This is a genomic window from Bifidobacterium amazonense (assembly GCF_018555435.2).
Lineage (GTDB): Bacteria > Actinomycetota > Actinomycetes > Actinomycetales > Bifidobacteriaceae > Bifidobacterium > Bifidobacterium amazonense.
The window spans coordinates 1-57,671 of record NZ_JAFEJT020000014.1 but is presented as its reverse complement, the minus strand read 5'-3'; the positions used below and the strand labels follow the sequence as shown (position 1 = coordinate 57,671).

The window sequence follows — 57,671 nt, the reverse complement described above, 5'->3', positions numbered from 1 at the left end:
CTGCGATCCGCCGTCCATTCGCCGTTGAGATTGGCGAGAGATACGCGAGAGGCTGCGTTGAATCGATGACGGCAGGCTGGGGCTAGTCCCGCATCCGACAAGCAAGGAGCCATGATGCTCGCACTCGACCATGTATCGAAACGTTATGTGACCGGCGGCCTGACCCAACAGGCGCTCGACGACGTGTCGCTGGGATTCCGGAACAGCGAATTCGTCTCGATCCTCGGCCCGTCCGGTTCCGGCAAGACCACGATGCTCAACATCATCGGCGGACTCGACCGCTACGATTCAGGCGATCTGATCATCGACGGCGTGTCGACCAAACGGTATCGGGACGCCGACTGGGACGCCTACCGCAACCACACGATCGGCTTCGTGTTCCAAAGCTACAACCTGATCGGCCACCAGACGGTATTGGCGAACGTCGAACTCGCGCTGACTATCGGCGGCGTATCGCGCGGCGAACGGCGCGAGAAGGCCATGACGGCGCTCGCCAAGGTCGGGCTCGCCGGACAGGAGCACAAGAAGCCGAACCAGATGTCGGGCGGGCAGATGCAGCGCGTCGCCATCGCCCGCGCGCTGGTCAACGATCCGGCCATCCTGCTCGCGGACGAGCCGACCGGCGCGCTCGACACCGCCACCGGCATCCAGATCATGGAACTGCTGCGCGAGGTCTCCAAGGACAGGCTCGTCATCATGGTCACGCACAATCCCGAACTGGCCGAACGCTATTCGACGCGCATCGTGCGATTGGCCGACGGACATGTCGTCGACGACACGATGCCGTTCGACGCGACGGCCGTCGCAATTGCCGGCAGTACAGGAGACGCGACGGGCGTCGGCGTCCCGGGCCTTCGCAAGCCTCGCCGTGGCCTCCGCCCGGGCCGCGTGGGCATGTCATGGGCCACGTCGCTGTCGCTGAGCTTCGCCAACCTCAGCACCAAGAAGGCACGGACGGTCCTCACCTCGTTTGCCGGTTCGATCGGCATCATCGGCATCGCCTCGATCCTGGCGCTCTCCAGCGGCGTGAACACGTATATCGCCGACCTGCAACGCGACACGATGTCGTCGTATCCGATCACGATCAACAGCCAAAGCGTCGACATGACCTCGCTCATGGGTTCCATGATGGGCGGAACGACGGCCGGCGGCGCAACCGAAGCCAAGAAGGCGGATGCGGACCGTACGAAAGCCCACGTCGACTACAGCGACATCGAACAGAGCGAGGCCGCGGCCAATGCGGTCAAAACCAACGACCTGACCGAATTCAAACGCTACCTTGACGATCCCGACAGCGACATACGTCAATACCTAGGCGACAACGGCATCGTCTACTCGTATGACGTGCCGTTCTCTGTACTCGCCGACGATCCGGACGGCAACGTCATCAACACCGAAACCGACGTGGCCGAACTCACCGGCGACGATACGGGCTCCGTGGCGACCAGCGCAATGGGAGCGACCGGTGCGAACGGCATGATGTCGGGCGGCATGGGAGGCTTGGCCGGTGGCGCGGCCGGTCTCGGCTCGACCGCGGCAGGGACCGGCTCGTCCGATTCATCCGGCTCGTCGGACGCGTCATCCGAGGAATCGCAGGCATCGAACTTCTCCCAGATGACGCCCGGACCGGACGGCGAAGCGGTCAGCGACCTGACCCGCGACAGCTACGAACTGCTGTCCGGATCCTGGGTGAAACAGTCCGGCGACGTGATGCTCGTGCTCGACGAGAACAATGCGCTGCCGGCCGGGACCCTGCTGCAGCTCGGACTGATCAGCGCCGACGAGTACACGGCCGCAGCCGACGCGATCGCGGACGGCAAGGACGCGGAAACGATCGACTGGAACGTCGACGATCTCGTCGGCCGCACGTTCACCTTGGTCAGCGCCTCCGACCGATACCAAGACAACGGCGACGGCACGTTCACCTATCTGGCCGACGGCGACGACAACTGGGACGAACTACGCTCACGTGGCATCACATTGACGGTATCCGGCGTGATCCGACCCGCCGACGACGCGCAGAACGCAACCATCTCCACGGCCGTCGCATACACGTCGCAACTGACTGACCAACTCATCGTGCACGCCGACGGTAGTGCGGTCGTCACCACGCAGGAAGCGTCGCCGGACACGAACGTGCTCACCGGCACGGCGTTCGCCGACGAGATCGATGACGCCACCGACGACGATATCGAACAAGCGTACGACGACAATCTTGCCGCATTCGGCAAGGTCAGCTACGACGCGCCATCGTCGATCAGCATCTACGCCGACGGCTTCGACGACAAGGAAGCCATCGCCGACTGCATCACGGCGTACAACCAAGGCAAGGACGAGGACCGGCAGATCACCTACACCGACTACGTGGCGCTGATGACCAGCTCGGTCACCACGATCGTCAACGTGATCTCGACCGTGCTCATCGCGTTCGTCGCGGTCTCGCTCATCGTCTCGTGCATCATGATCGGCATCATCACGCGCATCTCCGTGCTCGAACGCACCAAGGAGATCGGCGTGCTGCGCGCATTGGGCGCCTCGAGGCGCAACATCTCGCAGGTGTTCAACGCCGAGACGGCCATCATCGGCCTGTGCGCGGGACTGCTGGGCGTGGGCGTCACCGCGCTGCTGACGATCCCCGCCAACGCCGTGGTCGGCCGACTGCTCGGCGCGGGATCGCTGACCGTCGCGCTGCCGGTCAGATATGCGGCCGTACTGGTGGCGATCAGCGTGATCATCACCATGCTCGGCGGTCTGCTGCCCGCCCGCAAGGCCGCCAAACAGGACCCGGTCATCGCGCTGCGGGCGGAATGAACGGAACGTGTTGACTTCGAGCGCTCGAAGTCGGTAGGACTGGAACATCATCCATCACCACGGCCGAACGCCTACTGGGTGAACGGCCGGCGCATCGCCACGTCCGAAAGCGAGACGGCGCTCGCCAAGTGGGTCGACGGACTGGACCTGTAACCGGGTGTGATCAGTCGGCTTCGGCGTGCCAGATCATTTCGACGTGGGGGATGCCGTCCTCGAGGAACTCGTCCGAAACGCGCGTGAACCCGAGCTTCTCGTAAAAGCCCTGCGCATAGGACTGCGCCTCGATGCGCACGGTATCCGCCCCGGCGCGCTCCCGGGCCACCCTCAGTCCCTCCCTGACGATGAGCGCGCCCAGTCCCTGCCCGCGCCGCAGCGTCAGCACGCGGCCGACGGCTGTCTCATTGAACGTGACGCCGGCGTCGACCACCCGGCAGTAGGCGGCGATGCCGTCTTCGTCATGTGCGAACACATGCCAGCTGTGCAGGTCGACGTCGCCGTCGATGTCCTGATACGGGCAATGCTGTTCGACCACGAACACCGCCATGCGGGCCTGATAGATCCGGTGGAGCTCGTGCACGGTCAATTCATCGAAACGTTTGATCGTCAATTCCATGCGCTCCAGTATATAGACGAGCTCGATGGCCGCCCGCCAAGACGGCATTCCTGCACGTTGGGTAGCATAGGGCACCATGAGTGAAACCGAACCTAGGGGAGGAACCATGGCGGTCACCTGGCTGCTGCTGTTCGTGACCATCTGCTGCGAGGTGGTGGCCACGCTGTCGTTGCGCGCATCCGAAGGATTCTCCAAGCCGATATGGGCGATCCCGGTGGTGATCGGCTACGTGGTGTGCTTCTACCTGCTGTCGGTGGTGCTGGAGCGAGGCATGCCGACCGCGCTCGCGTACGGCGTGTGGTCGTGCGTGGGCATCATCCTGACCGCGTTCGCCGCACGCGTGCTGTTCCACGACCCGCTGAACCTCAAGATGCTGCTGGGCATGGCCATCATGATCGTCGGCATCATCGTCATGCAGTGGGGCACGCATTCGGCCTGACATGCCGCCGGCATGTTTCCGGGCGCGTCGGCGAGTCCGGCGGAACGCACATCGGCGGGCATATGGTATGGACCATATGCCCGCCGATTCGTTTGTCGGCATGCGCGCATGCGATTTTCGGGTCAGTGGTTGGTGAGCGCCTCCTGCGTGGGCGCGTACCTCGCGCCTTCGATGTGGATCGCGTCGAGATGCCGGTCGATGTCGGACAGCTCGTCCGGCGTGAACGTCACGGCCGCGCCGCCCAGGTTCTGCCGCAGCCGGTCGATGTGCTTGGTGCCGGGGATCGGCACGATCCAGGGCTTCCGTGCGAGCAGCCAGCCGAGTGCGATCTGCGCGGGCGCCACGCCGCGGGCCTCGGCCAGCGAACGCACGTAGTCGCCCATCGCCACGTTGTGCGCCATATGTTCGGGGGAGAAGCGCGGGATTTTGCTGCGATAGTCATCGTCGGTGAAACGCGATGCGGCATCGAACCGACCTGCCAGCATGGCCTTGCCGAGCGGGCTGAACGGCACTAGGCCGATGCCCAGCTCCTCAAGCGTCGGAATCAGCTCCTCCTCGGGCTTTCTCCACCACATCGAATACTCGTTCTGCACGGCCGTCACCGGCGTGACCGCATGGGCCCGGCACACGGTGGCGGGCGCGGCCTCCGACAGGCCCCAGTGCAGGATCTTGCCTTCTGCGATCAGTTCGCCCATCACGCCGGCCACGTCCTCGATCGGCACCTTGGTGTCCACGCGATGCTGGTAGTACAGGTCGATGTGATCGGTACGCAGACGTTTCAACGATCCCTCCACGGCCTTGCGGATCGTCTCGGGGCGCGAATCGGTCTGCTGCACGCGGCCGGAAGCGTCCAGCACCGCCCTTGCGCCGGCCTGTCCGCCTAATGGGTCGCCGTGCAGGGCGAACCCGAATTTCGTGGCGATCACCACATCGTCGCGGAACGGCTCCAACGCCTCGCCCACCAGCTCCTCGTTCGTGAACGGACCATACACTTCGGCCGTATCGAAGAACCGTTCGCCCATCTCGTAGGCCGTGCGGATCACGCGGATGGACTCGTCGTGCGGCAGGAACGGCGGCCAGCTCATCGTGAATCCCATGCATCCCAAGCCGATGGCCGACACGTCCAGTTTGGCCGGACCGGTTCCCAGCGTACGTGTCGGCATCGGTTCGTCGTACGTCTGATCACTTGTCTTCATGATTCGTTCCTTTCGTTTCGTGATGTTTCCTCTCGCGTCCGTCGAAGACCACGGCCGGGACGGACGCGGACTTTCGCCGGTTTACCTGATGCGCGGCTTGAGGCCGAACAGCCGGTTCATCCAATCGGTGGCCATGGTCGTCCAGGAGGCCACGTTGGGGCTGTCTTCGGCCAGCCGGTATGAGGCGTCGTCGTAGGAGCTCAGGCTGTTGCACACCGACATGCCGTGCTCACCGTAGGCGAACAGGTGTAGTTCGACGGGTATGCGCAGCCGGAACATCGCGTCGGCGATCATCAGCGGATTGGTGACGGGCACGTACCTGTCGCCGAAGGTGTGCCAGATGAACATGGGCGGCACGTGCGGTCCGACGTAGTTGATCAGGTCGAGCTGCGGAGTGCATGACGTGGCGATGCGCGCCGCCTCCGGGTTATGGTATTCGGGGTTGTTCTGGATGGTGTTCGAGTTGTCCCAGGCGCCGTATCCGAACACGATCGCGTCCGGCCTGAGCAGTTCGGGATCGTCTTGCACGCCGAGTGCCTCGGCGATCTCCGGCGTGTTCCACTGCGTGGCGGAGAGCCCGGCGATGCACGCGCCGGCGGAGAAGCCCATCAGGGTGATCCGGCGAGGGTCGATGCCCCATTCGTCCGCGTGGCGGCGTACTTCAAGGATCGCCTTGGACACCTCGATGAGCACGTCGGGGTAGCGGCAGTCGTCGCCGACCGTGTAGTCGAACACGAAGGTGTCGTAGCCTTCCTTGAGGAAGGTGAGCGCCACCGGCTCGGCTTCGGTGTCCGACAGGAACGAGTATGCGCCGCCCGGCAGCACGATGACCGCCGAACGCGGGTGCATCTGGAAGTCGCGTTGGGATGATTCGGCGTGCAGATAGGTGGTCAGCGTGGCGTCGCGGTCGTCGAAGAGCCGCAGTGTTTCGTGGATCATGGATGGTCTTTCCTTGGTTTCCTGTGGATGCCGCATCGCCGCGATGGCCGGGGTGCCGGCGGCGGATGCGTGTGGGGGCTCCCGTTGCCGGGAGCGGTCAGACGTGGCCGATCACGCGCGCCGGATTGCCGGCGACGATCGCGCCGGCCGGCACGTCGTGCGTGACGACCGCGCCCGCGCCAACGATCGCGCCGTCGCCGACCGTCACGTTCTGCAGGATGGTCGCGCCCGCGCCGATCCATACGCGAGCGCCGATCGTGATCGGCCGACTTACGGTCACGGCGCGGCGGGTCGGATCCTTCATGTGGTTGATGGTGATGAGCTGCACGTTGGGGCCGAGGAACGAGTCGTCGCCGATGGCGATGCCGCCTCGGTCCATGAGCGTGCACCCCCAGTTGATGAACACGTTGCGGCCGAGCGTGATGTTGTGTCCGAAATCCGTGTGGAACGGCGGGTTGAGTCGGAACGACTGGTCGACGGGGTGGCCGACGATCCGCTCGAAGATCGCGTGGGTCTCCTCCGGTTCGTGGTATCCCGTGTTGAGTTCGGCGCACAGTCGTTTGGCGGTGCGGATGATCGTGCCTATCGCGGCGTCGTATCCGGGTTCATGCGGGTCGACGGGGATGCCGGATCGGTCGCTGGCGAGGATGTCGGCGGGGGAGTCCGGTACGCCGTTCGCCGTGCGGCCGTCGGTCGCGGCGTCGTCGATGGTTGCGCTGGCTGTCATGATGATCGTCCTTTCGGTATGCGTCACCATTGAACCGCCATGCCCGCGTATCGTCCAATAGCATGGACATATGCCCATCTATGCTTGAACCGTATGGATGATGGCGTTGCCTGGGTCGGTGTCCGATCGGCGGGTTGCCGGCTTCGCGATGGCGGCGAGGCCGTGAACAGGGGCGACGAAAAGACGATGGGAGGACGGAGGCGTCATGGAACTGCGTGTCTTGCGGTATTTTCTGGCAGTGGCCGAGGAGGGCAGCGTGACGGGAGGCGCCGAATTGCTGCGGATATCCCAGCCCACGATGTCGCGCCAGTTGCAACAGTTGGAGCGCGAGCTTGGCGTGAGGCTGTTCGAACGCGGCCAGCATGCCATTGCGCTCACCTCCGAAGGCGTGCTGCTGCGCGATCGCGCCCGTGCGCTCGTTGAACTCGCCGACAGGACGGTCTCCGAGGTGACGAACCACGCGGAGACGGGGCTCGACGGCGAGATCGCGGTCGGATGCGGCGAGCTGCGTGGCGTCGACTGGCTGGCCGACCGCATGGCCGCGTTCCGCGCGCTGCATCCGCGTGTAAGGTTCGCCCTGTTCTCCGCGACGGCCGACGTGACGCGGGAGCGCATGGAACTGGGGTTGAGCGACATCGCGGTGATGAGCGAGCCGATCGACGCGGAACGGTTCGATTTCCTGCGGCTGCCGCAGACGGATCGTTGGGGCGTGATGATGTGCGACGACGACGATCTGACCCGTCTCGACGTGATCACGCCCGATGATCTGGCGGGCCGTGCGCTGCTGATGCCGTATCGGCCGCAGGCGCGCGGCACGCTCGACAACTGGCTCGGTGCCGTGCGTGCCGCCGTGACGGTCGCCGGCACCTACAACCTGCCGTTGAACGCCGCGGTCGCGGTGCGACACGGGCTTGGCCCGGCTCTGTGCATCGACGTTGGCCAGATCGGCGAGGGATTGCGGTTCGTGCCATTGGAACCGCGTCTCGACGTGCCGTCCGCCGTCGCTTGGAAGCGGGGGAGGGTCCTTAATCCCGCGGCCACCGCGTTCGTGGCGTTCCTGCGGGACTGAGTGTTTTGCAGGGCTTGAAGTGACGGGTGTTTCCTCGTCCTCAGTCGGCTCCGTTGACAGCTCCCCCTTTAGAGGAGGTGGGATGGGACCTCACCACAGCACGTCGATGGGGGCGGTGACCTTGTTCTTTTCGATGATGAGGCAGATCTCGTCGGGGGACTCCTTGCAGCCGCGGCGGATCCACAGCCAGATGATCGAGGAGACGGCGGAGACGAGGATCTCCATGGCGTAGTCGGCCGGGATGCCGTTGTAGCTGGACTGCGGTTCGGCGCCGAACCGTTTGGCCTGCGTCATGATGAGCTTCTTGAGTACCTCTTTGAGCCGGTCGTACAGCTGCATGTCGTTGCCGGAGCGGGAGACCGCGTCGAAGAATGCGTAGTCGTCCTTGACGTAGCGCAGCGCCTCGGCGATGGCCCTGGTCTGGAACGCGTCGCAGATCGCCCTACCGGTACGGGTCGTGACCTGCCCGTCCGGTTCGGCGTTCTTGATGAGGATTTCGGTCAGGTCGTCGATCGTGTCGTCGATGAGCTGTCGGCGCAGATCGAACTTGTCGACGTAGTGCATGTAGAACGTGCCGCGGTTGATGCCGGCCGTGCGGGCGATGTCACTTACGGTCAGCGCGTCGAAGCCCTTGCTCTGTACGAGCGTGGTGAAGGCTGCCTTGATCTTGGCTTCGGTCTGCGTGTTGCGTTTGCCGGTCACGGATGCCATGTGCGTCCTCTTTCCTGATGATGCGTGTGATGCCTCGGCTGTCGGATCAGTCGGTGAATGCTGCCTCGATTATAACAACACGTTGTTCGTTTAGTGACTAAATCGACAGTTTCCGACGAGGTGCTCTATTTGAACAACATGTTGATAATTGTGCATTGACTGCGTGTTTTGGCCGTTCATACAATCACAGCAGTTAAATCAACATGTTGTTTATTCAAGGTGTTGTGAACGACCGCATACGCATATGACCATCTTCAGCCGGCCGAGCCGGAAGGGGACAAGGAGACGTCGACATGTCCTATATCGAAATGATCCACAGTTTCAAGCGCTACCACATGGGCGACACGACCATCGTCGCGAACAACGACGTGAGCTTCGGCATTGAAAAAGGCGAGCTCGCGATCATCCTCGGCTCGTCCGGTGCCGGCAAATCGACCGTGCTCAACATCCTCGGCGGCATGGACACCAACTCCGAAGGCCAGGTGATCATCGACGGCAAGGACATCTCGAACTACACCGCCCGTCAGCTCACCGACTACCGCCGCTACGACATCGGCTTTGTGTTCCAGTTCTACAACCTCGTCGCCAACCTCACCGCCAAGGAGAACGTCGAACTCGCCTCCGAAATCGTGCGTGACGCGCAGGACCCCGTGCAGACGCTCATCGACGTCGGGCTCAAGGACCGCGTCGACAACTTCCCCGCGCAATTGTCCGGCGGCGAACAGCAGCGCGTCGCCATCGCCCGCGCCGTCGCCAAGAACCCGAAGATCCTGCTGTGCGACGAGCCGACCGGCGCGCTCGACTACAACACCGGCAAGCAGGTCCTGCAGATCCTGCAGGACCAAAGCCGCAAGAAGGGCGCGACCGTCGTCATCGTCACCCACAACTCGGCCATCGCGCCCATCGCCGACCGCGTCATCCACATGCACGACGCACATGTCAAGTCGATCGACGTCAACGAACATCCGATGGACATCAAGGATCTGGAGTGGTAACCGTGACCGACCTCGAAGACTTCATGGAACCGGCCGAAACCGGCCGCCGAAACGACCGCGTCCACGCCGCCAAACGCAAACACCGCCGCATGACCACGCCCCGCAAACGCATGCTGTGGAAGGACATCCGCGTCACCCTCGCCAAATCCAAAGGCCGGTTCATCTCGATCGTCAGCCTCATGATGCTCGGCTCGTTCGCCCTCGTCGGCCTGTTCGTCACCGGCCCCGACATGCAGGCGACCGGCGCGACCTTCTACCGCGACAACAACCTCGCCGACGTGACCGTCATCAGCGACTACGGACTGAGCCGCGACGACGAAACGATCATCCGCTCGACCGACGGCGTACGCCAGGCCGAATTCGGCTACTTCAAAGACGTGACGATCGAGGGCAGCAACCACAGCCTGCGCATCTACTCCAGGCCCGACGCCGTCTCCGGATACCGCGTCATCGAAGGCCGTCTGCCGGACAAGACCGGCGAAATCGCGCTCGACTCGGCCGAACGCGACCGGTATGCGCTCGACAGCACCGTGAAGGTCACCGAACTGCCCGACATCGCCGGCGACACGATCCTCAACCAGACCAAGTACACTGTGGTCGGCTTCGTCGACGCCAGCGAAATCGTCTCCGACCTCAACATGGGCCAATCCACGGCCGGCACCGGCGAACTCGACGGCTACGGCGTGGTCGTGCGGGGCACGTTCGACTCGGACGTGACGATGATCGGCCGCGTGACGTTCGCCGACACGCAGCACCTCGACTATTGGACCAGCGAATACCGCGACCGCGTGCAGGCGCACAAGGACACGCTCACCAAACGTCTCGCCGGCCAGCCCAAGGCGCGCGCGGCCTCCATCCGAGCGGACCGCCGTACGCAGATCGACAAGGCGCAGGCCAAGGTCGACGATGCGAAACAACAGCTCGACGACGCCCAAACGCAGCTTACGGACGCGAAAACGCAGATCGAAACCGCCAAGGATCAGATGACCCAAGGCGAGCTCACCGCCATCGACCAAGGCTCGACCGCCGCCGCGGAACTGTCCGGCGCACTCGCGCAGATCGCATCCGCCGGCTCGCAGATCACCTCCGGGCAAACCCAGCTCGCGGCCGGCGCTCAACAGCTCACGCAAGGCCAGGCGCAGCTCGACTCGTCATGGCAGCAGCTTACGCAGGCCAAAACACAGCTCGACGCGGCCCGTACCATCCTCGAATCGGTCAAGCCGACGCTCGACAACACCGGCACGCTCCTGACCGACTGGGCGAACAGCGGACTGACCGGCAGCCTGTACGACACCGTCAAAGCCCAGTACGACAAAGCATTGAACGCCTACAACGACGCCGTCGCCCAATACAACAGCCAACTGAACGCCTACAACACCGCGCTCCAACAGTGGAACGACGGAGCCACGCAACTTGAGGAGAGCACCGAGGAATACCAGAAGAACGCGGCCGCGCTCGCCGACGCGTCCAACCAGCTCGCCGCCAAGCAGACCGAACTCGGCCAGGCCGTCTCCACCGCGCCGGCCGGCACGGGCTCATCCGGTAGCGCCGCGAACGGCGCCACGCAGCTCATCCAAGGCCAGCGCGACATCGAAAAAGCCGAGGACGAGTATGCCGAAAAACTGCAGGAGTTCAACGACGCGAAGCCCGCCGCCGAAGCGAAGATCAAGGATGCCGAACGCGAGATCGCGCTCGCCCGCGAGAAGGTCGACACGCTCGAAGTGCCCGCCTACTCGATCGACGGCCGGCGCGAAGGACTCACGTCCAACGGCTACCGCGTGTACGAGATCGTCGCGAACATCGTCGAAAAGCTCGCGCTGATCTTCCCCGTGTTCCTCTACTTCGTGGCCGCGCTCGTCACGTTCTCCACGATGGGCCGCATGGTCGACGAGGAACGCGTCAACTCCGGCACGCTCAAGGCGCTCGGCTATGGCAACGCGGACATCCTCAAGAAATTCACGGTCTACGGGTTCGCCGCGTCCACCGTCGGCACCATCCTCGGTGTCGCGGCCGGACATACGGTCATGCCGCTCATCGTCTACCACGCGTACAGCAGCGGGTTCACGATGCCGGCCATCGAACTGAAATTCCACCCCACGGTCACCGTGGCCGCGTTCCTGCTCGCGTGGGTGAGCGCCGTCGTGCCTGCCATGCTCGCCGCCGCCCGCGAGCTCAAGGACAAACCGGCCGCGCTGCTCCTGCCCAAGCCGCCGGCCAAAGGGTCGAAGATCTTCCTCGAACGGCTGACTCCCATCTGGAGCCGGCTCAGCTTCACGCGCAAGGTCACCGCGAGGAACCTGTTCCGCTACAAGACGCGCGGGTTCATGACGATCTTCGGCGTGATGGGTTCGGTGTCGATGCTCGTCGCCGGACTCGGCGTGCAGGGGTCGATCAACCAGATCAGCGAACGCCAGTTCGACGAGGTGATCCACTACGACATGATCGTCGCCGAAAAATCCGACAACAACGACGACCAGCGCGCATCGGTCGCCAAGAGCATGGGCGACAAGGCCGTGGACGAGGCGATGCCGATCCGCTACGAGGAACTCACCAAAACCGCCGGCAAGCAGGACGACAAGCAGTCGATCACGTTGCTCGTCACCGACGACACGTACAACTTCGCCGACTATGTGACCCTGCGCTCGCGCGTGAATCATACACCGCAGATCCTCACCGACCGCGGCGCGGTCATCTCCGAACGCATGGCCTCGATGCTCGGCGCGAAGGACGGCGACACGATCCGCGTCACCGGCGAGGACGGCGTCGAACGCTCCGTGCGCGTCGACGGCGTGAACGAAATGTACATCGGCCATCTCATGGTCATGTCGTCGGGCGGATACGAGCACGTGTTCGGCGAGGACTACCAGCCGAACGCCTATCTCGTGCGGCTCAAGGACAATTCGATCGAGAACGCCGAGAAGCAGGGCGCGCGGTTCATGACCGACGACGGCGTGCGCGGCGTCGTGCAGAACACCACGATGAAGAACCAGGTCGCCACGATCGTCGACTCCCTGAACCAGATCATGGAGGTGCTGGTGCTCGTCTCCGGACTGCTCGCCGTGGTGATCCTGTACAACCTGACGAACCTCAACGTGTCCGAACGCATCCGCGAGCTGTCCACCATCAAGGTGCTCGGCTTCCATAGCGACGAGACGACCATGTACATCTACCGCGAAACCATCGTGCTGTCGGCGTTGGGCATTCTCGCCGGTTATGGATTCGGCGCGGGACTGCACCGGTACATCATCGCCGAGGTGCCGCCCGACGAGGTCATGTTCGACCCGGCGCTCGGCTGGCCGGCGTTCGTGGTGCCGTTCGCGCTCGTCGCCGTGGTGCTCGCAGCGCTCGGCTGGGTCGTCTACCGGCAGCTCAAGACGGTCGACATGCTCGCCGCGCTCAAGTCGGTCGAGTGAGCGGCGACACGGCGGACGCGCCGATGACGGGCCGCGTCGGTGGTATTCCGCCGGCGCGGCCGCGTTCGAATCGACAGTTTCGAAGAATCTGTTCGTTGCGGCGAACCGTGAGGGGCGGCATAATATGAACCGCCTTAAATCGACAACGTGATGATTGAATTTGATGATCGGTGGTCCGGCACCAGCCTGCGTTGCGGGCGGATTGCGGACGATAAGCAAGCGACATTGGAAAGAGACCTGACCCATGCATAACATCATTCGCGTTTTCATCCGTGACGTGAAGCGCATCTGCGCGGTGCCCGCCGCGGTGATCATCGTGTTCGCGTCCTGCTTCGTGCCGGGATTGTACTCATGGTTCAACGTTGCGGCGAACCTCGACCCGTACGCCAATACCGGCAACGTGCCGATCGCGGTGGCTAACAACGACAAGGGGGCCTCGGTGAACGGCACCGAGCTCAACGTGGGCGACCAGGCCATCGACGCGCTTGAAGACAACCACGATCTGGGCTGGCGGTTCGTGAGCGAGACGCAAGCCAGGAACGGCGTGGAATCCGGCGAATACTATGCCGCCATCGTGATCCCGGAAGACTTCAGCTCGGATCTGACCAGCGTGCTGCACGGCACCTTCACGCGGCCCGAACTGTCCTTCTACGTCAACGAAAAGGTCAACACGCTATCGCCGCGAGTGACGCAATCCGGCGCCAACGCGCTCGAACAGCAGATCAACGAATCATTCGTCTCCACCGTCAGCTCCACCGTCACCACGACCCTTGCCGAAGAAGCCGGCAAGATGAACGACTCCCTCGACGGGACGGCAAACCAGCTCGACGAGAAGCTCGGCGAAGTCCAGTCCAGCATCACGTCGGCGCAACGCAAAGTCGCCGACTCGCAATCCGCCATCTCGGACTCGCGTTCCGCCATCACCCAGGCACGACAACGCATCGCAAGCATCGCGAACCGCGCGAACACGCTGTCCGCAAGCATCGGCGACACGGCAACGTCCGTCGACGCGGCACGCAAGAACCTGTCGGCGTTCCAACAGGCCGCGAACACGGCAGCCAGTCAGGGACAGGCGGGATTCGGCGCCATCTCGGGGCGCATCGAAGGCATGACGGATACCGTCAACGGCAATACGGAGACGATCTCCGGCCGCGTCGAATCCTCGCTGTCCACACTCGAAACGGCGAACGACGCCCTGGAGGACGCCATCGACGCGATGGCATCCGACTCGCAGCTCGCCGGTTCGGACGCCCTTGCCCAAGCCAGACAACAGCAGCGCGATCTCGCCAAGCACATCGATGCGGTGAAACAGCTGAACGACGGCATCCCCTCCGCAATGGCCATGACGAACCAGCGACTGTCCGATTCACTGAACACGCTGAACAAAACGACGAGCAACCTGTCATCAATGTCCTCGGACGCCTCGGAGACCATCGACGGCAGCCTCAACGGAATCTCCACCCAACTCGTCGGCCTGTCGGGAACGGTGGGCGGCGCATCCGAATCCCTCGAACAGCTCGACGCCAATCTCGCCCAATTCGACAACACCCTGAAAACGGCCTCCGACGTGATGAGACAAACCGGCACGGCCCTCGGCCGGGTGAGCGAATCGGTGCAGAGCACCCAGGCCGACTTCGCCGTGCTGCGCGCAAGCGACGCATGGGCCGGCGTCAACGATCTCGCACACGCGGACGCCGACCAGATCTCCTCATTCCTCGCATCCCCGGTCGGACTGGACAGCCGCGAATACTATCCGATGAAGAACTACGGCACCGCCATCGCCCCGTTCTTCACGAACCTGGCCTGCTGGGCCGGCGCATTCGTGGCACTCACCCTGCTGCGCAACGACGCCGACTCGGACGGCATCGAGGGCCTCACGCCGAAACAGGCGTTCCTCGGACGCTGGCTGCTGCTCATGGCCGTCGCGATCCTGCAAAGCATCGTGATCGCATCCGGCAACCTCATCATCGGCATCCAATGCAACGTGCCATGGGCGTACTACCTCGGCACCATGATCTGCTCGATGACCTACATCTCCATCGCCTACAGCCTGGTCATGATGTTCCGACACATCGGCATGGCGCTCAGCGTGATATTCCTGATACTGCAGGTACCGGGCGCAGGCGGCATGTACCCGATCGAAATGATGCCGTCCTTCTACCAGAGACTGTACCCCCTCCTGCCGTTCACCTACGGAGTCGAGGCGCTGCGCGAGGCGATCGGCGGCTTCTACGGCGCGGACTTCTGGATACGGCTCGGGCAGACCTCGACGTTCGCCGTGGCGTTCCTGCTGATGGCGCTGCTGTGCCGCCCGGCGCTCGCCAATCTCAACGACCTGTTCAACCGCGAACTGGCCGATACCGATCTGATCAACACGAAGCGGCTGGAGATAGTCGGCGCCGAGCGCAACGTCATGATCACCGTGCGCAAGATGCTCGCCGATCCGACCTGGGGTGCGGGCGTGCGACGTCGGGCCGAGAAGTTCGAACGGCTGTACCCGCATCTGATCCGTTTCGGATTCCACCTCATCTGGCTGGTGCCGGTCGCGTTCTTCGCGATCATGACGATCGTCGGACCGGGCATAGGCTTCCTCGCCGCATGGCTGGCGCTGATCGTGATCGTGGACATCGCGCTCATCGTCATCGAATACATCCACCACAACCTGCCGCAGCAGGCACGGGACACCGCCATGGGCGCCGAAGGTCTGCTGCATTCGGCCGTGACCGCCGTCACCGAGGCCATCAACGGCGGCGCCAACGCAAAGGAGATCCACTGATGCGAAACGTATGGACCATCTTCCGCGGCGACATCAGGCGCATCCGCGGCAGCGTGATAGCGCTCATCATCGCCATCGGGCTGATTCTTATGCCATCGTTCTACGCATGGTTCAACATCTATGCCAACTGGGACCCCTACAGCAACACCGGCGGCATGAAAGTGGCGGTCGCCAATGCGGATAAGGGATACCAAGGCGACATGCTGCCGGCGCAGGTCAACGTGGGCGATCAGGTGGCCAACGCGCTGCGCGCGAACGACAGTCTCGACTGGACGTTCGTAAGCGAAACAAAGGCCAAGGACGGCGTGAAGTCCGGCGAATACTATGCCGCCATCGTGATCCCGGAGCATTTCAGCACGGACCTGTTCTCGATGCTGGATGCCGGCGACTCCGACGCCGACGGCGCCGCGAAGCCGTCGAGACAGGCGAAACTCGTCTATTACGCCAATCCGAAGAAGAACCCGATCGGATCCACCGTCACCAACCAGGGCGCATCCACCGTACGCCAGCAGGTCAGCGATACGCTCACCTCGGCGGTGGCGAAGGCTTCGGTAGGCGTGATCGACACCGTGACGTCCTATCTTGACACGGACCGCAGCGCGCAGACCATCAGCGCGTTGAGCACCCGGCTCAGGCAGCAGTCAGACGATCTGGCGGACGCCGCCGAACTGGCGTCCAATTATGCCGGTCTCGTCGATTCAGCCGTCTCCCTGCTCGACGCGTCCTCCGCGTCGATGACGCAGGCCAAGGATTCGCTGGGATCCCGTTCAACCGATGCCGGCAGCATCTCCGACAAGCTCTCCAGCGCCTCCAACGCGGCCGATGCGGCCGGCGCAAGCATGGACAACGGGCTCGATGCGGCGGCGGACGCCTTCGACGCCGTCGGGACCAACGCGCAGAGCGCGCTGAGCAAGCCGGCCGGCGGAGCCGCCGATACCGCGGACGCGCTGCGCGCGATCTCCAAGAACCGCATCCAGCCGATGATCGCAAGCCTGACCACATACCGCGGCACATTGGCGTCCATCCGGGACGCGGCGCACACGAGCGCGGCCAAAGACGCGATGACCCGTGCCATCGCGGACGTCGACCGCACGCTTGACCGGCTGAACGCCACCGACGCCAAAGTCAACGCCGCCGCCGACAAGGCGTCCGGCAAAAGCCAGTCGATCACCGCCGCCGGCCAGGACATCGCCGCACAGGCACAGTCCGGCGCGCAATCGATCCGCGATCTGAAACAGTCGTACCACGACAACGTGGCCACCTCGATCACCGGCGTGACCGACTCCGCCAAACAGGCCGGCGCGGATGCCGCGGCGCTGCTCGACGAAGCCACATCCGCACTATCGACGGTGACGCAGAACGCCAACGACCCGTCAGGAGCGCAGACCGACATCCATGAACTGACCGACAACCTCACCGCGGCACACGACACGCTGCTCGAACAGTCGAAGAAGCTCGACGAAACCGCCGACAGCATCGACAAGGCCCTTGCCTCCGGCGGGGTGAGCGCCGTACGCGAACTGTTCTCGCAGCCCACGGACACCATCGCCCTGGCCATGTCCACACCCGTGTCGATGAAACGCATCGCCGTATACCCCGTGTCGAACAACGGCTCGGCGATGACCCCGTTCTACACGCTGCTGGCCATCTGGGTGGGAGCCATGTTCCTGGGCCTCATTCTCAAAACGGATGTTTCGGAACGGATCGTCGCGACGCTGGACCGACCCAAGGCATGGCAACTCTACCTAGGCCGCGGCATGACGTTCGTCGCGTTCTCACTGGCACAAACCACCGTGCTGGGACTCGGCGACCTGCTGTACCTGCGCGCGCAGGCGGACGATCCGCTCCTGTTCATGCTATGCCTGTGGTGGTCGGCATTCGTATGCTCGACGTTCGTCTACACGCTGGCCGCCGTATTCGGCACCCCCGGCAAAGCGCTATGCGCGCTGCTCATGGTCTCGCAGATCGCAGGCATCGGCGGCACGTTCCCCGTCGAAATGCTCCCCGCCGGCTTCCGACAGCTATACCCGTACCTTCCGTTCTCGCATGCCATCACCGCATTGCGTGAAGCCGTCGGCGGATTCTACGGCAACGTCTACTGGGAGCAGATGGGACGCATGAGCGTGTACCTGATCATCGCACTGCTGATCGGATTCACGCTGTACGCACCGGTGAGCCGTGCGATGGCGAAAACCAGCGCACTGCTGTCCAGCACGGTGGCGATGAACTGAACCGTCCGACTGGTCCGAACCGGCGGCATGCGGCAGGATGCACGCTGTCCACCACCGGCCGGACCTCCGTCATCGTGCCGCGTCACGCGCCGCGATGCGCTCGCAGAAGCCGGTCTTGTCCGCCTCAGTGATCGGCCGCAGCACGCGCGCTGGATTGCCGACCGCGATCACGCCGGCGGGGATGTCCTTGGTGACGACCGACCCGGCGCCGATCACTGAGCCGCGGCCGATGGTCACGCCGCCGAGCACGGTCACATGGCCGCCCAGCCACACGCCGTCCTCGATCACGATCGGCTTGGCCTGGCAGGCGCCGGCCTTGCGTTCCTCGAAGTCGAGCGCGTGGTTCGTGGCGAACAGGCCGACCATCGGCGCGATCCATACGTAGCCTCCGATGGTGATCGGCGCGTTGTCGAGCATCACGCAGTCGAAGTTGATGTAGGCATGCGATCCGATGGTGATGTTGCGGCCCACCTCGCAACGGAAGTTCGGTTCGATGAATACGTCCTCGCCGACCGCGGCGAACAGCTGCTCCATGATGCGGCGGCGTTCGGCGACGTCCTCGTAGTCGGTGTGGTTGTAGGCGACGAACAGTCGCTTCGCCTCCGCGCGTTTGCGTTCGATCTCCGGATGCGAGTCCTGATAGACCTCGCCCGAGACCATGAGATTCCATTCCGCCAGTCCCTCGGGCGTGAGGTCTGCGGTGACGTCGGTTGCGTTCGCGGTCATGATCGGCTGCTCCTTTGCCTGATAGCGATTTCCCGTATGCGTACGATCGTACATTATAGCGGGTTCGCTGCCGCCGCCGAGTCGCGTACAATCGACGGGGGAGCGGCGGCCAAGCCGTCGGATGACCGGAACGTACAAGGGAGAACGAGCCATGGGTAAAAACATGATGGATGATGATAAGCGGCGGGAGCGGCCGAAGGGAGATACGACCGTGCTGAGGATCGGCGTCAATGCGCTGACCCCGGTGGAGACCGAGGAGGCAGTGGAGAACGCCGGCGTGGCCAAGACGCGTCTGGCCGGTGGGCGGGCCTTCGTCTCCGCCATGTTCGCCGGGGCGTTCATCGGGTTTGGAGCTCTGTTCTTCCTCATCGTCACCGCGGATCCGGCGATGACATGGGGGCCGAAACGGTTCGTCGGCGGTCTCGCCTTCTGCATGGGACTGGTGCTTGTCCTGTGCTGCGGCGCCGAGCTGTTCACCGGCAATTCGCTGATGGTCTCCGATCTGGCGGCGCGCAAGGTCACGGCGCGCGGAATGCTGCGCAACTGGGTGATCGTCTGGTTCGGCAACCTCGCTGGCGCGCTGCTGCTGGTCACCCTAGTGACGATGGCCGGCACGATGGGCCTGGCGGACGGCGCGGTGGGGGATCTCGCCGTGGCCACGGCCGCCGCGAAGGTCACGCCCGCATGGGGGACGCTGTTCGTGCGCGGCATACTGTGCAACGTGCTGGTGTGTCTCGCGGTGCGCATCGGATTCGCGGCCCGATCCGTGGCCGATAAGGTGCTGGGCATCCTGCTGCCCATCGCCGGATTCGTGGCGATGGGATTCGAGCACTGTGTGGCCAACATGTTCTTCCTGCCGATGGGCCTAGCGGCAAAACTGCTCGGCTACGGGGCGGATGCGGCAGGCGTCGGGGCCCTGGACGTGCCGGGCATCCTGTTCAATCTGTCCGCCGCGACGCTCGGCAACATCCTCGGCGGGTCGCTGTTCGTCGCGCTGGCCTACTGGTATCTCAACGGCAAGGCGTCGGCGCCGGCCGACAAGGCACGTTGAACCTAGGCGAATGAACCCGAGTTCAATTCTGAATTTTGAACCACCATGTTCGCTGCGGTGTCGGTATGCTAATCGTCCGCCCTGCAGGTTCAACGACTAGTTCAACCGTGATGCGCCCTCTGGAGTTCAATATATGAACTCCAGAGGGCGTTTCGTATCCGGGTTGTTGGTACGATACCGAATCAATGTTCGTAGGATTTGAACTTCCGTCAGATGGGATCGGGGGAGCGGCGTGGACGATTTCGCTACGCGGTTGAGGACCGCAATGGAGGCCCGGCATCTCAAGCAGGTGGATCTCGTGCGTGCGGCCCAGCAGGCCGGCGTCAAACTCGGCAAAAGCCATGTCAGCCAGTATGTGAGCGGCAAGACCGTGCCGCGGGCCGAGGTATTGAACTTTCTTGCGGTCACGCTCGGCGTCGATGGACAGTGGCTACTCGGGCACGATGCCACGGCGTCCGTGTCGTCGCCGCACGAACGGCACATGCCGTCGCGTGAGCGCGGGACCGCGGCCGGAACCGCAAACCGCGACGGCCATGGCAGCGGGAACGAATCATCAGCGCCAGTCATCCAGTCGGAAGAGGAAGGAATCCCCATGCGCCAGTTCCACAAATCAACCAAGCTCGACAACGTCCTCTATGATGTGCGCGGACCAGTCGTCGACGAGGCGGCGCGCATGGAGGAGGCTGGCATGCACGTGTTGAAGCTCAACATCGGCAACCCCGCGCCGTTCGGCTTCCGTACGCCCGATGAGGTCGTCTACGACATGGCCCGCCAGCTGACCGAGACCGAGGGCTACTCGGCGTCCAAGGGCCTGTTCTCCGCGCGCAAGGCCATCATGCAGTACGCACAGCTCAAGAACATCCCCAACGTGGGCATCGAGGACATCTACACTGGCAACGGCGTGAGCGAGCTGATTAACCTGTCCATGTCGGCCCTGCTCGACGACGGCGACGAGGTGCTCGTGCCCAGCCCCGACTATCCGCTGTGGACCGCCTGCGTGAACCTCGCCGGCGGCACCGCCGTGCACTATACGTGCGACGAGCAGTCCGAATGGTATCCGGACATCGACGACATGCGTGCGAAGATCACCGACCGCACGGTCGCGATCGTCATCATCAACCCGAACAACCCGACCGGCGCGCTCTATCCGCCCGAGGTGCTCCAGCAGATCGTCGACCTCGCCCGCGAGCACCAGCTCATGATCTTCTCCGACGAGATCTACGACCGGCTCGTCATGGACGGGCTCAAGCACGTCTCGATCGCCTCGATGGCCCCCGACCTGTTCTGCGTCACGTTCTCCGGCCTGTCCAAGTCGCACATGATCGCCGGTTACCGCGTCGGCTGGATGGTCCTGTCCGGCAACAAGCACATGGCCAAGGACTACATCGAGGGCATCAACATGCTCACCAACATGCGCATCTGTTCGAACGTGCCGGCCCAGTCGATCGTGCAGACCGCGCTCGGCGGCCATCAGTCCGTCAACGACTACGTCGTGCCCGGCGGTCGTCTCTACGAACAGCGCGAGTACATCTACAGCGCACTCAACTCGATTCCCGGCGTCACGGCGGTCAAGCCGAAGGCGGCGTTCTACATCTTCCCCAAGATCGACGTCAAGAAGTTCAACGTGACCGACGACGAGCAGTTCGCGCTCGACCTCCTGCACGACAAGCGCATCCTCATCACGCGTGGCGGCGGGTTCAACTGGCATGAGCCGGACCACTTCCGTATCGTCTACCTGCCGCGCATCGAGGTGCTGCGCGATGCGGTCGGCAAGATCACCGACTTCCTAACGTACTATCGACAGTGAATAACGGAGTTTGCGCCGGCGGATCAGGCCGGCTATGTCCGGTGGATTCAACGTTGTAAGTTCAAAAGAGCGTGCGTGCTACATCGATGGAAAAGTTCAATTGAGATCCGACAGTGCGCCGATGATAGCTGAGACGATAAAAGGGGCGAGCCTTCCAAGTGGAAGATCCCGCCCCTTTTGCCGTTGAACCTACGGACTCAGTCCGACGTCCCGGCATCCGGCACGTCGACGAACACCTCGTGGTGCCCGTCGAGCACGTGCATGCGTCCTAGCGGCCAGAACGTGAACACGGCGACCCCTTGCACGTCGCTGAGCGGTACCTGGCCTCCATGCGAATCTGATTGATGGGCCCGGCTGTCCGCACTGCCGGAACGATTGTCGCCCATCACCCACATCATGCCGTCCGCCACGGTGACGCTGAACGCCTCGTCGGACGGGTTCACACCCGCCTTGAGATATGTCGACTCGTCGATCGCCACGCCGTTTACCTCGACCGGAGCCCCATTGCCCGCACAGCTGACCGTGTCCCCGGGCAGGCCGATCACGCGCTTGATCAGATCGTCGCCCTCGCCGTTGGCCAGCCAGTTGTCCGGATCGCTGAAGACGACGATATCGCCGCGCTGCGGTTTGATCACCTTCACTGCGGCCACGCGATCCTTGAGCTGGATCGTGTCCAGCATGCTGCCCGACGGAATCACGTACAGGCCGATCAGGAACACGCGGATCAGTGCGAACACGACAACCGGCACCACAATCCACGGAATCAGTTCCAGCAGGCTTTCCTTACCGTTGCCGTCCTCACTGTTCCTGCTATCCCGACTGTTCCGATCCGGTTTCTGCCCCCGCGCTCCGTTAGCAACATTCTCGGCATGGGTCATGTCTTGCCGCCCCGTTTCCGCCATCGCTGGCACTCGTATGTCGTATGTCCTGCCGAGCATCCTACTCGCAACGGACGGTTCGGACGAGACGCTGGTTGTGCCCCGCGCATGTCCGATCGAAAAATCTTCTAGAATCAGGGTCTTGGTAATGCCTGATGCATAACGGTACTCCCGTGGATAGGAGGATCGTTGGTATTGCAACATTTTTCGCTTATTTCACGGCGTGTCGCGACGGCGCGCACGGGACTTCACATCCTCATCATCCACCGTTGTCATCCACAAGGCATGGCTCACCATGAAACGCACCGCATACGGGACGGGAACACTCGTGACGGGCGGTTATGCGAGGAGGGTTGAGGGGGACGCATGATGCTATTGTTCGAGAAAACACGGGGATGGATAAGGAGGCGCCGCCATGGAGAACGAGGCTGTGACGTTGGCGAGAAGGCTTAAGTCCGATTCGGTATGGAAACTCGTTAATCTGGAAATCCCCGTAGCCTATGGGAGTGCGGCCGCAGTCGCCTCGGAAGGGATCGCGGATGGGGATATGACCGTCGTGCAGGTCGACTTGTGCGGTCGAATATCGGATGCTTGGGAGTTGATGCTGGCGAATTGGGACAAGCCTCTCAGCGACGTATATCCTCATTATGCTTCGATATTCGGTAGCGCGACAAAACTCCCCGACACTGAAAAAAACTCCCAATCGTGGATGAACGTGTTGACCGGACTGTGGGGTGATAATCGTGTTCTGGCCGCCCTATGCTCCAACCATGTTCTGGTCCATACGAATATCGGATTATTGGGAGTGAACCCGAAGAACGCGGATCGGCTCGTGGAAGCCGTGGAACATGATCGAAAAGACTGGCTGGAACGTCATGCCATCGAAAGAATTCCCGGAGGATTGACTTTGGCGCGAATGGAGGAGATGCATCATGGATGATGCTCAAGGCAATAAGCATGAGCCGAAAGGCTCTCCCAACGGCGGAAGATTCGCCAAACAGAACACGGGCGATGTCACCGACGATCTTGAGGAGGTCGATATCAATCAGTCGCTCGGCATTCCGCAAGCCGAATCGAATCCCTATGCTGAACTGGCGAAACGGCGTGAAATTGACCTGCTTTGGAGGACGGCCAATATTGAGGTCGCCGTGACGTTCCCGGAAACCGATGCGATCTTCAAAGGAATCGCGCCAAACGGGGAGCAGGCGAGAAAAGTCCGGATCGTCAATAATCTGAAGCATGCCTGGCAGTTCCTGTTCGATAACACCGAGTGGAATGTCGACTGGGCATACCTGTCCCAGTACAATCGTCTGGTCGGTGATGGGCTGGAACCGGATCCGGGGATGATGAGAACGATGGACGTTGCCATTGGCGGTACGGATTACGTTCCCGACAGGCCGGATTATGATGGCGTAAGAGATGCCATTGCCCGCGATTTGGCTTATTCAGATCCGGAGGATCGCGCCATTGGACTGTTCTGCGATATCAGTCGAGGCCAATGGTTCGCCAACGGAAACAAGCGTACTGCGGTATTAGCCGCCAACCATCAGCTTATTCACGATCGTGCCGGTGTCTTCGCACTGCCGCCTGAGCTTATGGGGCGTCAGTTCCGAGACCTGCTGATCGACTATTACGAGACGAACGACAAGACTACCTTATCCGCATGGCTGAAAGCACATGCCATCAGCCACCTGTCAAGCGATAACGGAGGAAGATAAGAATAGGGGGTGATGGCTGTCCGGAGAACCGGTTCTCCGGACAGCCATCACATGTGGATGTGCTTCACCTCTCCCTCATGATGCGGGCCAGGTCCATCGCATCGGCCAGCGGGCCACGTGGCTCGATCGCCGGGCCCTTCGGTTTGACGGGGGGGGGAAACACTGCCGAACCTGTCGAACAAACATTGAAGCAATACACCGATGGTAGGCCGATGCTGTCGGCGAGCGTCTGGCCCAGCGCCTGCACGCCGTCGTCGTATGGGGGCGGACGGCTCGGTTTTTCTGGTCTGATGCCTGGTCGTTCGTCCTTGTCGTTGTGGTTTTGCTCCCCACGCTACCAGTCTCCACCCGCCTGGCGTCTGTTTTAGTCGAGCGTTCGGGTGGGTGTGATCATGTGTTGTTCGATCCAGTGTTGGATGTCGATGGCCCGGTAGCGGACGTTGCGCCCCATGTGCAGGTAGGGGAGGTTGGCGTTCCGTTTGCGCCATCGGCTGAGCGTTTCGATGGGGATGCCGGTCAGTTGGCTGACCTGCGCGGGGGAGAGGAGGCGGAGCGGATCAAGGCTGGTGTCTGTTGTATTGGTCATGTATAAGGGTATGCGTCACGGCGCCCGGCCGCGACCCGTCACGCCCCGGACCTGACCCGTGTATTTTTTTCGGGCGTGTCGGCCCGGTTTCTCCCGTGTTCGGGTAGATATCGTTGATATCAGGCCGATTCCGGCATCTTTCCCTTTGAATCCCAGGTGGAGCATTTTCCGCAATGTCCCCCCATGTCCCCCGGGGACGGGTACGATCATCCTTGTCGGAACACGCCGAAACCCGGGGTTTTCCTTGGAATTCCAACGTTTTCCGACGGTACATGAAACTGGATTCGGGAGTCCCGGAAGCGTCTGGCAAAATTGGGGTTGACATTTCCGCCGACTCGGTATATGGACAGGGAAACCTGTTTGACATACCTGAGCGGTACTCTGTCCTACGCACTAGCCAAAGAACCGCAGGATGTCAAGACCCTGCCAAAACGATATGAAGGTGGTTTCGGTGACTTTCCACGCCCCGCTCGATTTGAGCATACACAACAAGCAAGGTCTGTACGACCCCAGCGCAGAGCATGACGCCTGCGGCGTGGGTATGGTCACCACCCTCAACAAGCGACCCGAACGCAAGATCATCGACGACGCCATCGAAGTGCTCGTCAACCTCAACCACCGCGGTGCGGTCGGCGCCGAGGAGAACACCGGCGACGGCGCGGGCATTCTGATGAGCATGCCCGACGAGTTCATGCGCGCCACCGCCGGCGTCGATCTGCCCGAGGAAGGCCATTACGCGGCCGGCATCGCGTTCCTCGACCGCGACATCGCCACCTCCGGCCAGCAGGAGCAGGCCATCGCGAACATCGTGCGCGAGGAGGGCCTCGAGGTCCTCGCATGGCGCGTTGTGCCGACCAACCCCGACGGTCTGGGCCTGCAGGCCCTCGCCTCCATGCCGAGCTTCAAGACGCTCGTCGTCGCCGCCCCGGACGGCTCGCTCGCCGGCATCGAACTGGACCGCAAGACCTTCCGCATCCGCAAGCGCGTCGAGCATGAGGTCGGCATCTACTTCGCGTCGCTGTCGGCCCGCACCATCACGTACAAGGGCATGCTCACCACCATGCAGCTCACCCCGTTCTTCCCCGACCTGAGCAACCCGCTCATGAAGGCGAAGATCGCGATCGTGCACTCGCGCTTCTCCACCAACACATTCCCGAGCTGGCCGCTCGCCCAGCCGTTCCGCCAGCTCGCCCACAACGGCGAGATCAACACCATCCAGGGCAACCGCAACTGGCTGTCCGCGCGCGAGGGCCGCCTGAGCTCCGAACTGCTTGGCGAGTTCAAGCCGCTGCTGCCGATCACCACGCCCGGCTACTCGGATTCCGGCACGTTCGACGAATGCCTCGAACTGCTGCACCTCGCCGGCCGCTCGATGCCGCACGCGATCTCGATGATGCTGCCGCCGGCTTGGGAGAACAACGACCAGCTTGATCCGGACGTGCGTGCGTTCTACGAGTACAACAACACGCTGATCGAGCCGTGGGACGGTCCGGCGCACATCATCTTCACCGATGGCACGCAGGTCGGCGCGCTGCTCGACCGCAACGGCTTCCGTCCCGGCCGCTGGCAGCTCACCGACGACGGTTACATCGTGCTCGCCTCCGAGACCGGCGTGCTGCCGGAGATCGACGACGCGCACGTCGTCAAGAAGGGCCGCCTCGAACCGGGCAAGATGTTCTTGGTCGACACCGGCGAGGGTCGTATCATCCCCGATGAGGAGATCAAGAAGAACCTCGCCGCTCAGCATCCGTACCGCCAGTGGGTCGAAGGCAACTCGGTCGAGATGAGCGACCTGCCCAAGCGTGAGCATGTGAGCCACTCCGGCCAGTCCGTGCAGCGCCGCCAGCGTGCGTTCGGCTACACCGAAGAGGACCTGAAGCTCCTGCTCGCGCCGATGGCCAACACCGGCAAGGAGCCGCTCGGCTCCATGGGCAACGACAACCCGCTGCCGGTGCTCTCCAAGCGCAGCCGCATGCTGTTCGACTACTTCCACCAGAAGTTCGCGCAGGTCACCAACCCGCCGCTGGACTGGGAGCGCGAGGAGATCGTTACCTCGCTCGAATCCGCGATCGGCCCGGAGCCGAACCTGCTTGAGGACAGCGAACTGCACGCCAAGAAGATCCTCATTCCGCTGCCGGTCATCAACTCCGACGAGATGGCGCAGCTCAAGCGCCTCGACAAGGCCAGGATCCTCGGCGGCTACTACCGTCCGTTCGTCGTCAAGGGCCTGTATCAGGTCGCCGGCGGCGGCAAGGCGCTCGAGGCCCGTCTCGAGGAGATCTTCGCCGAGGTCGACGAGGCGATCGAAAAGGGCAGCAACTTCATCGTGCTGTCCGACCGCGACTCCAACCACACGTGGGGCCCGATCCCGTCGCTGCTGCTCACCGCGGCCGTGCAGCATCACCTGCTGCGCCGCCACACCCGCACGCAGATCTCGATGGCCGTCGAGGCCGGCGACGTGCGTGAGGTCCACCATGTCGCCCTGCTCATCGCCTACGGCGCGGCCTGCGTGAACCCGTACCTCGCGTTCGAATCTGTCGAGAACCTTGCCCGCACCGGCTATCTCAAGGTCGATGCGCCCACCGCCGTGAAGAACCTCACCAAGGCGCTGTCCATCGGCGTGCTCAAGATCATGGCCAAGATGGGTGTCTCCACGATCATGAGCTACCGTGGCGCGCAGCTGTTCGAAGCTGTGGGTCTGAGCAAGGAAACGGTCGACAAGTACTTCACCGGCACGGTCTCGCAGGTCGGCGGCGTCGGCCTCGACGAGATCGCCGAGGAGGTCGCAATCCGCCACCGCGTCGCCTATCCGAACCAGTGGACCGCGTTCCCACACATGAACCTCGAGACGGGCGGCGAATACAAGTGGCGCCGCACCGGCGAGGACCATCTCAACGACCCCGAGGCGATCTTCCTGCTCCAGCAGTCGACCGCACGCGGCGACTACAACATGTTCAAGAAGTATTCGGCGCACATCAACGACACGTCGAACCGCATCATGACCCTGCGCGGCCTGATGAAGTTCAAGCACGGCCGCAAGCCGATCGACATCTCCGAGGTCGAGCCGGCCTCCGAGATCGTCAAGCGCTTCTCCACCGGCGCGATGAGCTACGGCTCCATCTCGCAGGAGGCGCACGAGACGCTCGCCATCGCCATGAACACGCTCGGCGCGCGCTCCAACTCCGGCGAGGGCGGCGAGTCCGACGACCGCATCAACGACCCGCTGCGCTACAGCCGCATCAAGCAGATCGCATCCGCGCGATTCGGCGTCACCTCCGACTACCTCGTGCACGCCACCGACCTGCAGATCAAGCTCGCGCAGGGAGCCAAGCCCGGTGAGGGCGGCCACCTGCCCGGTGCGAAGGTCCCGCCGTGGATCGCCAAGGTCCGCCACGCCACCCCGGGCGTCGAGCTGATCTCCCCGCCGCCGCACCACGACATCTACTCGATCGAGGACCTGAAGCAGCTGATCAACGACGCGAAGATGGCGAACCCGAAGGCGCGCATCCACGTCAAGCTCGTCTCCGAGTTCGGCGTCGGCACCATCGCCGCCGGCGTGGCCAAGTGCCATGCCGACGTGGTGCTGATCTCCGGCTACGACGGCGGCACCGGCGCGGCCCCGCTCAACGCGATCCGCCACGCGGGCACCCCATGGGAGATCGGCCTGTCCGAGACCCAGCAGACGCTGATCCTCAACGGCCTGCGCTCCCGCATCGTCGTCCAGTGCGACGGCGAGCTGAAAACCGGCCGCGACGTGGTCATCGCCGCGCTGCTCGGCGCCGAGGAATTCGGCTTCGCGACCGCCGCGCTGATCGTCGAAGGCTGCGTCATGATGCGCGCCTGCCAGAAGAACACCTGCCCGCAGGGCATCGCCACGCAGGATCCGGAGCTGCGCGCCCGCTTCCGCGGCAAGCCCGAGTCGGTCATCAACTTCTTCATGTACATCGCCGAGGAGGTTCGCGAGATCCTCGCCGAGCTCGGTTTCCGCACGCTCGAGGAGGCCGTGGGCCATGTCGAGTGCCTCGACCAGAACGAGGCCATCAAGCGGTGGAAGGCCGACGGCGTCGACCTGACCAACGTGCTCATGCAGCCCGGCCCGGTCCCCGGCACCATCCTGCACAACACCGAGCCGCAGAACCACGAGCTCGAGAAGGCGCTCGACAACAAGCTCATCGAGCTTGCCCAGCCCGCGCTCGAGAACAAGGAGCCGGTGACGATCGATCTGCCGATCCGCAACGTGAACCGTACGCTCGGCACGATGGTCGGCTACGAGATCACCCGCCGCTACGGAGCGGAAGGCCTGCCGGACAACACGATCGACATGACGTTCCACGGCGCCGGCGGCCAGTCCATCGGCGCGTTCATCCCGAGCGGCGAGACGATCCGCGTGGTCGGCGAGGTCAACGACTACGCCGGCAAGGGCCTGTCCGGCGGCCGTCTGATCGTCCGTCCGAACGACGACGTGACGTTCGACCCGCATGAGAACGTGATCGCGGGCAACGTGACCGGCTTCGGCGCGACCTCCGGCCAGATGTTCGTCGCCGGACGCGCCGGCGAACGCTTCGCCGTGCGCAACTCCGGCGCGACGTTCGTGGTCGAGGGCGTGGGCGACCACGGCTGCGAGTACATGACCGGCGGCACCGTCGTCGTGCTCGGCCCCACCGGCCGCAACTTCGGTGCCGGCTTCTCCGGCGGCAACGCGTACGTGCTCGACCTCGACATGGACCAGGTCAACCCGGAGGGCCGTGCGAACGGCGCACTGCTGTTCCAGCCGCTCGACGAGACGACCGCGCCGATCGTGCGCGACCTGGTCGAACAGCATGCCAAGGAGACCGGCTCCGCGTTCGCCGAGGAGCTGCTCGAGAACTGGGACGAGAACGTGCTGCGCTTCACCCGCGTGGTACCCGAGCACTTCCTCGCCATGACCGAGGCCATGAAGCAGGCCGAAGAGGACAACATCGATTTCAATGCGCCCGGCGCCTGGGAACAGGTGTACGAGCACGTGATGGAAGGAGCGCGCTGACATGGGAGATCCTCGTGGATTCCTGAAGGTCCGTACCCGCCGAGAACTCGCCGAACGCCCGGTCTCCGAGCGCATCAAGGACTGGCTTGACGTGCATGCCGAATCCGGCCTGCAGCCGTGGACCCGCGAACAGGCGGCGCGTTGCATGGACTGCGGCACCCCGTTCTGCATGACCGGATGCCCGCTGGGCAACATCATCCCCGAATTCAACGACCTCGTGCGCCAGGAGAAGTGGGAGGACGCGTACAACCGTCTGTCCACCACGAACAACTTCCCCGAGGTCACCGGCCGCATCTGCCCGGCCCTGTGCGAGGCCGCGTGCGTGCTCGGCATCCACCAGCCGCCGACGATGATCAAGAACGACGAGTGCACGATCATCGACCAGGCTTGGGATCTCGACTACGTCAAGCCGCTGCCGCCGCAGCGCCTGACCGACCAGACCGTCGCGGTCGTCGGCTCCGGCCCCGCGGGCCTCGCCTGTGCCCAGCAGCTGACCCGCGCCGGCCACACCGTCGTCGTATACGAGCGCGACGACGCGATCGGCGGCCTGATGCGCTACGGCATCCCGAACTTCAAGCTCGACAAGCGACTGCTCGACCGCCGCGTCAAGCAGATGGAGGCCGAGGGCACGCGCTTCCGCACCGGCGTGGAGATCGGCAAGGACATCAGCTGGGACGATCTGCGGTCACGCTACGACGCGGTCGTCGTCGCCATCGGCTCCACCGTGCCGCGCGACATGAAGATCCCGGGCCGTGAGCTCAAGGGCATCCACTTCGCGATGGAGTTCCTGCCCGACGCGACCCGTCGCGTCTACGGCGTCAAGCCGGTGCATGACATCACCGCCAAGGACAAGCACGTCGTCATCATCGGCGGCGGCGACACCGGCTCCGACTGCCTCGGCACGTCCATCCGCCAGGGCGCGAAGGACGTGACCGTGCTGCAGATCATGCCGAAGGAGCCGAGCTCGCGCCCCGACAGCCAGCCGTGGCCGACGTTTGCACGCCTCTATCAGAAGACCTCCTCGATGGAGGAGGGCGGCACCTACGTGTACAGCACCGATTCGGTCAACTTCGTCGGCTCCGAGGAGGAGCAGGCGCGCGTGCACGTCGAGAACTCGACCGCCACCGAAGGCTTCGTCGCCGACGAGACCGGGCACGTGACCGGACTGAAGGTCGTCGACGTGGCGCCGGGCGAGAACGGCCCGTTCACCCGCCAGCCCGGCACCGAACGTATCCTGCCCGCCGACCTCGTGCTCATCTCCGTGGGCTTCCTGCACCCGGACACCACCACGCTGGTCGACCAGCTGCCCGTCGAGCTCGACAAGCGCGGCAACGTGGCTCGCAACGACAAGTTCGCCACCTCGCAGGACGGCGTGTTCGTCGCCGGCGACGCCGGCCGCGGCCAGAGCCTCGTTGTGTGGGCGATCTCGGAGGGACGCTCCTGCGCCGCCGCCGTGGACGAATACCTGACCGGCACGACCGAACTGCCGGCCCCGATCGTCGCCTCCCAGCGTCCGATGATGCTGCCGCGCTAAACGCGCATCGCCGTCGGACCGTCGGGGGACGACGGCATGCCGTGAGCCCTTCCGTTGCCGCAACGGAAGGGCTTTTCACATATCGGGCACAGTCGCATCGTGTGGCGTTGGCGGGCGGCCTATACCATGGATCATAGGGTTTTACGCCTTGGAACCAGGGGAAGGCGGTACGCGATGAAGCGACGGACGATTGCCGCGGCGATCGGTTCGATATCGGCGGTGGCGATGCTGACGGTATGCGGCGTGGCATGGCATATGCGGATGAGCGAATCTGGCCATCATGCGTCCCAGGCGGTTCCTTCGTCGCGGAATACGGAAGGGGCGGATCAGGGCGATCTGACCAGGAACGTTGTTCCGCCGTCCACGAACGCCTTCGCCCGCAACGGTGCGGAGCTGATCTCCCCGAGCGTGCTCGCCGGACTGAACATGGGTGTGGACGATTCCTATCCCGGCGACGAATGGTTCCATGGAGCCAACCGCGGCGAGACCGTGAACCCGACGGACAAGAACGGTCAGTCACCGGAACCGTCCGATCGGCAGTCCGGCTCGGGCGGAGAGAGCGAGACCCGTATCCGCCTTGACGTTCCGCAGAGCGTGCAGGAAACCGGCTACTGGTGCGTGCCGGCCGCCGTGCAGATGGTACTCGGATACAAAGGCATCGACGTCAGCCAGTCCACACTCGCCAACGAGATGGGCGCCAAGCCGGCCACCGGCACCGAATACGCCGATCTGGCACGCGTCGCGAACAAATACCTGTTCGGCAGCGAGGACGCGAATCCGCGCGGATCGGGATACCACGTGCAGACCATCGCCGTCGGCGATACGGATCCCGCCGTCGCACACACGTTCATGGAACGCGCGAAAGCGGATCTCGACGACGGGTATCCCGTGTTCGCCGCCGTCGATACGCACACACTCTACCCGACACTCGGCCGTGCCAACCACATGATCGTCATCACCGGATACGATGCCGACGCCAGCGGCGTCGTCACGCATTGGACGTACATCGACCCGTGGTACCGGGTGCAGGACGAGACCTACGGAGGTCTGAAGATCGTCACCATGACCGAGATGATCGCCGCGATCGTCTCCAATGAGGAACCGGCCTATATCTGGTGAGCCGGCGTCGGCCTGTGCGCCTCCACGCGCGGCGTCAGGAGCCGTATGCGTGGAGACGCACGTCACAGCAGATGCTCGCGCACGCAGATGCGGATAGCCTCCGCACGCGAATGCACGTTCATCTTCCTGTACGCGTTGTTCATATGCGTCTTGACGGTGCCCTCGCTCATGTGCATCACGCGCGCGGTCGCCGCGGTCGTGCGCCCTTTCAGATACTCGCGCAGCACATTGATCTCCGTGTCGGTGAGCATCATCCGCTCGAATGCGAGCGTGTGCTCCCGCCATTCAAGCAGCTTCGGACGGTCGAGCAACCCTCCGATCAGCTGCACGTATTCCTGCGTACCCGCCTCCTTGCGGATCACGGCACCCATTCCTGCCGTCCGCAGCTCTTCGGCCGTATACCCGAGCTGAAACGCGCTCATGCCCAGCACCGCAAGCCCGGGATGCTCGGCCAGCAGCCGTTCGGTCAGCTCCTTGCCGTCCATGCCCGGCATGCGCAGGTCGGTGAGCACCAGATCGGGCCGCATCGCCGCATCCGCGCACAGCCGTAGCGCCTCCTCGCCCGAACGCACGTTCCACAGCACTCGCAACGGCGTCGGACGGTCGGTGAACATCGACTCCAACGCCTTCGAGACCAGCGGATCATTGTCCACGATGCCGATCACGGCATAATCCTTATCGGCGTTCCGTCCGGTTCCGTTCATCTGTGATCGTCCTTTCCACACGCGTCGGGAATGCGGATATACACCGTCCATTCTCCGTCCTCCGCGCTGACCGACATGCTGCCGCCCACCGACCGCAGTTCGTCGCGCAGCAGCGTCAGCCCGCCGTTCGTCGGCGGCGTCGCAGGACGGCCCGTCCCGGCCGCATCGGTCCGGCACAGGTTGGATGCGGCGATGGTGACGGTCCCGTCCCGGGACACATCCACGACGAACGCGTATTCGCCCGCTCTCCCGTATTTGACCATGTTGCCGCCCAACTCGTGCACGCACAGGCCGATGACGCCGAGCACGTCGCCGCGCACCGCGGCGACGTCCCCGTTGACCTGCGGGCTGCCGACGAAACCCCGTTGCCTAAGCCTTTGCCCGATCATCTGCACGGTGCGATGAAGACGTACCGAGGCGTCGATCTGCGATTCGAGATCTCCGCGATCCCCGCCGGCCGGATCCTCCGTTTCGGTCACCTCGAGCTTCGTCGGTTCGATGACCTGCCTGCGAAGCTGCGCAAGACCGGATTCCAGCACGGCGATGATATCGTCGGCCCGCGCGAGCTGTTCGTCGTCGGTGAGCCCGTCGCGCAGCGTCTTGCTCTGCGCGAGCGCGTACACGATATCGTTCGCCACCGAATCATGCAGGATATGCAGGATTCGCAATTGCTTGGCCCGGTACTGGGCCTTCTCCTCGTTCGCCGTTCGCCTTTTCTGCACATCGATGGCGTACCCGAGGAACGTGCCGATCGCCCAAGCGATCACCAGGGACTGATAGGTGAATGCGAATTGACGCAATCCCTCCTGCCGGGCGACGGTGCCGAACATGGCGAGAAGCTGCGTGGCGCAGAATACGACGATGGCCGGTATCGGGCGCCTGACCAGTTGTCCCAGCACGATGGCGGCCACGTAGCAGGGGATGGTGAACAGCCAATATATGCTGGCCACGGGGATCGCATAGGCCAATGCAAGGGACAGGGCCACGATGGCACCGCCGAGGACGGCTGGATTGAACGGGAGCAACAGCATCAACACCATGAGCGCGGCGTTCTTCATCTGGTCCGAGGCGGTCAGATCGATGCCGTTGAGCCAATCAAGGGCGAACAATGCGGCACCCATCCACGATATGGCGATGCACAGGCCGCGCTCAAGACCCATCCGCAACGGCCACGGACCGTTTCGTCGTCGAAGAGAATCCATAGGGTGCCTCCATGATCCGCGAATCACACTATCATCATGCTACGTAACGTCGGACGGATGCTCACGGACGTATCTCATACGTTTAGGCGGGATGAGATGCCCGTATCGTCTCTGCATGCGACGTTCCACATCCCGCGTAGGGGAGCTGCCGCGGTACACTGGCCCACAGTGTTATCCGCATCACAACAGAGGAGCAGTGGAATGGCGAACCGTGCAGAACGCCGCAAGGCCGCGAGGGACCAGCGCAGGGGCGTCCCGTCGCAGTACGACCAGACGAAGGGCCGTGCCCGCAGCGGCATGATCGACGAATACGCGCTGCAGGAGCGTTCACGCCGCATTCAGGAAGGAACGCTGGACGACGGCCCGTGGAAGCCGACCGCGCACTTCGACACCGACGAGACGGAGACGGTGCTCGACACGAACCCGAACTACCGTGATCCGAAGGCGTTCAAGGCGCCGCACTCCGTGCACCAGTGGTTCCGCGTGGTCAGCTGGGCGCTGATCGTGCTCGCCGGCATCGCGTTCTGCGTGATCATGTGGCTGCCCAGCCATCCGACGTGGCTGGTCGTGACCGTCTCCGCGGTGTTCATCATCGGCGTGGTCAGCCTGTTCTTCACCGCCGGCAACTCCAAGGACAATCCGAACCTCGACCAGAACGGCACCGCCGTCTGATCCGTCCGTCGCCACGGGCGCAGGCCGCACGACAGGACGCCCGGGCCGGGACATCGAAACGAAACGCACAACTCGCCGTGGGAAGAAACACGGCGGTTGTGCGTTTTGCATTCCTCGATGGCTTAAAGTTGGCAGTGGTGACAATACTGCCGTCTACACAGATTGGAGAGGTATACCAATGAAGGTCGATCTACTCACCCGCGAATATCCGCCGCACGTGTACGGAGGCGCCGGCGTGCACGCCGAACAGCTGTCCAAGGTGCTGGCCGAACGCATCGACGTGACCGTGCGCGCGTTCGACGGCCCGCGCACCGAGGCCGACGTTCCGGAGATTCCGAACGCCGCCGAAGCCAAGGGAAGCCTCAAGGTCGTCGGCTACGGCACCCCGTCCGAACTTGCCGACGCGAACCCGGCGCTCAAGACCTTCGGCGTGGACCTGCAGATCGCCAACGATGTGAATGCGGACATCATCCACGCGCACACCTGGTACGCATGCCTCGCCGGATATCTGGCGAAGATGCTGCACGGCACCCCGCTGGTCATCACCGCGCACAGCCTCGAACCGTTCCGTCCGTGGAAGCGCGAGCAGCTCGGCGGCGGCTACAACCTGAGCTCCTGGGCCGAGAAGGACGCCTACGAGCACGCCGACCGCGTGATCGCCGTGTCCAAGGGCATGCGCAACGACATCCTCACCGCCTACCCGAACCTCGACCCGGACAAGGTCGTCGTCGTGTACAACGGCATCACCATGTCCGAATTCGCCACGCCGGCCGACGACGATCCGGGCTGGGGCGTCTTCGACCGCTATCACATCGACCGCAGCAAGCCGACCCTGCTGTTCGTCGGCCGCATCACCCGCCAGAAGGGCCTGCCGTACCTGCTCAAGGCGTTGCACTTCGTTGATCCGGACGTGCAGATCGTGCTGTGCGCGGGCGCTCCGGACACGCCGGAGATCATGGAGGAGGTCAAGAACTCCTTCGCCGAGCTCGACAAGAAGCGCGGCAACATCATCTGGATCGAGGAGATGCTGCCGAAGAACGAGCTGAGCGCGCTGGAGCACGGCTGTGACGCGTTCATCTGCCCGAGCATCTATGAGCCGCTCGGCATCGTGAACCTTGAGGCCATGGCCTGCGGCCTGCCGGTCGTCGCCTCCGCCACCGGCGGCATCCCGGAGGTCGTCGTGGACGGCGAGACCGGCTATCTGGTGCCGATCGACCAGCTGCACGACGGCACCGGCACGCCGACCAACCCGGACAAGTTCGTGCACGATATGGCCGACGCGATCAACAAGGTCATGGCCGATCCCGAGCTGCGTAAAAAGATGGGCCAGGCCGGCTACGAGCGCGCCCGCGACGTGTTCAGCTGGGAGTCGATCGCCGACGAGACCGTGAAGGTCTACCAGTCCGTGCTCGACGAGCAGAAGTAAACGACATACGGTACGCAGTACCGTGACGGGCCCGTTTCCCATCGCATGCCCTTGCCGCATGCGGGGGAGCGGGCCCGCACGTATCAGCGCCACGCAGAGCATCACCAACGAAACGCAAGGAGCCGAATCCCCATGTCCACGCCCACCGAAGTCCTCAAGCTGGAGAACGTCGAATTCCGTCGCAACCGGCGCGTCATCATCACTGATGTGAACCTCACGATCAACGCCGGCGAACGCTGGGTGCTGTTCGGGCCGAACGGCATCGGCAAATCGACCGCCGTGGGCATGCTCGCCACGCGCACCTTCCCGTCCGAAGGGCGCGTGTTCATCCTCGGCCACCAGCTCGGCAAGTACGACGTGTTCAAGCTACGCACACGCATCGGCCTTGCCTCCGCCGACCTCGGCCGGCAGTTCCCCGAATTCGAGGATCCGCTTGACGCGGTCGTCACCGGACTGTCGGCCGTGACCGGCCGTTGGCGCGACACATACTCCGAGGCCGACTATGCGCGCGCCCGCGGACTGCTGCGTGACTTCCGCGTCGGATATCTGGAAGGCAAGCAGATGTGGCGTCTGTCCGAGGGCGAGCGCACGCGCGTGCTCATCGCCCGTGCGCTCATGGGCGACCCCGAGCTGCTCATCATGGACGAGCCGACCACCGGTCTTGACCTGGGCGGCCGCGAACAGGTCATGCGCACGCTCAGCCGCATCGGCGAGGAGAACTCAGACCGCGCCGTCGTGCTCGTCACGCACCGGCTCGAGGAGATCCCCGCCGGCTTCGACCACATCGCCATCATGGGCCGCAGGCCGATCCCCGCCGAGGACGCCACCGATGAAGGCGTCGATTCGATGGGCAATCCCGGAGCGGGCACCATCGTCTACGCCGGCCCGCTCGAACAGGGCCTGACCGACGAACGCCTCTCCGACCTGTTCGGCATGCCCATCGAGGTCCAGCACACGCACGGCCGCTGGGCCGCCTACGCGGTGTGAGACTCATCCATCCGACCATTGCGCAATGGCGCACAACGTCGCACAACGGAAGATTGGAGACAAAGGCAACATGACTTCGGGCAAACTGGTGTTTCTCGACATCGACGGCACCCTGGCGGACGAACATCACATCGTTCCCGATTCGGCTCAGGCCGCATGCCGGCAGGCGCAGCGCAACGGTCACAGACTGTTCATCTGCACCGGCCGTTCGCTGCCGAAGATCGAACGCGGCATCCTCGACCTCGGTTTCGACGGCGTGGTCTCCAGCGCGGGCGCGCAGGCGAACGTCGGCGACACGGTGCTTTTCCGTCATCTCGTGCCGGCCGAGGCCATCGACGCGGCGATGACGTACTTCCGCAGGCATCATATCGAAACCTACCAATGGCAGGGTTCGGACGGCATGTACATCTCGGAGGGCTACCTGCATTATCTCAAGGCCGGCCAGACCGCGTGGGGCAGCGACGAATTCGCCAGATACTGGCATCTGATCGACGACGTCGACGTTCCGGACGGTTCCACGCTGGGCCAGGTGCTGCACACCAGCAAGGGCTCGTACATGACCGGGCCCGATCCGGACGTGACGTTCGAGGACGTCAAACGTGACCTGTCGCCATGGTTCGTGCTCGTGCACGGCTCGTACGACAGGATCTCGCCGAACAACGGCGAACTGCTCATCAACGGCGTCGACAAGGGCACGGCCGTACGCGACGTGGCCGCGGCGCTCGGCTATGACATCACCGACACGATCGCCGTCGGCGATTCGGACAACGATACGGCCATGCTCAAAGCCGCCGGCACGTCCGTCGCCATGGGCAATGCCACGCACGGCATCGAGCGGTTCTGCGACTGGCAGACCACCGACATCCACGACGACGGCATCGCCAACGCGTTCCGCCGGCTCGGACTCATCTGACGCGGGACGGATCGAGTATGGACGAACGATGGGCGAAGGCCCTCAGGGCGAAGCACATCGCCGTGCGCGACGGCGCCGGCCACGCAGGAGGACACGCGGCCGACAGGAACCCGAACTCCGGCATACAGGCTGCACGCGACGGAGTCGCGGGAGCATCCGCGCGCCGCGCACAGCCGTTCAAAGCCACCGGGCACAAGGGCGGCATCAGCCGTCAGGGAGGCTGATGCACGGTGCAATTCCGAAACTAGGCGGACGCCATCGGCAATAAACTCGCAACGGACCAACGTGAAGCGCCTGCTTTGCGGGCGTGACATGCCAGGAAGACGCGCGGCCGGCGTCGCATTACACTTGTCTCGTTTGGGACGATGCGGCCTGAAGGCGCGCGGAGATGAATCGACACGATAAGGAGCATAGTCATGCAGGAACGTCGCGGGGCGTTGCGCGCCGGCGAGAAGGTGCAGTTCACCGACCGCAAGGGCAAGAAGATCACCGACCAGCTGGTTGCGGGCGGATCCACGCAGACCGAGCACGGGCTGATCCTGCACGACGACGTGATCGGCCGCACCGAGGGCGTGGTCGTGACCACCGTCACCGCGAAGCGTGACGCGCAGGTCAACCAGGTGCATCCCGAACGCGACGCGAACAAGCCGTGGAAGGCAGCCCGCGCGATCGGCGGCTGGGATTACGCGGTCATGCGCCCGCGCCTGGCCGACTACGTGCTGTCGATGCCGCGCGGCGCGCAGATCATGTATCCGAAGGACATCGCGCAGGTCATCCAGCTCGGCGACATCCGCAAGGGACTGAACGTGCTCGAATCGGGTGCCGGCTCGGGCGCGATGAGCGTCAACCTGCTCGACGCGGTGGGGGAGTCCGGCCATCTGACCACGATCGAGCTGCGCCCCGACTTCGCGCGCGTGGCGGAGGCGAATGCAACCCTGTACTACGGTGAAAAGCCCGCATGGTGGGATCTGAAGACCGGCGATTTCGACTCGGTCGCGGCGACCCTGTCCGAGCACGAATACGACCGCATCATGCTCGACATGCTCGACCCGTGGAACCGGCTCGAACAGGCGTACCGCGTGATCGCCCCCGGCGGCGTGCTCATCTGCTACATCACCACGACCACGCAGATGTCGCGTCTGGTCGAAGCGCTACGCGACGCCGGTTGCTGGACCGAACCGGATATCCAGGAGACGTTGGAACGCAGCTGGAAGGCTCAAGGGCTGGCTGTGCGCCCCGACCACCAGATGATCGGCCACACCGGGTTCCTGGTCGTCTCGCGTGCGATGGCGGAAGGCTTCACGGCGCTCAAGAAGCGCGACCGCGTCACCAAGGACACGACCACCGACATCGACTCGCTCACGGACGAGGAGCGCGCCGCGCAGCTCGAGGACCTTGAACTGCGCGACATCTCCGACCGCAAGCTGCGCAAGGTGCTGCGCGACCTCGACATGCAGGTCTCGCATCTTTCCTGAACGATTCTTCTCCCGCATGGCAGCGGTTGCCGGATCCCGCGCAAGCCAGCCGGAAGACGGTCTGCGCGGGATCCGTTCCGACTCCCGGAACGCGCCCGGGGCACAACACGCGGTCCGAAAATTCACTTTCATCGGCCATAATGTAGGTCAGTTTTGAATCGTATCGATTTTGCATTCGAAAGAGGAACGATGGCCGTCAAACCGGGCAAGGCAGCGAAGAAAGCGAAAGCCTACCAGCATATTCTCATCATCATGCGCCATGCGAAGGCCGAACCGTTCGGAGTCAACGGCGACCGTGACCGACCGCTCGCAGACAAGGGTCTCAAACAAGCCAAGGCCGTGGCCAAGGGCCTGCTCGGCATGAAGCTCGTCCCCGACCGCATCGCCTGCTCGGCGGCGCTGCGCACCCAGCAGACCTGCGAGAGAATGCTCAAGACCTTCGGCGACGCGCCCAAGGTCGACTACCGGCAGAGCCTGTACGACGGCGGCATGCAGGCCGTGCTCGACGAGCTTGCCCACACCAAGGACAAGCACCGCGTGCTCATGGTGCTCGGCCACGAACCCACCGTCTCGATCGCCAGCCAGTGGTTGGCCTCCGCCGACTCCGACCCGTCCACCATCGACCTGCTCAATCTCGGCATGTCCACCGCGTCCGTCGCGATCTTCGGCTCGGACAAGCCGTTCAGCCAGTGGCAGCTGCATGAGGCGGACCTTCTTGCCGTCATCAGCCCCAAGGACTTCGACTGACGGCACCGGGCCCTTGCCCCGTTCTCCGCGCTCCCCGCGTGTTCGCCGACATGTCTAACCGCGGGAGGTCGGCGTCTATGCGAGAATACCGGTATGACTTCGATCGGCATAGTGGACAACGACCGGTTCGCGCTGGCCATGCTTGCGCAGACCGTGGGGCGGGCATTGCCGGGAGTCCGTGTGATCTGGGCCGTCGAATCTGGCGCGCAGGCGCTGCATCACTGCCTGTACGATACGGCAGCCACGCCCGACGTGTTGCTGCTGGACATGTCTCTCACTGACCTCGACGGCGTTGAAGTGTGTCGGCGTATTCGGATGGCATCGGATCGGCCGGCGATACTGGGCATCACCTCGTATGCGATCGATCACTACCGTCAGGCGGCGATCAATGCAGGCGCGCAAGGACTCATCCCTAAAAGCTCGACGCCGCGCGAACTGGCCGCTGCCATACGCGTCGTGGCGGATGGCGGCGTCATCGGGGAAGGGTTCATGGACACGGCCACGGCATATCGGTCCGTCGGCGCCGCCGCGCAGCCGGTTGAAACCCTGTCGGAACGCGAACGTCAGGTGCTGGACCGGTACGCGGCGAATCGCTCCACCGACGAAATCGCACGCGAACTCGGCATCAAACCGGCCACCGTGTTCGTGGTCGTCGGTCATGCCAAGGCCAAGCTCGGCGCAGCCACGCGGGCGGAGGCGATCCGCATCTATCTGGCTTCGAGACGCGCCGACAGCACCCACTGATCATCCGCTACGCGAGTCTCTATGCCAACGCCCATGCGGCGGTACCGTTCCAGTCCGCTGCCCAGTCCGTCGGCCGCGTCATACTGTCGCGGCACGTCCGTCGCCGTGATGATGACGGCCGGTCCGACTCCGTCGCAGCGGTCCGCAGAGGAATACGAGTCGTCGTCCACGGCGATCGACACCACGTACCCGCGTGCCGGATCTCCGTGCTTGGCGATGTTCGCGTAGATTTCCGACAACAGTCCGGACAGGTCGTCGAACCCGCGATCGCCGAGTTTCGGCAGCGTGTCCGGCAGCGTCGTCTGACCGTCGAAACCGAGCGCGCGCAGCCGGTCCTCCTGTTCGTCGACGTACGCGGCGATGCGTGAGACCGTGTCCGTATCGGCCGAAAACGATGATGCCGGCGGAACCGACGTCGCATCGTCGAGCGTCGTGATGACCTGATGCGTGCCGTGCAGCGCATGGTCGACGATCGTACGCAGCTCGCGCAATTCGGCCGCGGCGTCGAACGACGTTGCGTCGACGCGCGTTCCACATTCGTCGCGACCGTCCTGTTCATCGTCGCGTTCGACTGACGCAAGATCACGGTCGATGCGCATGATCGCGTACGCCAGGTCGTTGGAGATGCGGTCGTGCAGCACCATGGCGATCCGCTCGCGTTCCGTCTGACGGCGCACCTGTTCGGCCAGCCGCGCGCGATCCGCGCTCCAGCGCGACGCGACGCCGATCGTCAGCGCGAACACGCAGTACGCGAACGAGATCACCACCGAATCGGACAGGCCGAGGCCGAACAGCAGCCTGCGGTCGACCATCAGCGCGGTGACGCCGAGCACGGCGGACAGGCACGCCGCCATGCGACTGTCCGTCCAGATCACCGCCACGGCGGCCAGCATCGCCAGCGAATACGAATACGACATCGGGAACGGCGACACCAAGCCGACACAATACAGCGTGACCACCAGCCAGGCACCGGACTGCGGAGCCAACGGCAGCACGACGAGCGACACCAACGCCAGCAGCGGAATCAGCAGATACGACATCAGATGCCCGGCCGGCCAGCGCAGCATGGTCTCCACGATCACGCATATCGCCGTGACGGCGCAGCCGACGATCAGCAGACGTCGGCCGGGTATGGTCCTGACCGAGCTATCCACTGACATGATGCGGCCGAACAATCCCGCTGGACGTATGGTCATGTCTCCCATTGTTGCACTTGTCGCGCTTATTGCGCCAAGCGTGCCGATGCGGGTGCCTGCGCGATCCGGCGTGCCGCATGCGGGCTTCCGGAATCGGGTGCCCATCGCCATAAGTCCGTTTTATAACGACACCCAAGTTGTCCTGATGCCTTATGGTGGGCCGATGTGTGATAGGTTGGCCGGGTTGCATTCGTAAGATTCGGGAGGAACCATGTCCGCACTGACTTCCGTTTCCGGTTTTCCGCGCATCGGCCAGAACCGTGAACTGAAGAAGATCATCGAAGCCTACTGGAAGGGCGCCGCCTCGCTCGACGACGTGCGCGCCACCGCCAAGGAGCTGCGTGCCAAGCATTGGAAGCTGCAGGCCGCCGCCGGCGTCGACCTGATCCCCAGCAACGACTTCAGCTACTACGACCAGCTGCTCGACACGGCGATCCTGCTCAACGTGATCCCGCAGCGCTATCAGCGTCTCGCCTTCGACAATCCGGAGGAGACGCTGTTCGCGATGGCCCGCGGCTATCAGGGCGACAAGGGCGACGTGACCGCCCTGCCGATGAAGAAGTGGTTCACCACCAACTACCACTACCTTGTGCCGGAGATCGAGCCGGCCACCGAGATCAAGCTCAACGGCACCAAGCCGTTCGACGAGTTCAACGAGGCCAAGGCGCTCGGCATCGCGACCAAGCCGGTGCTCATCGGCCCGTACACGTTCCTCAAGCTCGCCCGCAACGATCAGGCCGAGGAGATCGAATACGACAAGGGCCTCGTCAACGCGGTCGCCGCCGTGTACGCCGAGGTGCTCGCCAAGTTCGCCGAGCTCGGCGCCGCATGGGTGCAGATCGACGAGCCGTACCTCGTGCTCGACAAGGAGCCGGGCGACGTCGAACTGTTCAAGACGCTGTACACGAAGATCCTGCCCGCCCGCGACGGCAAGGTCAAGGTGCTGCTCAACACGTACTTCGGCCATATCGCCGACGTGTACGAGACCGTCAACCTGCTCGGCTTCGACGGCATCGGACTCGATCTCAACGAAGGCAAGGACGAGAACCTCGCCGCCGTGCAGCAGTATGGCGTGAACTCCGCGACGACGATCTTCGTCGGCGTGGTCAACGGCCGCAACATCTGGCGCAACAACTACGCCGTCAGCCTCGGCCTGATCGACGCGCTCAAGCAGGTCACGCCGAACGTCGCAGTGTCCACCGCATCCTCCCTGCTGCACGTGCCGTTCAGCACCGAAGGCGAGACCGCGCTCGACCCGGCCGTGCTCAAGCACTTCGCGTTCGCCGTCGAAAAGGTCGGCGAACTGGTCGAGATCGCCAAGCTGGCCGACGCGGACGACGATGCGAAGAAGACGTCCGCCGAACTCGCCGCCAACCAGGCGTTGTTCGACGGCACGCGCGTCGCCGCCGATCCGGCCGTCGCGGAGCGCCTGTCCAAGCTCACCGACGCCGACTTCGTCCGCCAGCCGGCCCGCGCCGAACGCCAGAAGGAGCAGCGCGAGGCGCTCGGCCTGCCGCTGCTGCCGACCACCACCATCGGCTCCTTCCCGCAGACCAAGGAGATCCGCGCCGAGCGTGCCAAGCTGCGCAAGGGTGAGATCACCAAGGAGGCGTACGACGAGTTCATCAAGGCTCAGATCGACGCGTGCATCAAGCACCAGGAGGAGATCGGCCTCGACGTGCTCGTCCACGGCGAGTTCGAACGCAACGACATGGTCGAATACTTCGGCCAGAACCTCAACGGCTTCCTGTTCACCAAGAACGCGTGGGTGCAGTCCTACGGCACCCGCTGCGTCAAGCCCCCGATCGTGTGGGGCGACGTGTCCCGCGCCAAGCCGATCACCGTCGAATGGTCGAGCTACGCGCAGAGCCGCACCAAGCATGTCATGAAGGGCATGCTCACCGGCCCGGTCACCATCCTCAACTGGTCCTGGCCGCGCGAGGACATCACCCACGAGCAGCAGACCCAGCAGCTCGCCCTCGCCATCCGCGACGAGGTGCTCGACCTCGAGGCCGCCGGCATCAAGGTCATCCAGATCGACGAGGCCGCGCTGCGCGAGAAGCTGCCGCTGCGGAAGACCGACTGGCACAAGAAGTATCTTGACTGGGCGATCCCCGCGTTCCGTCTCGTGCATTCCGGCGTCAAGCCGACCACGCAGATCCATACGCACATGTGCTACTCGGAGTTCAACGACATCATCCGCGACATCGACGCGATGGACGCCGACGTGATCTCCTTCGAGGCGTCCCGCGGCGATCTGGTCGTCCTCGACGCGATCCACGAGGCCAACTTCGAGACCGAGGCCGGCCCGGGCGTCTACGACATCCATTCGCCGCGCATCCCGTCCGAAGCGGAGATCGAGGAGCGCATCCACGAGATCCTCAAGAAGATGGACGTCGAGAAGGTGTGGATCAACCCCGACTGCGGCCTCAAGACCCGCGGCAACGCGGAGACCTGGCCGAGCCTCGAGCATCTGGTCGCCGCCGCCAAGGCCGTGCGCGCCCAGCTTGCGTGAATCCGGCCGACGATACAGTCCGCACAGAGTAATCGCATGATGTGATGCTCCGGCTCCTTCGGTTCGTACCGGGGGAGCCGGAATCATATACAGGCGTCATAGGAGAACGCGGCCGCAGCGACGGACGCGCGAGGAGCAGAACCCATGCATAACCCGATCTTTTCCCTCGAAGTCTTCCCGCCGAAGCGCGACGCCCCGGTCGGCACCATCTACGACGCGCTCGACGGACTCGAGGGCATCAAGCCGGACTTCATCTCGGTGACGTACGGCCACGGCACGCACGCCGACCGCACCGCCACCGCGCGCATCGCCAACACGATCCGCAAGGAGTACCAGATCCCGGCGGTGGCGCACCTGACCGCCCTGTATTCCGACAAGGAGCGGATCGACGACGCGCTCAACCTGTTCGAGGAGGCCAAGGTCAGCGGCGTGCTCGCCCTGCGCGGCGACCATCTCGAAGGCCTCGAGCCGGTCGGCGTGTTCGACCATGCCAGCGACCTGATCGCCTACATTCACGAGCGCAAGCCGTACCTCAAGATCTTCGCCGCCTGCTATCCGGAAGGCCACATCGAATCCAAGTCGCTGGACGAGGACATCGAGCACCTGAAGACCAAGGTCGACGCAGGCGCCACGCATCTGATCTCCCAGCTGTTCTACGACAACGAGAACTTCTACGAATTCGTCGACAAGGCGCGCGCGGCCGGCATTCACGCGCCGATCGAAGCTGGCATCATGCCGATCACCTCCGCCAAGTCCGTGTATACGATGGCCGCCAAGAACCGCACGAAGATCCCCAAGTACGTGGTCTCCCTGCTCGACAAGTGGGGCGACGACCTGCCGTCGCTGCGCGCCGCGGGCGTCAACTACGCCTCGCAGCAGATCACCGACCTGCTGGCCAACGACGTGAACGGCATCCACCTGTACACGATGAACCGCCCGGCCAACGCCCGGCGCATCTGGCACAACGTGGAGCCGCTGTTCGGACGCTGATCCAGATGGGACCAACAGAGCCCCGTAGGGCGGATGACCGAACGTTCCGTTAAGCCGCATTCGTGACTTTGCATGACGTCACGAATGCGGCTTTTCGTTTGTCCAACGGCCGCATGAACGGCGGGGTGTCCACTGCCGCGGACCACGACTGCGGAGTGACTTGCACCTTACTGCAATCCGGACGAAGATCCGCAAAGCGCATCACCGCCGTCACTGCCGGAACATTGGCGCTAGCCATGGATGCGGCGCCGGCATTTCGCTCGACATGACGTATTTCGAGATCGATACGCTCACCGTCATCGTCGAATAGCGCGGCGTCAGCCGCGTTTGCGCGTCGTGCCGCGTTCGATCAGATCCGCATCCAACGTATACGTGCGCGGCTCTCCGGCGTCGCCGTCGATGCGTGCGAGCAGCCGGTCGATCGCCTTGGACACGTACCGGTCGACGTGCTGGTCGATGGTGCTCAGCGGCGGCACGACATACTGGCTGCCGGGCAGATTGTCGAAGCCGATGATCTCGACGTCGTCGGGGATGGACAGACCGGCCTGCGACACCGCCGAAATCACGCCGTAGGCGACCGCGTCGTTGGCGCACAGGATCCCGCCCGGCACGGGGAGCCCCAAGTCGCGGCAGCGTTCGAGCAGACGGCGCGCGGCGCGTTCGCCCGGAGGCGTGCTGATCGTCGAGCACGGCATCACGTACCGCCAGTCGACCGTGCGTCCGCGCGCGTGCAACGCCTGGATGTATCCCTTGAGATGCAGGATGGAGGACTCGTCGGTCGCGTCCAGCACCGTCCGCTCGCGTTCGCGTTCGTCGGCGATGTCGAACAGCGGCTTCGGTGCGCCGATGAACGCGACGACGTCGTTGCCGCCGTCGATCAGCCATTCCGTGCCGAGCCGCGAACCCTGCGTGTTCGGCGTCGACATGAGATCCAGCAGCCCGTGGACGGACCGGTTGCCCGACACGACGATCGGAAAACTCTGGTGGAACAGGGACGCCGCGGGCGGCAGCGGCTGGTCGTTGAAGATGATCCAGCCGTCGGCGCCCAGTTGCGGCGCCTTGCGCACGAACGTATCCAGACCATGGTCGAGATGCTCGTAGACGCTCACGATGAGCTCCAGACCGTGCTCCTGCGCCGCCACCGCGGCCTCGTCGGTCAGATAGCCGAAAAACGGCTGCGCGAAACCCGGCACCGCCAGTCCGATCACCCCGGTGCGGCCCAGTTTGAGCGAACGCGCCGAATGGTTGGTGCGGTAGCCGAGCTCGTCGATGGCCTTGAGCACCCGCTCCCGCGTTTGGGCGGTCATCTGGTCGTCGCGATGGTTGACCACGTTGGACACGGTCTTGAACGAGACCCCCGCCAGCGCGGCCACGTCCTTCAACGTCACGTTACGCTTCATATCGACCACCCATCGGCTGCAAATCGGAGACACATAGCCATGCCATGCTACCCCAACGTAGTAGATTTGGAATCTATGGACGAAACGCGAGAATTCAACGTCGGGGCACGGGAGCTCATCCACGTGGGACTGCAGGATCTGGATGCCGCCCGGTCACGGTTCAACCGGCTCGCCGCGAACGGCGTCGACGAGACGCGCCTGCGCATGCTGCTGGCGGCGCTCGGCAAAGCCTGCGACCCGGATGCGGCGCTCGGCAATCTGGTCGACATCGTCAACGCCCTGCAAAGCCAGGGGCGCCCCCTCACCGAGATCCTGCCCGACGAACAGTCGTTCGCCCGACTCGTGGCGGTGCTCGGCGTGTCGGACGCGATGGGCAAGTTCATGCGCTTCCGTATGGATCTCGTCGAGGCAGCGGCCAGCGACTCGTGCAACTCGCACCTGTTCAACCACGACCAGCGGCGCGCACACGTGCTCCGGTCGGTCGGCGCCGATCCGGACGAGGTGGACGCGCCCGAAGCATCGCTGGACCTCGCCGAGGCGACCACGGCGCTGCGCCGCACCTACCGCAAGCAGCTCGCCGCCGTCATCGCGCAGGACACCACCGCGGACGACCCGATCGCGCTCCAGCCGCGCATCAGCGAGGAACTGTCCGACCTCGCCGACGCCGCGCTCGAAGGCGCGCTGGCCATCGCACGGCACGAGGTCGACGGCAGTGAACACGTCCGGTTCACCATCATCGGCATGGGCAAGCTCGGTGCGCGTGAATTGAACTACGTGTCCGACGTCGACCTGATCTACGTGGTCGAACCGGCCGACCACGACATCGACCGTCAGACGCTCACCCGCATCGGCACCAAAATGGGCACGATGCTGCAGCGCGTATGCCAGTCCGTCATCATGGGCGTCGCGGAACCGACGCTGTGGCAGATCGACGGAGGCCTCAGGCCGGAAGGCAAGGACGGCCCGCTCGTGCGCACCCTCGACTCGCATCGCGGCTACTACGAGCAGTGGGCGGAGAACTGGGAGTTCCAGGCGCTGCTCAAAGCGCGTCCGGTCGCAGGCGACAAGCGGCTCGGCCAGGCCTACATGGACATGACCCGGCCGTTCGTATGGACCGCCTCCAAGCGTGACAACTTCGTCTACGACTGCCAGAAGATGCGCAGGCGCGTCGAGGATCTCATCGCCGCGCCCCTCAAGGACCGCGAGATCAAGCTCGGCAAGGGCGGCCTGCGCGACGTCGAGTTCACCGTGCAGATGCTCCAGCTCGTGCACGGCCGTTCCGACGAGTCGCTGCGCACCGCATCCACGCTCGAATCGCTGCAGCGGCTGTCCGACGGCGGCTACGTGTCGCGCAAGCAGGCCATCAAACTGTCGTGGGACTACCGTTTCGAACGCGTCATGGAGCACCGCCAGCAGATGTGGTCGCTCAAACGCACCCACCTGTTCCCCGACCTCGGGCCGGGCAGCGTCGGCGGCCTCGACCGCAAGCGCAACGTGAGCGACGAGGCGCTCAACCAGAACCCCGAACTGCGCCGCCTCGCCCGCGCGTTCGGCATGCATCCCGAGGAGCTCGTCGACAAGTACGACGAGACGCGCCGCGAGGTGCGCCGCCTGCACATGGACATCTACTATCGGCCGATGCTGCCCATCGCAGCCTCCGCCGAGGGCGACGGGGTCGAACTGAGCGCGCAGGCCGCGCAGGAACGCTTCGCGTCCATCGGCTTCGAGGATCCGCAGGCCGCCATCCGGCACGTCGCCGCGCTGACCTCCGGCGTGTCGAGGGCCGCGAAGATCAACCGCATCATGCTGCCGGCAGTGCTCCAATGGCTGGGTCAGGGCCAGAACCCGGACATGGGCCTGCTGGGCTGGCGCAAGCTCGAGGAGAACTTCGGCACCGGCAGCGAATACCTCGGATTCCTGCGCGACTCCACCTCCGCTGCCCAGCGGCTGTGCCATATCCTGTCCAATTCGCGCTTCCTCGGCGATGCGCTCAACAAGTCCGTCGTCTCCGTGACCTGGCTGGGCGACGACGAACGGCTCAAGGCGCGCACGCGCGAGAGCCTCGACGTGCAGTGCGCCTCGTCGCTGGCACGCAACGCGGCGAACATCAACGACTTCGCGACGTCCATGCGCGCCATGCGACGTCACGAGATCGAACGCATCGGCCTGGCATGGATGAGCGGCGTGATGAACGACGCCGACTCGCTTGCCGGCATGACCGACGTATACGACGCCATCATCGACGCCTCGCTGACATGGGCCATGCGGCACCAGTGCGCCGAGGAGGGGCTCGGCGCGGCGCCCGTCGATATGGCGGTGATCGCGATGGGCCGCTACGGCGGGCGCGAGGTCAATTTCAGCTCCGACGCCGATGTCATCCTCATCTACCGGCCGGCCTCCGGGACGGACGGCGCGGGACGGTGCGGCACGACGGATGAGCAGACCGTCAACCTGTTCGCACGCAAGGTGTGCGATTCGCTGCGTCAGATCCTGCAGGGCCCCACCACGCTCGAGCCGAAGATCGAACTCGATCTCGACCTGCGTCCCGAAGGCAAGAACGGACCGCTCGTGCGCTCCTACGATTCGTGCCGCGAATACTACGCGTCGTGGGCCAGTACCTGGGAGCACCAGGCGCTGCTGCGCGCGCGCTGCGCCGCGGGGGACCGGGGTCTGGGCGAGGACTTCCTGCATGAGATCGCCGATCCGCTGCGTTACCCGGTCAACGACCTGAGCGAGACCGAGCTCGGCGAGATCCGCAAGCTCAAGGCGCGTATGGAGGCCGAGCGTCTGCCCCGCGGCGTGCGCCGCGAACGGCATCTCAAGCTCGGCAAGGGCGGCCTGTCCGATGTGGAGTGGACCGTGCAGCTGCTGCAGCTGCAGCACGCCGGCAGCCATGCCGCGCTGCGACTGAACTCCACGATGGACGCGCTCGACGAGCTGGAACGGATGAAGTACGTGTCCGCAGCCGACGCGATCGTGCTGCGCAAGGCGTGGCGCATGTGCACGGCGGCCCGCAACGGCAACTACCTGTGGAACGGGCGCGTCTCGCAGGCCGACATCCTGCCCGATGACATCTACTCGCTCGGCGGCATCGCCGTCTACCTCGGCTATGACGCGCACCGCGGCCAGCATTTCGAGAACGACCTGCTGTCGGCCATGCGCAAGGCGCGCGACGTGACCGAACGTCTGTTCTACGGACGCTGAGTTCACCGATTGTTCACGCGATTATCCGCACCACACGCCGACGACGGGGGCATGGACAGCCCGGAATCGGTTAAACTGGTCTTCTGTCCTGTGACCCGAATCCGCCCCGAATCGAGAAAATCGGAACGGGGCCGAGCAAACGCATAGGGAAAGTTGGTTTCCGATGAGTGACGTGTTCGAACTGTCCGCAAGCAAGATGCACGACGCCGGCATGAGCGATGTCGCCATAGCCCAGTTCAGGCATCTGTACGATGTGTGGCGCAACGAGGAGTCCAGCAGCTGGATCCGCGAGTCGAGCGTGGAGCCGCTGACCGACGTGCCGAGCTTCCACGACGTGTACAAGACCATCGACCACGACGAGGCGGTGGGCGCCTTCGCCAAGACCGCGTTCCTCAAGCTCAACGGCGGCCTCGGCACGTCGATGGGGCTCGAATGCGCGAAGTCGCTGCTGCCGGTGCGTCGCCACAAGGCCAAGCAGGTCCGCTTCATCGACATCATCCTCGGACAGGTCGTCACCGCGCGCACGCGTCTCGGCGTACGTCTGCCGCTGACGCTCATGAACTCCTTCCGTACCTCGGAGGACACGATGAAGGTGCTGCATCGCAACCGCAAGTTCCAGCAGAGCGACGTGCCGATGGAGATCGTGCAGCATCAGGAGCCGAAGATCGTCGCCGCCACCGGCGAGCCGGTCTCGTTCCCCGAGAACCCGGAGCTGGAATGGTGCCCGCCGGGACACGGCGACCTGTACTCCACGATCTGGGAGTCCGGACTGCTCGACGTGCTGGAGGAGCAGGGATTCAAGTACCTGTTCATCTCGAACTCCGACAACCTCGGCGCGAGGCCCTCGCGCACGCTCGCCCAGCATTTCGAGAACACGGGAGCCCCGTTCATGATCGAAGTCGCCACCCGCACCTACGCGGACCGCAAGGGCGGCCACATCGTGCGGGACAAGGCCACCGGACGTCTCATGCTGCGCGAGATGAGCCAGGTGCACCCGGACGACAAGGCGGACGCGCAGAACATCGACAAGCACCCGTACTTCAACACGAACAGCATCTGGGTGCGCATCGACGCGCTCAAGGCCAAGCTCGCCGAATACGACGGCGTGCTGCCGCTGCCGGTGATCCGCAACCACAAGACCGTGGATCCCACCGATCCGTCGTCGACGCCGGTGATCCAATTGGAAACGGCGATGGGCGCCGCTGTCTCGCTGTTCGACGGCGCGATCTGCGTGCAGGTCGACCGCATGCGGTTCCTGCCGGTCAAGACCACCGACGACCTGTTCATCATGCGTTCCGATCGGTTCCATCTGACGGACTCGTACGAGATGGAGGACGGCAACTACATCTTCCCGAACGTGCAGCTCGATCCGCGCTACTACAAGAACATCAACGACTTCGACGAACGGTTCCCGTATTCGGTGCCGTCGCTGGCCGCCGCGAACTCGGTCACCATCAACGGCGACTGGACGTTCGGCCGCGACGTGATCATGTTCTCCGACGCGGTGCTCGAGGACAAGGGCGAGCCCAGCTACGTGCCGAACGGCGAATACGTCGGCCCGCAGGGCATCGAACCGGACGATTGGGTCTGATCGGATGTCTGCCGACCTGGTCCGACCGGTCGGCAGACGGTTCGCGGCGGGCGGAACGGGGAAAAAGAACGGCGTTTTTTCTCGAAATGAACACGCCGGCCATAAATAGCCTCTAATATAGAACAGGGCGTTCCGATAAGGGACGCACGCATATAAAACGAAACAATAACGATACGTGAGGACTAATGGCAGAGGGTACCAACGGAAGGCGGCGTTTTTCCGACAAATGGGGCAAGCACGAACTTGATGTGCTGGCCGTATTGTCATCCGCGTTCCCGCAATGGCTCACCTCCCGGCAGATCGCTCAGCGCGTGAAGGCGTATGCCGACTCGTACGGCGAGCTCGCCGATCAGGCTGCCAAGGCGGCGTTCGCCAAGCAGTTCCAACGCGACCGGGCCAAGCTTGCGGCCATGGGCATCGCCATCGAGTCGCGCCAGCCCGAGTACTCGTCGAAGTCCGAAGGGCAGGATTTCGCCTCGTACCGTCTCCAGCTCGGCGACGAACCGCGCATCCGCCTGCATTTCGCCCAGGAGGATCTGCCGGTGCTTGCCGCGGCGAACTATCTGGCCCGGTCGATCTCCATGTCGTCGTCCTCCAACCAGCAGCAGCCGGCGCAGCATGCCTCGCGCACCACGCCGCGCGTGCCCCAGACGCCCATTCCCGGACTCGGCCTTGACTCCATCGCCCCCGGACTGGGCACGCAGACCATTCCCGAGACGCTGGTGAAGGTCATCGATTCGCGTCGCTTCGCCGCCACCGTGGACGTGGACGGCGAGCACATCAACGTCGCCTACACCGACTCCGACGACCTGGCGATGTTCGTGCTCGAACATCCCGGCGCCTACATCGTCAGCCCGCAGGAGGCCGTCGACGCGTTCAACCGCCGTCTCAACGCCGCCGTGAGCCTCACGCTGGCCGACGAGTCGTCGGGCGACAACGGCGCCACCGTGGTCACGTCGGCGATCAGCAGCCACCACGACCACGACGACGAGGACGATCCCGAACTGTCCAAGGCGCACCAGAAGAAGGGCGCGTCGTTCCAGACCGGCAGCGAGGTCGACCGTCGTCTGCGCCTCATGCTGTTCCTGTCGGCCCATCTCGGCGAGGAGTATTCGCTGGCCGAACTGGCCGAACGCTTCATCGGCAAGGCGAAGAGCGAGGACGAGCTCAAGAAGTACGTGAACGTGATCCACAAGGACATCAACACGCTCACCACCGTTTCCGACGACGGGGAGATGGCCGGCAGTCAGTTCTTCGACATCGACTGGTCGCTGCTCGACGCCGAAGGCATCGTCTCGGCCACCAACTCGCTGGGATTGGAGCGGCTCGCCGGCATTTCGCCGCAGTACCTGAGCCTGCTGACCGCTTCCGTAAGCTATCTGGCCCATTCGCCGCTGCTGCCGCAGGGGCAGCGGGACCAGGCACGCTCGCTCTACGAGCGTCTGCACGCGCATGTGGTGCCCGGTGAGACGCCGTGGCTGAGCCTGACCGGCTACGAACTGGAACCGCGCAGCTTCTCCGCGGTCAAGCGCGCCATCTCCACCGACTCCCTGCTGGACATGGAGTACACGGACGGCGCGGGTCGCACCCGCCGCCGTTTGGTCGCCCCCGCGAAGATCTTCGTGGACGAGGGCGTGTACTATGCGGCCGTCTGGACGGATGTCGCCGACGCGGCGCCGAAGGACAAGCAGCATCTGGTGCAGAAGGACACGCGCATCAACCGTGCCACCGGCAAGCCGCGCATCTGGCAGGTGCTGCGACTGGCGCGCATCGAGCACGCCGAACTGGTCACGCCGGAGCATCCGATCGACATCCCGGACGTTCCGGTCAACGAGCTGCGCAAGTGGAGCTTCGACAACGGCACGGCCGCGGTGTTCATCACCGACGAGCAGGACCTCGCGTTCACCAAGACGCTGTCGGGGGCGACCATCGAACCGTACGGCACCGGACAGAAGGTGCATCTGACCGTCTCCTCGGACTCGTGGTTCGTTGCGTTCTGCATCGCGCATGCACGCCATATCACCGCCGTCGCCCCGGAGACGCTGCGCACGATGATCGTCGCCCGCGCGCAGCGCGAGCTGAGCGTCGGCCAGCACGACGACGCCGAACGCGACTGACCGGGCCGCTTCACCGGATGCCGGGACGACTGCGGCCGACACGCTACCGGCCGGTGTGTGCCGCCTCGCCGTCGGCGTGACTTGCGGACCGCATAATAGGTCCGCATATGAGAAAGGGGATGCCATGCCTTGGTGGATATGGCTGCTGCTGACGCTGTTCATGCTGGCCATGATCGCGGCCGGCATCATCTACGCGGCCATACACGGCCTACGCGGACTGCGTGCCGCCGGGGACGTGGGGGCACGCATCGGCGAGCGTCTCGCGGCGATGCAGGAGACGGAATCCTCCGACGACGAGCCGCATGCCCCCGTGTTCACGGAGCCGTTGCGGACGGCCGCCGACCGGTACACGCAGGCGCAGTCCGAGGTCGCCGCGCGCCGTCAGGCGACGCGGGACCGCCACGCCCGTACCTGGGCGCGCTGGGATCGTTCGTAAGCGCCCATTTCCGCCATGCGCCATGGCCCGGCAGGCCGGCGCCAACATCCGAAGGACAACGATCTGACCATGCCACGCCATCATGCATCGTCCGAGAACGCCGGTGCCGGCCTGTCGCCGGCGCAACGGTACGCGGCGTTCCGCAAGTCACGCGAACACGAACGCTCCGCGGCCGCACGGTTCGCCGCGACGCTGCCGTTCGACATCGACGATTTCCAACGCAAGGCGAACGACGCCCTCGAAGCCGGGCACAACGTGCTTGTCGCCGCGCCCACCGGTGCGGGCAAGACCGTCGTGGCGGACTTCGCCATTTACCTGGCGCAGGAACGCAACGTCAAGGCGTTCTACACCACGCCCATCAAGGCGCTGAGCAACCAGAAATACCATGATCTGGTCGCCGTGTACGGCGCGGACAAGGTCGGCCTGCTCACCGGCGACACGTCCATCAACTCCGAAGCCGACATCGTCGTCATGACCACCGAAGTGCTGCGCAACATGCTCTACGAGCATTCGACCACGCTCACCGCGCTCAGCTACGTGATCCTCGACGAGGTGCACTATCTGGCCGACCGCTTCCGCGGACCGGTATGGGAGGAGGTCATCATCCACCTGCCGCCGTCCGTGCGCATCATCGGCCTGTCCGCGACCGTCTCGAACGTCGAGGACTTCTCCCAGTGGATCACGTCCGTGCGCGGCGAGACCACGCTGGTCGTCTCCGAACGTCGGCCCGTGCCGCTCGAACAGCATGTGCTCGTACAGGCGAACGACCATATCGAACCCGAACTCATCGACCTGTACCGGCACGACGATCAGGGACGCCAGACCACCAAGCTCAACGCCGAACTCGTCAATCGGCTTGATCAGCTCGACCGCGCCGCAGCACGACGCCGGGGGGACGAACGGCCGTCGAAACGCGGCGGCAAGGGTGGCCGCGGGCGGTTCGGCCGCGCGGCGGGCCCGGAGCGCGGCGGCAGGCCCGAGCGGCACACGCCCAAACGCTGGGCCGTCGTCGACGAGCTCAACTATCTCGACATGCTGCCCGGCATCTACTTCATCTTCTCGCGCAACGGCTGTGACCAGGCCGTCGAGCAATGCATCAACGCCGGACTGGAACTGACCAGCGAGGACGAGGTGCGCCGCATCCGCCGCATCGTCGACGAGATGATCGACGGGCAGCTGACCTCCGACGATCTCAAGGCGTTGGGCTTCGCGAAGTTCCGTTTCGCGTTGGAGGAGGGTTTCGCCTCGCATCACGCCGGCATGATCGCCCTGTTCCGTCAGATCGTCGAACGCCTGTTCGAGGAGGGGCTGGTCAAGGTGGTGTTCGCCACCGAGACGCTGGCGCTCGGCATCAACATGCCGGCCCGATGCGTGGTCGTCGAGAAGCTCGAGAAATTCAACGGCACCGGACACGTGCAGCTTACGCCGGGGGAGTTCACCCAGCTGACCGGACGCGCGGGACGCCGCGGCATCGACACGATCGGCCACGCCGTCGTCGTCGACCATCGCGGATTCGTGCCGGCGACAGCCGCGGCGCTGTCCAGCAAACGCGTCTATCCGCTGCACTCCAGCTTCCGACCCACGTTCAACATGGCCGTCAACCTGCTCAACGCCAGCGACTACGGGACCGCGCGCGTCACGCTCGACCATTCGTTCGCACAGTGGGAGGCGAACGAATCCGCATGGCAGCTCGAATCGCAGATCGGCACGCTCGAACAGGCCATCGCCGGCTATGAGGAGGCGTTCGCCTGCGATCATGGCGACTTCAGGGAGCTGATGGGCATCCGCATGCGGCTTGCCGACCTCGAGAAGAACGAACGGCGCAAGCTCAAGCAGACCAGGTTCCGCACCGATCGTGAGCGGTCCCAGGCGTTCACGGATCTTGACCGGCGCATCGCCGAGCTGCGCAAGGCGGATCAGGAGCACCCGTGCCGGCGGTGCCCCGATCTGCAGCAGCATCTCAAATGGGGGCATCGCTGGATGCGCGAGATGCGCGAGCTCGAACGTGTGCGCGAACGCTACGATTCACGTACCGGTTCGGTGGCGCGACAGTTCGACCGCATCTGCGAGATCCTCGAACGGTTTGGCTATCTCGAACGGCACGACGCCGCGGACGGCGCGCTCGGATATCGTCTGACCGAACACGGCCAGCTGCTGCGACGCCTGTACAGCGAACAGGACCTGGTGCTTGCGCAGGCGATCTGCGCAGGTACGTTCGACATGCTGCCGGCCCAGTGCCTGGCCGCCGTCCTGTCGTCCCTCGTATACGAGGCTCGACGCGGCAGCGGGGGAGAGCCGCGACGCTATCCGGGCGGCATGCAGGGGCCGGTCGTGTGGGCCGCGCAGGAGCTGCGGGGCATCCAGGCCGCAATACGCATGCAGTGTGAGGACGACGGGCTGGAGACACCTCCGCAGCTTGATTTCGGCATCGTCGACGTGATGTACGACTGGGCCGACGGCAGGGACCTCGCCGATGTGCTGCGCGGCACGGAACTGACCGGCGGCGACTTCGTACGCAATGCGAAGCGTCTGGCCGACGTGCTCCAGCAGATCGCCACCGCCGCGCCGATGCTCGGCGACAAGGGCGAGGCGCTGGCCCGCACGGCGCACGAGGCGGCCGACCTGGTCAACCGCGGGGTCGTGGCCTACTCCGGCGTCGACTGACCGGGGCAAGACCCGCAAACGAACCCGCGCACGACGGGCGGATCCCGCCGAAAACGGGAATAGAACGCACGTCCGAACTGTTCGGTAACGTAGCACAATACGAATCCAAGGAGGAACTATGGCGGAACGCAGCCTGAGGGGCATGAGCATCGGCGCGAAGTCGCTGGAGTCCGATGAGAACGTGGACTTCGCGGCAAGGTCGGACGTGGCATACATCTGTCCGAAGGGTCACCGCACGATCCTGCCGTTCGCGGAGGGCGCGGAGATCCCCGACGAATGGGAGTGCCGTTGCGGCGCCGTCGCGCACCGCGAAGGCGAAAACGACC

42 protein-coding genes are annotated in these 57,671 nt (G+C 64.2%); 30 read left to right on the top strand and 12 right to left on the bottom strand.

Features of this window, described 5'->3' with window-relative positions:
• Positions 1–114 precede the first annotated feature (114 nt).
• Positions 115–2,811 (top strand): ABC transporter ATP-binding protein/permease, encoded by a 2,697-nt coding sequence (locus JS533_RS04970; protein WP_420838624.1) that lies wholly within the window; start codon positions 115–117, stop codon positions 2,809–2,811.
• 163 nt (positions 2,812–2,974) lie between these two features.
• Here JS533_RS04970 and JS533_RS04965 read toward each other — a convergent pair whose 3' ends face one another.
• Positions 2,975–3,424 (bottom strand): GNAT family N-acetyltransferase, encoded by a 450-nt coding sequence (locus JS533_RS04965; protein ID WP_241513386.1) that lies wholly within the window; start codon positions 3,422–3,424, stop codon positions 2,975–2,977.
• Positions 3,425–3,500: 76 nt separating this feature from the next.
• Between JS533_RS04965 and JS533_RS04960 the strand changes: the two genes are divergently transcribed.
• Positions 3,501–3,863 (top strand): DMT family transporter, encoded by a 363-nt coding sequence (locus JS533_RS04960; protein WP_241513385.1) that lies wholly within the window; start codon positions 3,501–3,503, stop codon positions 3,861–3,863.
• 122 nt (positions 3,864–3,985) lie between these two features.
• Here the strand turns inward: JS533_RS04960 and JS533_RS04955 are convergent, their stop codons facing one another.
• The 3 genes from JS533_RS04955 to JS533_RS04945 form a co-directional block, all read right to left on the bottom strand.
• Positions 3,986–5,059 carry an aldo/keto reductase gene (locus JS533_RS04955; RefSeq protein ID WP_241513384.1) on the bottom strand — a complete coding sequence of 358 codons (1,074 nt, stop codon included), beginning with the start codon at positions 5,057–5,059 and terminating at the stop codon, positions 3,986–3,988.
• Between the two features lie 81 nt (positions 5,060–5,140).
• The gene (locus tag JS533_RS04950) at positions 5,141–5,998 is read right to left on the bottom strand and encodes an alpha/beta hydrolase (protein ID WP_241513383.1); all 858 of its coding nucleotides are present in this window, start codon (positions 5,996–5,998) and stop codon (positions 5,141–5,143) included.
• A gap of 97 nt (positions 5,999–6,095) precedes the next feature.
• Positions 6,096–6,725, bottom strand: coding sequence for a sugar O-acetyltransferase (locus JS533_RS04945; protein WP_241513382.1), 630 nt, complete (start codon positions 6,723–6,725; stop codon positions 6,096–6,098).
• A gap of 205 nt (positions 6,726–6,930) precedes the next feature.
• Between JS533_RS04945 and JS533_RS04940 the strand changes: the two genes are divergently transcribed.
• The gene (locus tag JS533_RS04940) at positions 6,931–7,794 is read left to right on the top strand and encodes a LysR family transcriptional regulator (protein ID WP_241513381.1); all 864 of its coding nucleotides are present in this window, start codon (positions 6,931–6,933) and stop codon (positions 7,792–7,794) included.
• A 90-nt stretch (positions 7,795–7,884) separates the two neighbouring features.
• On the opposite strand, the gene JS533_RS04935 is transcribed toward JS533_RS04940, so the two are convergent.
• Entirely contained in the window at positions 7,885–8,505 is a 621-nt protein-coding gene (locus tag JS533_RS04935) for a TetR/AcrR family transcriptional regulator (protein ID WP_241513380.1), read from the bottom strand.
• 293 nt (positions 8,506–8,798) lie between these two features.
• On the opposite strand from JS533_RS04935, the gene JS533_RS04930 reads away from it, so the two are divergent.
• From JS533_RS04930 to JS533_RS04915, 4 genes are all read left to right on the top strand, one after another.
• The gene (locus JS533_RS04930) at positions 8,799–9,500 is read left to right on the top strand and encodes an ABC transporter ATP-binding protein (protein ID WP_241513379.1); all 702 of its coding nucleotides are present in this window, start codon (positions 8,799–8,801) and stop codon (positions 9,498–9,500) included.
• Between the two features lie 2 nt (positions 9,501–9,502).
• On the top strand, positions 9,503–12,913 hold the full coding sequence (locus JS533_RS04925; RefSeq protein WP_241513378.1) for an ABC transporter permease: 3,411 nt from the start codon (positions 9,503–9,505) through the stop codon (positions 12,911–12,913).
• A gap of 244 nt (positions 12,914–13,157) precedes the next feature.
• Positions 13,158–15,689, top strand: coding sequence for a YhgE/Pip domain-containing protein (locus tag JS533_RS04920; RefSeq protein WP_241513377.1), 2,532 nt, complete (start codon positions 13,158–13,160; stop codon positions 15,687–15,689).
• Positions 15,689–17,920 (top strand): YhgE/Pip domain-containing protein, encoded by a 2,232-nt coding sequence (locus JS533_RS04915; RefSeq protein ID WP_241513376.1) that lies wholly within the window; start codon positions 15,689–15,691, stop codon positions 17,918–17,920. The genes JS533_RS04920 and JS533_RS04915 overlap by 1 nt, the downstream gene beginning before the upstream one ends.
• A 69-nt stretch (positions 17,921–17,989) precedes the next feature.
• Here the strand turns inward: JS533_RS04915 and JS533_RS04910 are convergent, their stop codons facing one another.
• Positions 17,990–18,646: a sugar O-acetyltransferase gene (locus JS533_RS04910; RefSeq protein WP_241513375.1), complete on the bottom strand. Its 657-nt coding sequence runs from the start codon at positions 18,644–18,646 to the stop codon at positions 17,990–17,992.
• Between the two features lie 151 nt (positions 18,647–18,797).
• On the opposite strand from JS533_RS04910, the gene JS533_RS04905 reads away from it, so the two are divergent.
• Both JS533_RS04905 and JS533_RS04900 read left to right on the top strand, forming a co-directional pair.
• Complete coding sequence (locus JS533_RS04905) at positions 18,798–19,697, top strand: formate/nitrite transporter family protein (RefSeq protein ID WP_241513374.1); 900 nt, start codon at positions 18,798–18,800, stop codon at positions 19,695–19,697.
• Positions 19,698–19,962: 265 nt separating this feature from the next.
• On the top strand, positions 19,963–21,504 hold the full coding sequence (locus tag JS533_RS04900) for an aminotransferase class I/II-fold pyridoxal phosphate-dependent enzyme (RefSeq protein ID WP_241513392.1): 1,542 nt from the start codon (positions 19,963–19,965) through the stop codon (positions 21,502–21,504).
• Between the two features lie 197 nt (positions 21,505–21,701).
• On the opposite strand, the gene lepB is transcribed toward JS533_RS04900, so the two are convergent.
• A complete protein-coding gene (lepB, locus tag JS533_RS04895) occupies positions 21,702–22,586 on the bottom strand; it encodes a signal peptidase I (protein WP_241513373.1) in 885 nt (294 codons plus the stop codon).
• Between the two features lie 211 nt (positions 22,587–22,797).
• Here lepB and JS533_RS04890 point away from each other — a divergent pair, with 211 nt between their 5' ends.
• Both JS533_RS04890 and JS533_RS04885 read left to right on the top strand, forming a co-directional pair.
• Positions 22,798–23,322 (top strand): hypothetical protein, encoded by a 525-nt coding sequence (locus JS533_RS04890; RefSeq protein WP_241513372.1) that lies wholly within the window; start codon positions 22,798–22,800, stop codon positions 23,320–23,322.
• Positions 23,315–24,100, top strand: coding sequence for a Fic family protein (locus tag JS533_RS04885; RefSeq protein WP_241513371.1), 786 nt, complete (start codon positions 23,315–23,317; stop codon positions 24,098–24,100). The genes JS533_RS04890 and JS533_RS04885 overlap by 8 nt, the downstream gene beginning before the upstream one ends.
• A 364-nt stretch (positions 24,101–24,464) precedes the next feature.
• Here JS533_RS04885 and JS533_RS04880 read toward each other — a convergent pair whose 3' ends face one another.
• Complete coding sequence (locus tag JS533_RS04880; protein WP_241513370.1) at positions 24,465–24,686, bottom strand: helix-turn-helix domain-containing protein; 222 nt, start codon at positions 24,684–24,686, stop codon at positions 24,465–24,467.
• Between the two features lie 451 nt (positions 24,687–25,137).
• Between JS533_RS04880 and gltB the strand changes: the two genes are divergently transcribed.
• The 3 genes from gltB to JS533_RS04865 all read left to right on the top strand — a co-directional run bounded on the left by gltB (position 25,138) and on the right by JS533_RS04865 (position 32,362).
• A complete protein-coding gene (gene gltB, locus JS533_RS04875) occupies positions 25,138–29,709 on the top strand; it encodes a glutamate synthase large subunit (protein WP_241513369.1) in 4,572 nt (1,523 codons plus the stop codon).
• Between the two features lies 1 nt (position 29,710).
• Positions 29,711–31,243, top strand: a complete 1,533-nt coding sequence (locus tag JS533_RS04870) for a glutamate synthase subunit beta (RefSeq protein ID WP_241513368.1) — start codon at positions 29,711–29,713, stop codon at positions 31,241–31,243.
• 174 nt (positions 31,244–31,417) lie between these two features.
• Positions 31,418–32,362, top strand: a complete 945-nt coding sequence (locus JS533_RS04865; protein WP_241513367.1) for a C39 family peptidase — start codon at positions 31,418–31,420, stop codon at positions 32,360–32,362.
• 62 nt (positions 32,363–32,424) lie between these two features.
• Here the strand turns inward: JS533_RS04865 and JS533_RS04860 are convergent, their stop codons facing one another.
• Together JS533_RS04860 and JS533_RS04855 are read right to left on the bottom strand one after the other, a co-directional pair.
• The gene (locus tag JS533_RS04860; protein WP_241513366.1) at positions 32,425–33,066 is read right to left on the bottom strand and encodes a response regulator transcription factor; all 642 of its coding nucleotides are present in this window, start codon (positions 33,064–33,066) and stop codon (positions 32,425–32,427) included.
• Positions 33,063–34,268, bottom strand: a complete 1,206-nt coding sequence (locus tag JS533_RS04855) for a sensor histidine kinase (protein WP_241513365.1) — start codon at positions 34,266–34,268, stop codon at positions 33,063–33,065. Before JS533_RS04855 ends, JS533_RS04860 begins: the two co-directional genes overlap by 4 nt.
• Before the next feature lie 201 nt (positions 34,269–34,469).
• Between JS533_RS04855 and JS533_RS04850 the strand changes: the two genes are divergently transcribed.
• The 8 genes from JS533_RS04850 to JS533_RS04815 all read left to right on the top strand — a co-directional run bounded on the left by JS533_RS04850 (position 34,470) and on the right by JS533_RS04815 (position 41,232).
• Positions 34,470–34,940: a tripartite tricarboxylate transporter TctB family protein gene (locus tag JS533_RS04850; protein ID WP_241513364.1), complete on the top strand. Its 471-nt coding sequence runs from the start codon at positions 34,470–34,472 to the stop codon at positions 34,938–34,940.
• Positions 34,941–35,118: 178 nt separating this feature from the next.
• Entirely contained in the window at positions 35,119–36,366 is a 1,248-nt protein-coding gene (gene glgA / locus JS533_RS04845; RefSeq protein ID WP_241513363.1) for a glycogen synthase, read from the top strand.
• A 132-nt stretch (positions 36,367–36,498) separates the two neighbouring features.
• Positions 36,499–37,353 carry an ABC transporter ATP-binding protein gene (locus JS533_RS04840; protein WP_241513362.1) on the top strand — a complete coding sequence of 285 codons (855 nt, stop codon included), beginning with the start codon at positions 36,499–36,501 and terminating at the stop codon, positions 37,351–37,353.
• A 70-nt stretch (positions 37,354–37,423) separates the two neighbouring features.
• Entirely contained in the window at positions 37,424–38,266 is an 843-nt protein-coding gene (locus JS533_RS04835; RefSeq protein WP_241513361.1) for an HAD family hydrolase, read from the top strand.
• Positions 38,267–38,283: 17 nt separating this feature from the next.
• Positions 38,284–38,490 (top strand): hypothetical protein, encoded by a 207-nt coding sequence (locus JS533_RS04830; RefSeq protein WP_241513360.1) that lies wholly within the window; start codon positions 38,284–38,286, stop codon positions 38,488–38,490.
• A gap of 192 nt (positions 38,491–38,682) precedes the next feature.
• Complete coding sequence (locus JS533_RS04825) at positions 38,683–39,741, top strand: tRNA (adenine-N1)-methyltransferase (RefSeq protein WP_241513359.1); 1,059 nt, start codon at positions 38,683–38,685, stop codon at positions 39,739–39,741.
• A gap of 189 nt (positions 39,742–39,930) precedes the next feature.
• Complete coding sequence (locus tag JS533_RS04820; RefSeq protein ID WP_241513358.1) at positions 39,931–40,488, top strand: SixA phosphatase family protein; 558 nt, start codon at positions 39,931–39,933, stop codon at positions 40,486–40,488.
• Positions 40,489–40,581: 93 nt separating this feature from the next.
• A complete protein-coding gene (locus JS533_RS04815; RefSeq protein ID WP_241513357.1) occupies positions 40,582–41,232 on the top strand; it encodes a response regulator in 651 nt (216 codons plus the stop codon).
• Here the strand turns inward: JS533_RS04815 and JS533_RS04810 are convergent.
• A complete protein-coding gene (locus JS533_RS04810) occupies positions 41,196–42,428 on the bottom strand; it encodes a sensor histidine kinase (protein WP_241513356.1) in 1,233 nt (410 codons plus the stop codon). The two genes, JS533_RS04815 and JS533_RS04810, sit on opposite strands and share 37 nt — an antisense overlap.
• Positions 42,429–42,639: 211 nt before the next feature.
• On the opposite strand from JS533_RS04810, the gene metE reads away from it, so the two are divergent.
• Positions 42,640–44,943, top strand: a complete 2,304-nt coding sequence (gene metE / locus JS533_RS04805; protein ID WP_241513355.1) for a 5-methyltetrahydropteroyltriglutamate--homocysteine S-methyltransferase — start codon at positions 42,640–42,642, stop codon at positions 44,941–44,943.
• A 144-nt stretch (positions 44,944–45,087) separates the two neighbouring features.
• The gene (gene metF / locus JS533_RS04800; protein ID WP_241513354.1) at positions 45,088–45,933 is read left to right on the top strand and encodes a methylenetetrahydrofolate reductase [NAD(P)H]; all 846 of its coding nucleotides are present in this window, start codon (positions 45,088–45,090) and stop codon (positions 45,931–45,933) included.
• Positions 45,934–46,250: 317 nt separating this feature from the next.
• Here metF and JS533_RS04795 read toward each other — a convergent pair whose 3' ends face one another.
• Positions 46,251–47,333 (bottom strand): LacI family DNA-binding transcriptional regulator, encoded by a 1,083-nt coding sequence (locus JS533_RS04795; protein WP_241513353.1) that lies wholly within the window; start codon positions 47,331–47,333, stop codon positions 46,251–46,253.
• A 75-nt stretch (positions 47,334–47,408) separates the two neighbouring features.
• Here JS533_RS04795 and JS533_RS04790 point away from each other — a divergent pair, with 75 nt between their 5' ends.
• From JS533_RS04790 to JS533_RS04765, 6 genes are all read left to right on the top strand, one after another.
• The gene (locus tag JS533_RS04790; protein WP_241513352.1) at positions 47,409–50,537 is read left to right on the top strand and encodes a bifunctional [glutamine synthetase] adenylyltransferase/[glutamine synthetase]-adenylyl-L-tyrosine phosphorylase; all 3,129 of its coding nucleotides are present in this window, start codon (positions 47,409–47,411) and stop codon (positions 50,535–50,537) included.
• 163 nt (positions 50,538–50,700) lie between these two features.
• Positions 50,701–52,128 (top strand): UTP--glucose-1-phosphate uridylyltransferase, encoded by a 1,428-nt coding sequence (locus tag JS533_RS04785; RefSeq protein ID WP_241513351.1) that lies wholly within the window; start codon positions 50,701–50,703, stop codon positions 52,126–52,128.
• 185 nt (positions 52,129–52,313) lie between these two features.
• The gene (locus JS533_RS04780; protein WP_241513350.1) at positions 52,314–54,245 is read left to right on the top strand and encodes a helix-turn-helix transcriptional regulator; all 1,932 of its coding nucleotides are present in this window, start codon (positions 52,314–52,316) and stop codon (positions 54,243–54,245) included.
• A gap of 124 nt (positions 54,246–54,369) precedes the next feature.
• Positions 54,370–54,681 carry a hypothetical protein gene (locus JS533_RS04775; protein WP_241513349.1) on the top strand — a complete coding sequence of 104 codons (312 nt, stop codon included), beginning with the start codon at positions 54,370–54,372 and terminating at the stop codon, positions 54,679–54,681.
• A gap of 69 nt (positions 54,682–54,750) precedes the next feature.
• A complete protein-coding gene (locus JS533_RS04770; RefSeq protein ID WP_241513348.1) occupies positions 54,751–57,345 on the top strand; it encodes a DEAD/DEAH box helicase in 2,595 nt (864 codons plus the stop codon).
• Positions 57,346–57,463: 118 nt separating this feature from the next.
• A partial coding sequence (locus JS533_RS04765; RefSeq protein WP_241513347.1) for an RNA polymerase-binding protein RbpA occupies positions 57,464–57,671 on the top strand: 208 nt, incomplete at its 3' end.

Bases quoted from the DNA above. Each gene is read 5' to 3' on its own strand.
- JS533_RS04835 (WP_241513361.1), top strand. From the start codon at position 37,424: ATGACTTCGGGCAAACTGGTGTTTCTCGACATCGACGGCACCCTGGCG.
- JS533_RS04830 (WP_241513360.1), top strand. From the start codon at position 38,284: ATGGACGAACGATGGGCGAAGGCCCTCAGGGCGAAGCACATCGCCGTG.
- JS533_RS04910 (WP_241513375.1), bottom strand. From the start codon at position 18,646: ATGACCGCGAACGCAACCGACGTCACCGCAGACCTCACGCCCGAGGGA.
- JS533_RS04770 (WP_241513348.1), top strand. From the start codon at position 54,751: ATGCCACGCCATCATGCATCGTCCGAGAACGCCGGTGCCGGCCTGTCG.
- JS533_RS04940 (WP_241513381.1), top strand. From the start codon at position 6,931: ATGGAACTGCGTGTCTTGCGGTATTTTCTGGCAGTGGCCGAGGAGGGC.
- metF (WP_241513354.1), top strand. From the start codon at position 45,088: ATGCATAACCCGATCTTTTCCCTCGAAGTCTTCCCGCCGAAGCGCGAC.
- JS533_RS04780 (WP_241513350.1), top strand. From the start codon at position 52,314: ATGGCAGAGGGTACCAACGGAAGGCGGCGTTTTTCCGACAAATGGGGC.
- JS533_RS04950 (WP_241513383.1), bottom strand. From the start codon at position 5,998: ATGATCCACGAAACACTGCGGCTCTTCGACGACCGCGACGCCACGCTG.
- JS533_RS04855 (WP_241513365.1), bottom strand. From the start codon at position 34,268: ATGGATTCTCTTCGACGACGAAACGGTCCGTGGCCGTTGCGGATGGGT.
- JS533_RS04850 (WP_241513364.1), top strand. From the start codon at position 34,470: ATGGCGAACCGTGCAGAACGCCGCAAGGCCGCGAGGGACCAGCGCAGG.
- JS533_RS04810 (WP_241513356.1), bottom strand. From the start codon at position 42,428: ATGACCATACGTCCAGCGGGATTGTTCGGCCGCATCATGTCAGTGGAT.
- JS533_RS04945 (WP_241513382.1), bottom strand. From the start codon at position 6,725: ATGACAGCCAGCGCAACCATCGACGACGCCGCGACCGACGGCCGCACG.
- JS533_RS04965 (WP_241513386.1), bottom strand. From the start codon at position 3,424: ATGGAATTGACGATCAAACGTTTCGATGAATTGACCGTGCACGAGCTC.
- JS533_RS04815 (WP_241513357.1), top strand. From the start codon at position 40,582: ATGACTTCGATCGGCATAGTGGACAACGACCGGTTCGCGCTGGCCATG.
- JS533_RS04960 (WP_241513385.1), top strand. From the start codon at position 3,501: ATGAGTGAAACCGAACCTAGGGGAGGAACCATGGCGGTCACCTGGCTG.
- JS533_RS04785 (WP_241513351.1), top strand. From the start codon at position 50,701: ATGAGTGACGTGTTCGAACTGTCCGCAAGCAAGATGCACGACGCCGGC.
- JS533_RS04900 (WP_241513392.1), top strand. From the start codon at position 19,963: ATGGAGGCCCGGCATCTCAAGCAGGTGGATCTCGTGCGTGCGGCCCAG.
- JS533_RS04820 (WP_241513358.1), top strand. From the start codon at position 39,931: ATGGCCGTCAAACCGGGCAAGGCAGCGAAGAAAGCGAAAGCCTACCAG.
- JS533_RS04880 (WP_241513370.1), bottom strand. From the start codon at position 24,686: ATGACCAATACAACAGACACCAGCCTTGATCCGCTCCGCCTCCTCTCC.
- JS533_RS04890 (WP_241513372.1), top strand. From the start codon at position 22,798: ATGGAGAACGAGGCTGTGACGTTGGCGAGAAGGCTTAAGTCCGATTCG.
- JS533_RS04970 (WP_420838624.1), top strand. From the start codon at position 115: ATGCTCGCACTCGACCATGTATCGAAACGTTATGTGACCGGCGGCCTG.
- glgA (WP_241513363.1), top strand. From the start codon at position 35,119: ATGAAGGTCGATCTACTCACCCGCGAATATCCGCCGCACGTGTACGGA.
- JS533_RS04885 (WP_241513371.1), top strand. From the start codon at position 23,315: ATGGATGATGCTCAAGGCAATAAGCATGAGCCGAAAGGCTCTCCCAAC.
- JS533_RS04935 (WP_241513380.1), bottom strand. From the start codon at position 8,505: ATGGCATCCGTGACCGGCAAACGCAACACGCAGACCGAAGCCAAGATC.
- JS533_RS04955 (WP_241513384.1), bottom strand. From the start codon at position 5,059: ATGAAGACAAGTGATCAGACGTACGACGAACCGATGCCGACACGTACG.
- JS533_RS04865 (WP_241513367.1), top strand. From the start codon at position 31,418: ATGAAGCGACGGACGATTGCCGCGGCGATCGGTTCGATATCGGCGGTG.
- JS533_RS04905 (WP_241513374.1), top strand. From the start codon at position 18,798: ATGGGTAAAAACATGATGGATGATGATAAGCGGCGGGAGCGGCCGAAG.
- JS533_RS04870 (WP_241513368.1), top strand. From the start codon at position 29,711: ATGGGAGATCCTCGTGGATTCCTGAAGGTCCGTACCCGCCGAGAACTC.
- JS533_RS04775 (WP_241513349.1), top strand. From the start codon at position 54,370: ATGCCTTGGTGGATATGGCTGCTGCTGACGCTGTTCATGCTGGCCATG.
- JS533_RS04790 (WP_241513352.1), top strand. From the start codon at position 47,409: ATGGACGAAACGCGAGAATTCAACGTCGGGGCACGGGAGCTCATCCAC.
- metE (WP_241513355.1), top strand. From the start codon at position 42,640: ATGTCCGCACTGACTTCCGTTTCCGGTTTTCCGCGCATCGGCCAGAAC.
- JS533_RS04920 (WP_241513377.1), top strand. From the start codon at position 13,158: ATGCATAACATCATTCGCGTTTTCATCCGTGACGTGAAGCGCATCTGC.
- JS533_RS04860 (WP_241513366.1), bottom strand. From the start codon at position 33,066: ATGAACGGAACCGGACGGAACGCCGATAAGGATTATGCCGTGATCGGC.
- JS533_RS04825 (WP_241513359.1), top strand. From the start codon at position 38,683: ATGCAGGAACGTCGCGGGGCGTTGCGCGCCGGCGAGAAGGTGCAGTTC.
- JS533_RS04795 (WP_241513353.1), bottom strand. From the start codon at position 47,333: ATGAAGCGTAACGTGACGTTGAAGGACGTGGCCGCGCTGGCGGGGGTC.
- JS533_RS04915 (WP_241513376.1), top strand. From the start codon at position 15,689: ATGCGAAACGTATGGACCATCTTCCGCGGCGACATCAGGCGCATCCGC.
- lepB (WP_241513373.1), bottom strand. From the start codon at position 22,586: ATGTTGCAATACCAACGATCCTCCTATCCACGGGAGTACCGTTATGCA.
- JS533_RS04930 (WP_241513379.1), top strand. From the start codon at position 8,799: ATGTCCTATATCGAAATGATCCACAGTTTCAAGCGCTACCACATGGGC.
- JS533_RS04840 (WP_241513362.1), top strand. From the start codon at position 36,499: ATGTCCACGCCCACCGAAGTCCTCAAGCTGGAGAACGTCGAATTCCGT.